Source organism: Sulfitobacter sp. BSw21498 (assembly GCF_006064855.1).
GTDB lineage: Bacteria > Pseudomonadota > Alphaproteobacteria > Rhodobacterales > Rhodobacteraceae > Sulfitobacter.
The window spans coordinates 2047203-2104873 of record NZ_CP040753.1 but is presented as its reverse complement, the minus strand read 5'-3'; the positions used below and the strand labels follow the sequence as shown (position 1 = coordinate 2104873).

Genomic DNA, 57671 nt, shown 5'->3' with positions numbered 1-57671 from the left:
TCAGCGCAGCTGTCAGATCATTCAGCTGCTCTGGCGAGAGGCTGATTTTGGAAACAGAGTTTGTGCGCGGGTCCCACTGCTCGATTGTGATGACGCTGGCAAAAGCCTGCACCGTCACGTCTTCACGCAAGGGTGCTTTGCCTTCGTCGATCAGCGTGATCACACTGGCATCGAATTCGTGTTCAATCGTAAACATGCCGGCACAGTATTCTTTCGGCGGTCCAATGCAAGAGCAGCACTGCACCGTCTGTTCAAATCAGCGCTGCCACGTTAAACCAGTGGTAGTTCTATTCGGTGCCCTTTTGAGGATACGTTACGTAATGTTGAGATACTGTTTTGCTCTGGCCGCAGTGGCATTCATCGCCGCGTGTGAACCGACAACACTGTCGGGACCTGTCACCACCCAACCTGATCAGGGGCAACCCGCAGGCTTTTCGGCCAATGAATCGGCACGCAGCTTTATCCGCGTGTTGCGAACCGTCGAACCCGTCGCGGAACGCGAATGTCGGACGCGCACGTCGCAAGTCAATTGCGATTTCAACATTGTGGTAGACGACCGTCCGGGCCAGCCTGCCAACGCCTATCAGACCGAAGACAAGGCGGGGCGTCCCGTTATTGCCTTTACCCTCGCGCTGATTGCGGATGCGCGGAACGAGGACGAGCTCGCCTTTGTCATGGGGCACGAAGCCGCCCACCACATCGAAGGCCATATTGCGCGCCAGCAACAAAACGCGGTGGCCGGTGCGGTGATTTTTGCCGGTCTTGCGACACTCAGCGGTGGCGATCCGACTGCGGTCGAATCGGCGCAACGACTTGGGGCACAGGTGGGGGCGCGGCGATATTCAAAGGATTTCGAGCTTGAGGCAGATGCTTTGGGCACCATCATCACCGCGCGTGCCGGCTATAATCCGCTGCGGGGGGCCGAATTCTTTACCCGTATCCCTGATCCCGGCGACCGTTTCCTCGGAACTCACCCGCCCAACGCGTCGCGTCTGGATACGGTGCGCCGAACAGCGGCAGGGATGTAACGACACTTGATGCGGCAGCTTGGCCAGATACTTTCGGACCGCGGGTCCAAGTATGCCGTGTCGGGCTGCCCCGCATCTGATCGCGCTGCGGTGGATGCTGCGCTGAAAGAGCTTAAGCGCGATAAAAGCTATGCCAAAGCGACCCATAACACCTGGGCGGTGCTGCTGTCAGACGGCGGCCCGCTAAAAGGCGATGACGGGGAATCCGGTGCGGGGATGGTCATCATCCGCATGTTGGAGCGCGAAGGTCTGAAAGATCATCTGATCGTGGTCACCCGCTGGTATGGCGGCAAACATCTCGGCGGCGACCGTTTTCGCCATGTGCAATCCTGTGTGCGCGCCTATCTGGATGCAGCCTAAGGCGGGCTACAGGCTGATAGAGATCGCTGCGAAAAAGCAGATGGACGCTGTCAGCACGAAGCTGTGCCAGATTGCATTCTGAAAACGCATGCCGGGGTGGGCAAAAATCACGGTCCCCAGCGAATAGATCAGCCCGCCAGCGCCAATCAACGTCAGCGCCATAGGGGGCAGGCTTTGCCACATCGGCCAGACCAGCAGCACAGACAGCCACCCCATGCCAAGGTACAGATACAGCGACGCTTTGGATTCCGTGCTCCAGAACGACAGTTTGGCGATGGCCCCGATAATGGCAAGCGCCCAGACGACCGCAAGAATGCCATAGGCGAAACCCGTCCCAATCAACATGACGAGAGGGGTGTAGGTGCCCGCGATCTTGAAATAGATCGCCGCATGGTCGATCCGCCCCAACAGGGCACGGGGGCGGTCAAAGGGCACAAGATGGTAAATCGCAGATGCCAGAAGCGACATGACGAAGCAGGCCGCATAGACCAGCGTCGGCGTAAGCGCACCCCCCTGACCCGCGACATCGGTGGTCAGTAAGATCGTTGCGGGTATGGCGAACCCCAAACCCAGCACGTGGATCGTGCCGTCGGCGAGGGTGTCAGCGGTGGGGTGCGGATAAGCCATGAAACAAATCTAGCACTGGATTATGTCATTCCAATATCCGATTTCACCTAAATCACGTCACTTTGGTATCACGCCCTATCCAATGGTATAGGCACCGCCACAAGACGATTGGCTTGCAGCCGGATCAACGGGGTTTGTTTCCGTCGATCCAGCGTGACATCATCGTCTTGTCGCGAAAACATTCCTGCGGGATATCGCGCCGCTTTAGCCGCGCGATGCGTTCGGCAAAGGCAACCTGCTTTGACGACGGGTACTGCGAAAACGGCCCTTCGACCGGCTTGGGCTTGTGGGCATCGATCCATTCAGACAATGCGGCGCGGTTCTTTTGCACCTGCTTTGGCACCGGCGCGCCGGTCTTGAGGCTTAGCGACGCAGCGTAGTGCATCTGCTTTTCCGTTGGCGGCAATGTTGCGCGCGCGTCGCGGGCGGAATCTTCTGTCTGGGCAGGTACGGCCCCTTGGCCGGGATCGAACATGCCGGGAAACTGCGGTTGGTAGGACATCGTGTGGACCCCCTTGTTCTGGTTGGAACATATATAGAACATCGTTGATGCTTTTTCAAGAGCAACGCTCTTTCCGCGCTGTTACATGTCTATATGTAGGGCGATGTTGTTGGCTGTCCACAATATAGGGTGCGGTCGCGGTGGGGTATAGCAACGCCAACAGGAACGCCAAAGCGCTTCGCCTGTTCCAATCGTGTAGGGATAAGCGCGGTGGCCTAGACCACGCGCCCCCAAAGATCGTATTCGCCGGCTTCTTCGACTTCGACGGTCACGATCTGGCCAACGCTCAGGTTTTCAAAGCCTTCGTCGATGAACAGGTTGCCGTCAATCTCTGGCGCGTCGGCCTTGGTGCGGCAGGTGGCGGCCTCGTCATCGATCTCGTCGATGATCACATCCATGCGGCGGCCGACCTTGGCTTCAAGCTTGGCGGCAGAGATGGCCTGCGCCTTCTCCATAAAGCGGTTCCAGCGGTCCTGCTTAATCTCGTCCGGCACGTGATCCGGCAATGCGTTCGACCGCGCCCCAGCGACGTTCTCGTATTGAAAGCAGCCCACACGATCAAGCTGTGCCTCGTCGAGCCAGTCCAGAAGGGTCTGGAATTCGGCCTCGGTCTCGCCCGGATAGCCGACGATGAAAGTCGACCGCAGGGTAATGTCGGGGCAGGTGTCGCGCCACGCGGCGATTTCATCCAGCGTTTTCGCCGCAGCCGCAGGGCGGGCCATGCGTTTGAGCACATCGGGATGTGCGTGCTGGAACGGAATATCGAGATAGGGCAACACCAAGCCTTCGGCCATCAAGGGAATGAGGTTGCGTACATGGGGGTAGGGGTAGACGTAATGCAGCCGTACCCATGCCCCAAGCGAGCCCAGATCACGCGCCAGATCGGTGATATGCGCGCGGTGACCGCGGTCTTCGGCGTGTTTGATATCGACGCCGTAAGCCGAGGTATCCTGTGAGATCACCAGCAGCTCGTTCACGCCGTTCTGCACCAGCTTTTCAGCCTCGCGCAGGATCGCGTGCGCAGGGCGTGACTGCAGGCGGCCCCGCATGTCGGGGATGATGCAGAACTTGCACTTGTGGTTACAGCCTTCGGAAATCTTCAGGTAGCTGTAGTGGCGCGGCGTCAGGCTGACGGCTTGCGCTGGCAGCAGGTCAATAAACGGATCGGGCGACGGCGGCACGGCCATATGCACGGCGTCCAGCACTTGTTCGTATTGGTGCGGGCCAGTGACGGCCAGAATGCGGGGGTGATGTTCGCGGATATAATCCGGCTCGGCCCCAAGGCAGCCGGTCACGATCACCTTGCCGTTTTCCTTCAACGCCTCGCCGATGGCATCAAGGCTTTCGGCCTTGGCGGAATCAAGGAACCCGCAGGTATTTACGATCACCGCATCTGCGCCGGCATAATCGGGCGACACGCCGTAGCCTTCGGCACGCAGGCGCGTCAAAATCCGTTCGCTGTCGACAAGCGCCTTGGGGCAGCCAAGCGATACCATGCCGATGGTCGGCTGGCCGGGGCGGGACGGATTGCTGATCTGTGCTTTGGGCGCAAGATCGGGGCGTAGATTTGGTGGGTTTGTGCTCATGAACTGCGCTATAAGCCATGCAAAGGGTCTGGGAAAGGCCTCGCATCGGGCAAGGAGACGGGCAATGAAGTGGATTTTTCGGGCAATTGGCATTCTGTTGCTGATTTTAGCGGTGGCCGCGGGGTCGCTGTTTCTTTTGCCTGCCGATCGCATTGCGCGAATCGCGGCGGATCAACTGCACAACCTGACCGGCCGCGAGGTCACGATTACGGGCGATGTAGGCCTGACGTTCTGGCCTGTGCTGGGGGTGACCGCAGGCGGGCTTGAAGTCGGCAACGCAGATTGGGCCAAAGACGGGGCGATGTTGTCTGCGGCCAATGCGGCGATTGGCGTCGATGCCATGGCGCTGCTCCGGGGCGAGATCAAGATCACTAACATCGAAGCCCAAAGCCCCACGATCCGGCTTGAGCAGCGGCGTGACGGCCGCGCGAGCTGGCAGTTCAGCGATGGCGGCGGTGCCGCGTCAATCGAAACCGCGCCCACAGCCCCCGCCCGCAGCCCGCGCCCGCTGACGATCCAGCGGCTCGATATTACCGACGCGACCTTGATCTATGATGCCGAAGGTGCCGATCTGGTGCGTTTCGCAGGCGTCGACCTGTCGCTCGATTGGCCTGAACGTGCGGGCAAGGCCGTGATCAAGGCCGCGCTGCGCCCTGCTGCGGATCGCGTGACGATCGAAGCGACGATTGACCGCTTTGACCAATTCCTCAACGGCGACATCCGCCCGCTGCGCGCCCGTGTCGACACCAAAGGCGGTGGCGTCACGCTGGCCGGTCGGGCGGGGTTGAGCGGGGCGGTTGCAGGTGACTTGTGGTTCAAGACGTCGAATACAGAGCGCTTCCTTGCTGCTTTAGGGGCAGGTGCCGTCGCGCTGCCGCAAGGCCTGGGAAAAACGACTGATATAAAGCTCGACTTGACGCTGACGCCGGACCGGCGTTTGGCCCTGCGCGATGTGGTGGCTGATCTGGGCGGCAATGCGTTGACAGGTGCGGCAGATATTACGCTGAACGGCACGCCGGATGTGAACGCGCAATTCAACGTGGGCACGCTGGACCTGACCGGATTTGCACGAAGCGACACCAGCGGCAGTCCCGCGCCGGCATCGGGCACTGCAGCACCTGCGCCTGCATCGTCGCCGGGCTGGTCAACCGCGCCGATTGATGCCTCCGCGCTGGCGGGGTTTAACGGCGAAATCGCGCTGCGGGCGGACAGCATTGATCTGGGCACGCTGTCACTTGGTGCAACGCGTGTGCTGCTGCGCAACGACCGGTCACGACTGGTGGCCGAACTGCGCGAGATCAGAGCCTATGCCGGTGTGATCAGCGGCGAGTTCGTGATCAACAACCGCAATGGCCTGTCTGTGGGCGGCGCGTTGAATGCGCAATCCATCGCCATGCAGCCGTTGCTGCAGCAAACCGCTGGGCTGGGCCGGTTCCATGGGGCGGGCGATGCCGAAGTATCCTTCCTTGGCTCTGGGGCGTCGTTGAACGCGATCATGCGCTCGCTCAGCGGATCGGGGGCGGTGAATGTCGGGCGTGGCCATATCGACGGCATCGATCTGGACGCGCTGATGGGGAACTTTGATGCCGAGGGCGGGACGACTGTGTTTGATTCACTTGCGGCGACATTCGACATGGATCAGGGCGTGCTGCGCAATGATGACCTGCTAATGCAGCTGCCTAACTTTACCGCCACGGGAACGGGGCAGGTGGGGTTGGGGGCACAGACACTGGATTATACCGTTACACCCAAGGCGCTGCAGGTAAACGGCGATCGCGGTCTGGCCATTCCGGTGCGCATCTTCGGGCCGTGGGCCGCGCCCCGGATCAAGCCGGATTTGCAGGCGGCGGTCGACATGAACTTTGCCAAAGAAAAAGAAAAGGCCCGCCAGAAGCTGAACGAAAAACTTGAGGAGGAGCTTGGCGTGTCGCGGCAGGACGGGCAATCGGTCGAGGATGCGTTGAAGCAAAAAGTCGAAGACGAGCTGCGGCGCGGTTTGTTCAAGCTCTTCGACTAGGGGCAGATGCCTCGGCGGTCGGAAACGTCAACGAGATACGCGCTTTTCCGCAGCGTTTTGCAGGTGGCGGGCGGCGCAGACACGTTGCCGCCCGCGCCCCGTCTTTACCTGCCGCGGCGGGGGCGTTAAGGCTGGTCGCCAAGCGCAAGGAGCACCTCCATGGACAATGATCTTTTCAACTCTTTCATGACCGGCCCTGACGAAAATGGCCGCTTTGGCGATTTCGGGGGGCGGTTTGTGTCGGAAACCCTGATGCCGCTGATCCTCGAGCTCGAGGCGGAATATGAAAAGGCCAAGACGGACGACATCTTTTGGGCTGAAATGAACGACCTGTGGACCCACTACGTCGGTCGCCCCAGCCCCTTGTATTTCGCAGAGCGTCTGACCGATCATCTGGGCGGTGCCAAAGTCTATATGAAGCGGGACGAGCTGAACCACACCGGCGCGCATAAGATCAACAATGTGTTGGGCCAGATCATTCTGGCGCGTCGCATGGGCAAAAAACGGATCATCGCGGAAACCGGTGCGGGCCAGCACGGTGTGGCCACTGCGACCGTCTGCGCCAAGTTCGGTCTGCAATGCGTCGTTTATATGGGTGCGCATGACGTTGAACGTCAGGCCCCCAACGTGTTCCGCATGCGTCTGCTTGGGGCCGAAGTGATCCCCGTGACGTCTGGGCGTGGCACGCTGAAAGACGCGATGAATGACGCGCTGCGCGATTGGGTGACCAACGTGCGCGATACCTTCTATTGCATCGGCACAGTTGCCGGCCCGCACCCCTATCCCGCCATGGTCCGCGATTTCCAATCGATCATCGGCAAGGAAGTGCGCGAACAGATGGATGCCGCCGAAGGCCGTCTGCCCGATACGCTGATTGCGGCGATTGGCGGCGGGTCGAACGCGATGGGGCTGTTCTATCCGTTCCTTGACGACAAAGACGTGAACATCATCGGCGTCGAAGCAGGCGGCAAGGGTGTGAACGAAAAAATGGAGCATTGCGCGTCGCTGACCGGTGGCCGCCCCGGCGTGCTGCACGGCAACCGCACCTATCTGTTGCAGGATGACGACGGGCAGATCCTCGAAGGCTTCTCTATCTCCGCGGGTCTAGATTACCCCGGTATCGGGCCTGAACATTCCTGGCTCCACGACATTGGCCGCGCGCAATATGTGTCGATCACCGATAAAGAAGCGCTTGAGGCGTTCCAGCTGAGCTGCGCGCTCGAAGGGATCATCCCCGCGCTCGAACCCAGCCACGCGCTGGCGCATGTGATGAAGATCGCGCCAGAGCTGCCCAAGGATCATATCATCTGCATGAACATGTGTGGGCGCGGCGACAAAGACATCTTTACCGTCGCCAAGGCGCTTGGTTTTGACATGAAAATCTAGGCGATCAGAGGGGGCGGTTCATCGCCCCCTTTGCTTTTTGGGCTGCCTTTAGCGGGTCAGTTCCAGAATATCGAAATCGCTTTCGACCACAGGTGCAGGAAACATCAGCCGCGCACGCTGGTTGTTGACGCGTTCAAACACCGCCACATCAGGCTGCACCGTGCCATCACCGGCAAACTCGGGTGGCAGCGCGTTGTAAGCGGGGGGCGTCTCCCCCGCGACGTAACCCACGCCCGCATAGATCGCTTGCCCGTCCCGCAACGTGATGAACCCCATAGTGCGCTGCGATCCGCTGAGCTTTTCGAATAAATAACCGTTGCCCTGAAAGGTCAGGCGGCATTTGAACGGGCTATAGACCACCAGCGCCGGCATTCCCCCCAGCTTGATCGTGCGGCAGGACCAATCCCCTGCTAGCCCTTCGTCAAAGGCGACCTGCGGCGTGCCGGAAAGTGCGCCCGCCAGCGCGGAGAGGTCCTCCGCGCTGGCGCTCTGGAGCGCTTGCAGCAAGGCGTTGCCCGCGACGGCTTCGAGCCGGTCAAGACGGAGTTGTTCCTGCGGGCGCAGCGCCTCTTGCGCAATTGCGGGCAGTGCCCCCAGCATCGCGGTCAGGGTCAAGGCATACCGCAGCATCAGTTGCCCCCTGACTCAGAGGTCAGCGCATGGGCCTGCAGCACGCGCAGCGGCACGATATCCAGCGCGCGCTGATGGGTCGCCTCAAGATGGACCAATGGCCCGCACCCTTCGTCGGCGGCCTGCAGGAACCGTCCCGCGCATAGGCACCACGCATCCCCCGCAGACAGTCCGGCAAAGCCGAATTCGGGGCGCGGGGTGCTCAGGTCGTTGCCGACATATTTGGAATAGGCCAGAAACTCGGCCGTCATGATCGCGCAGACCGTGTGGCTGCCCTGATCGGCGGCACAGGTATTACATGACCCGTCGCGGAAAAAGCCCGTCACAGGGTCGGTGCCACAGACGGCCAGCGGGCCGCCAAGGATATTGATGCTGTGGTCAGGTGTCATTTGCCCCCCAAGGCTGCGCTGATCTGGCGGAAGATGGCGATGTTCTGATCGCTGACGCCCGCCTCGCGGAATTTGCGGTCGGCGGCATTTGTCGCGATCACCACCCCGTCGGCGCGGTTGATGTAGATGTATTGACCATACACACCGCGGGCCATGAATTCACCCTCTGTCGCACCCTGGGGGATCCACCACTGGTAGCCATAGCTGATTTGTCCCTCTGACGTCGGGGCCGAAGGCGCGGTAGAGGCGGCGACCCATTCCGCTGGCACGATCTGCTGACCGTTGTAGCGCCCGTTTTGCAGGAACATCTGCCCCATGCGGGCATAATCACGGGTGGTGAGGTTCAATCCGCCCAGCACAAACGCCACGCCTGCGCCGTCGGTGACGTAATAGGGGGCGTGTTCCAGCCCCATAGGTGTGATGACCTTTTCCGACAAAAGATCGGTGACAGACCGCCCCGTCGCCCCCCGCACGACCATGCCGATGACGTGGGTGTCGATCGACACATACTGCCACTGGCTGCCCGGTGTGGTAAACGTATCCTTGAGGCCTGCGGTAAAGTCGTCCAGTTCTCCGCCAAGTGCGAGGGCGCGGCCCATTTTGTTGATGTCCGAATCCGGGTCCAGATAGTCTTCGTCAAAGGTGACGCCGCTGGCCATGTTCAACACGTTGCGCAGGGTCGCCCCGTCGTAGGCGGTGCCTTTCAGGTTGGGCGCATAGGTCGTGACCTGATCCTCAATCGAGGCGATGGCCCCTTCGTCCAACAGGATGCCTACAAGGGCGGAAAGGTAGCTTTTGGCGACCGACCAGCTGATCCGCAGGTCATCTGGCTGGGTGCCCCTAAAGTAGTTCTCGTAGACGATCTGCCCGTCCTTCAGCACCACCAATGCCGTCACATCCCGCGCCTCGATCCAATCGTTGACCTCGGCGGGTGGCGCGTATTCGGCACCGTAAGACAGCTCTGCCGTGGGGCCATCGCCGCGCGACAGGGGTTTGGACAGAAAGGCCGCGTCCATATGGCTGAAGTTATGCACGATCTTGTCTTCGGCAAAGAGCGAATTCACCGCCAGCAGCCGCGTGATCTCTTCGCGTTTCCACAGTCCCACAACGACCATAGCCACGACAAGAGCCAGTAAAATACGGCCCAGCCACTTCCCGAATGTGCGCATGAAATCCTCCCTGATATGCGGGGGTACCCAAGCACGAAGGCTGCGGTGGTGCCAGATAAACTTGGCGTCAGCCGGTGTAGGTCCAATCGATCCAGCGGCCGTGAAAATCGACCCGCGCCAAGGGCAGGGTGATGTCACCAGGCCAGAGCCTTAGGGTCAACGCGGCCCCTTTCAGGCCCGAGCCGTCTTGCTCCATCGACAGCCACGCCAGCGGGCGGTTGCGTGTGGCGCGTTTGCCGGCGGCCTCTATCAGGGCCTTGCCGCGGGCCTGTGCGTCCTTGGGGAAATATTGCCAAGCGACGGTGTGCTGGATCAGATGCAGGCAGCCTTCGGGGGATTTGGGCAGCGTGCGCGCCAGCCAGTCTACCGCATCACCGCCTTGCACCTGCGCCGCCATGACCGAAGCAGCCGTCCGGGTCAGCGTCAGCCGGTCGGGTTGGTCCGCCCAGATATAGGACATCAATCGCAGCAAATGATCGGGCCGCGTGGGATCAAGGGGGTTCAGGTCGACGCCCTTGCGCTTTTCTATCTGCGGCGTGATCGCTGGCGGCAGCTTGCCGCTCCAGTCCGGAGACAGCAGGATCGTTGACATATTCGGACCGTACCGGTGCCCGTCGATCTCAAGCACGAAGTGGTCCCACATCAGGTTCAGCCCGCCGCTGGCCCCCAGTTCGGACAGCCGGATCGGCAGGTTGAAATGCTGCGCAGCGACGCGGGCACCCGCGATCAACGCGGCAGAGCGTCGGACCTCGTTCGTCTGCGGCGCGCTGTCGGTCCAGTCAAGCAGGAAGGCTTCGTGCGTGGTGATCGCGTCGCGCACGGCCTCTGACAAGGCGGCGTCGCTGGCCTTATGGGGCGGGTAAACGGCGATCAGCGCAGGCGCTTTGCGTTTCAACACCAATGCATGCAGCCCGCCGGCGATGCGCAGCGGCAGCGAGGCACCAGAGGGCCCGATATCCCCCTCAAAAGCTGCGAATTTGCGGCCAAGGGCTGTTTCTGCGGGCCAGTCCCGCGCCAGCACGCGCATCAGCTGCCCCATGAAGGGAGAGTCTAATGCGATGCAATGGTCTGCCTGCTGTTCAAAGGCGGCTTGCAGTGTCATTTGAACCGGTCCAGTAGCTTTTGCATCGGGTTGCGCTCGTCTGATTTGGCGGCAGGCTCGGGGTGTGCCGCTGGTTGTGGGGGCTTTGGCGCTGCGGCTTGGGGGTTGGCCGGCGCAGCCGCCGGTTTCTTCGTGCCGGTACCAGATCGTGGCGGGGCGACGCGCAGGGCGACGGCGTTCATAAACTTCGCAGTGTCGCCACGTGCCAGTTCGGCTGCACCGTCACTGATACCGCGCAAAACATCATCCAGCCAGTCCTGGTCTGCCTTGGCAAAGTCGCGCAGCACATAGCCAGGGACGGCATCCTTGTGTCCGGGGTGCCCCACGCCAAGGCGCACGCGGTCATAGTCGGGGCCGATATGCGCATGGATCGACCGCAAGCCATTGTGCCCCGCATGCCCGCCGCCAGTCTTGCATTTTACCTTGCCGGGGGCGAGGTCGATCTCGTCATGCAGCACAATCACATCCGCCGGTTCAAGCTTGTGAAACCGCATCGCCGACTGCACCGACTGGCCAGAGTTGTTCATGAACGTTTCGGGCTTGAGCAAGACCACACGATCCGCGCCAATGCGTCCTTCGACCGTCAGCCCGTTATGTTTGGTTTTCCATCCGGCAAAACCGTGGTCCTGCGCGATGCGGTCCAGCGCCATAAAGCCGATGTTATGCCGGTTGCCCGCGTATTTCGCGCCCGGATTGCCAAGCCCTACGATCAGTTTCATGCGGACCCCTTATGATGGATAGAAACGTTTGTTTGGCCAAGGATAACAGACCGTAGAGCCAAACGAAATAACGCCCCAACGAAAAACGGGGCCGCCCATGGCGACCCCGTCTCGATCCAGCCGCACCCGTTGGCGCGGCGGATATAGCAGTATCAGTCTTCTTTGACTTCTGTTGCTGGCACTTCGTCTGCTGCAACGTCTTCGTCTTCTTCGTCGTCCTGGCTCGCCAGACCGGAAGGTGCGGAAACCTGAGCAATCACAAAGTCACGGTCGATGACCGGCTTGGAACCGTCTGGCAGCTTCACGCTCGAGATGGTCACGCTGTCGCCGATTTCCAGACCGGAAACGTCGATTGTGATGTGATCAGGGATATCGCCTGCGGTCACAACCAGTTCGACCTCGGGACGGACCAGCGTCAGAACGCCACCTTTTTTAATGCCGGGGCTGACTTCTTCGCCTTCGACTTCAACCTGGATGAAGAGGTTGATTTGGGTGGTGCGCTTCAGGCGCATGAAGTCGACGTGCGTTGGCAGGTCTTTAACAACGTGACGCTGAACATCGCGGCAGATGACGCGGACGTCTTCTTGGCCTTCGATTTTCATGTTGAACAGTGTCGCCTTAAAGCGGCCTGCGCGCAGCTTGGTCAGCAGCTTGTTAAAGTCCAGGTTGATCGGCATGGGATCAAGGTCACCGCCGAAAATAACACCAGGAACCATGCCGTTGCGCCGTGCTTGACGAGCGGCGCCCTTGCCTGTCCCCGTACGTTCGAAAGCTTCAAGATCAGGAATCTCGCCAGCCATTATAATCTCCAATATGTTTAGGGCGGACATCCTCCAAGGCTGTATGTCCGCGTGAAGTCGCGCATATAGACGGGTTTTGGCTTGCGGAAAAGGCTAAAACGCCGATTTTGCGCAAGTGTGACGTGGTTTGCGACCTTGGCGGGCAGCACCTCCGGCTATCTGCGCCCCCCTTCACGCGCCCCGCATAGCAACGGGGGCACGTGTATGTGGAAGGGGTGGCGTACGGATCAGGGCTGCCAGTCGCCCTCAAAGCCTTTTGGAATAAGCAGGTTATGCTTGCCCAACGCCGCGACAGAGGTCTCACCGCAAAGCGCCATGGACAGGTCCAGCTCTTTGTGGATCACCTCTAACGCAGAGGTAACGCCGGCCTGACCCATCGCCCCGAGCCCGTAGATGAACGCGCGCCCGATATAGGTGCCCTTTGCCCCCATCGCCATGGCCTTGAGCACGTCTTGGCCGGATCTGATTCCGCTGTCCAAATGCACTTCGATCTGGTCGCCGACCGCATCAAGGATCGACGGCAGTGCGCGGATAGAGCTGATGGCCCCGTCCAGCTGGCGTCCGCCGTGGTTGCTGACGATAATCGCATCCGCCCCGACTTTCAGCGCCATCCGGGCATCGTCCGCATCCAGAATGCCCTTGAGGATGACCTTGCCGCCCCATTGTTCCTTCAGCTTGGCGATCTTGTCCCAGTCGAGCGTCGGGTCGAACTGTTCAGCCGTCCAAGCGCCAAGATCTGCGGTATCGTCAACGCCGTGCACGTGGCCCACGATGTTACCAAAGCTGCGCCGCTTGGCCCCCATCATGCCGATGCCCCAGCTCCACTTTGTTGCCAGATTGGCGAGCGTTTTGGCGGTCAGCTTGGGCGGAGCTGACAGACCGTTTTTCAGGTCCTTGTGCCGCTGCCCCAGAATTTGCAGATCAAGCGTGATCACAAGGGCCGAGCATTTGGCATCCTTGGCGCGCTGGATCAGGCGGGCGACGTAATCTTCATCGCGCATGGTATATAGCTGGAACCAGAAGGGTTTTGTTGTCGCCTCTGCCACGTCCTCGATCGAGTTGATGGACATGGTCGACAGGGTAAAGGGCACGCCAAAGGCTTCGGCGGCGCGGGCGGCCTTGATCTCTCCGTCGGCGTGCTGCATGCCGGTCAGCCCAACGGGGGCCAGCGCCACGGGCATCGCCACATCCTGCCCGATCATCTGCGTCTTGGTGCTGCGGCCGCTCATGTCCACGGCGACACGCTGGCGCAGGCGGATCTGTTCAAAGTCGGTCGTGTTCTCGCGGAAGGTCTGCTCTGTCCAGCTGCCCGATTCCGCGTAGTCATAGAACATCCGCGGCACACGGCGTTCATGCAGGCGCTTGAGGTCATCGATGGTTGTGATCACGGGCATGATGGCAGGTTCCTATGTATTGGTCAGATGATCTAACCAATACGGCCCGTTGAAATCAATCGCTTTACGCTACGACACGTGGACGGCAGGCAGGGGCCTTAGGCCCGATGCGCACCATCCGCGAGCGATTTGACAAAGCTCAGCACGTCTTCAACCGGCAGCCCGTCTGCGATTTTGGACACGATAGCAGACCCGACGACGACGCCATCCGCGACACCTGCAATGGCCTCGGCTTTGGCGGGCGTGTTCACACCAAACCCGACGATTACGGGTAGGCCGCTGGCTTTTTGGATGCGTACGACTTCGGGGGCGACATCGCCCGCGTCCGCTTCGGCGGAACCGGTGATGCCGGTGATCGACACGTAATACACAAAGCCCGAGGTGTTCTGCACAACGCGCGGCAGACGCTTGTCATCGGTGGTCGGCGTGGCAAGCCGGATAAAATTCATTCCGGCGGCTTGTGCTGGCAAACAAAGCTCGTTGTCTTCTTCGGGTGGCAGATCCACAACGATCAACCCGTCGACGCCGGCCTTTTTGGCGGCTTCAAGGAAGGTATCCACGCCCTTGGAATAGATCGGGTTGTAATACCCCATCAAAACGATCGGCGTCGTGTCATCGTGTTCGCGGAAAGCAGCGGCAAGCGCCAGCGTCTTATCCAGTGTCATCCCGCCTTCAAGGGCGCGTTGCCCTGCCAACTGAATGGCGGCACCATCGGCCATCGGATCGGTGAAGGGCAGGCCCAGTTCGATGACGTCGACGCCAGCGCCGGGCAGGCCGCGCACAATCTCGAGCGATGTATCAAAGTCTGGGTCGCCGGCCATCACATAGGCAACAAAGGCTTTCTTGCCTTGGGATTTCAGGTCAGCGAATTTGGCGTCGATACGTGTCATGAGGGCGGCCTTTTTACGTTACCCTGCTGCAATGCCGAATATATCGCGGGAAATCAATCCAACTCCGCGGGTGTGCTTGGGGGATTTTCTGAAAAACTTCTCGGCAAGGCGCTGTTTTTATGCATCTACGCGAGGCGCGGTCCTTTAAATTGCGCCACCCCCGCCTACATCAACGTCATGAATTATGTACTCGCCCTGCTGTTGCCGCCGCTTTCCATCCTGCTGACAGGACGGATTTTTACGGCGATTGTCGTTTTCCTGATCTGGATTCCGGCTGTGATCTTTTCGGGCGGGTTGACCCATCCGATGTTCATCATCCTTGCGTGGATCCTGATTTATCAGACGCGGCAGGACCGGCGGATGCGCTAAGACTTGCGTAAAGTCAGTTGAAACCCTAGGACAACGCCAACTTATAAAGGATGCTTGTCATGGGCTTTAAGATGGGAATCGTGGGTCTGCCGAATGTCGGCAAGTCGACCCTCTTCAACGCGCTGACCAAAACAGCGGCAGCGCAGGCGGCCAATTTTCCGTTCTGCACAATCGAACCGAACGTCGGCGAAGTCGCGGTGCCGGATGCGCGCCTTGATAAACTGGCCGAAATTGCCGGGTCCAAGCAGATCATCCCCACACGGATGACGTTCGTCGATATTGCCGGTCTGGTCAAAGGCGCGTCCAAAGGCGAAGGACTGGGCAACCAGTTCCTTGCAAACATCCGCGAAACAGACGCCATCGCCCATGTGCTGCGCTGTTTTGAAGACGGCGACGTGACCCACGTAGAAGGGCGCGTTGACCCCGTGGCTGACGCCGAAACCATTGATACCGAACTGATGCTCGCCGATCTGGAAAGCATCGAAAAACGCCGCGCCGGTCTGGTCCGCAAAATCAAGGGCAACGACAAGGACGCAGCGCAACAAGACCGCCTGCTGGCCGCCGCGCAAGCCGCCATCGAAAACGGCAATCCCGCACGCACCGTCGACGTAGATGCCGACGATGCAAAAGCCTGGCGCCTGTTGCAGTTGCTGACTTCCAAGCCGGTGCTTTACGTGTGCAACGTTGGCGAATCCGAGGCCGCAGAAGGCAACGCGCTGTCCGCCAAAGTAGGCGAGATGGCCGCGGCGCAGGGCAACAGCCACGTCGTGATCTCGGCGCAGATCGAAGAGGAGATCAGCCAGCTGGAGCCTGAAGAAGCCAGCATGTTCCTTGACGAAATGGGTCTTGAGGAAGCCGGGCTTGACCGGTTGATCCGCGCGGGTTACGAGCTGCTGCACCTGGAAACATACTTTACCGTCGGCCCCAAAGAGGCCCGTGCCTGGACGATCAAGGCCGGCACTTCTGCGCCCAAAGCTGCGGGTGTGATTCACGGTGATTTCGAAAAAGGCTTTATCCGCGCTGAAACCATCGCCTATGACGATTTCGTCGGTCTGGGTGGTGAAGGCCCCGCCAAAGAGGCCGGCAAGATGCGCGCCGAAGGCAAAAGCTATACCGTCAAGGACGGTGACGTGTTGCACTTCCTTTTCAACACCTGATCCAAACCGGCGGGCCCGTCACAAACGGCCCGCCGGTTCCCTGCGAAACGATGCTGGCACCGCCCCTGACGTACCATCTGCGCAGATCGGCGCTCACGTGGGCGCATCACCCTGCGCGCACCCACAAGCAGCGATAGCCCCCGCATCCGGCTATAACGAAATTCATCCTATTTTCTTAGATTACCGCTTGTGCCCCACGGGTTTTCTTGGATATACGCGTCGACGGAGACGTGGCCGAGTGGTCGAAGGCGCTCCCCTGCTAAGGCCGCAGGCACTCTGGGTAAGCCGCTGAAATTCAGCGGCTTTTTTGTTGCCCTTAGGGTAGATTCCCAAATCTTGCCCATCATGGTTTGAACTCCCAGCCATGGGCCCGCAGCCGGTCACCCAGATCTGCGGTCGGATACTTGCGATAGCGCCGCGCCATCTCAGCATCGCTCCAGCCGCCCCGGTCTATCAGTCGGTCCTGATCTCCGACCATTGCGCTGAACCAAGTGGCCCATACATGCCTCAAACTGTAAAAAACAAGCTTCTCACCGTTCGCATCTACCTCAGGCAGACCCGCCGCTTCGCGGAGCTTGTGGAACTGTCGGATCACCGTGCTACCGCGCCGTCCGTCAGGGATTACCTCTTTGCCGCTGGTGGACAGGAACACCCGTCCCGTCGATGGCAGGTCACCCATCAGGTCCCAGGCCTTCTCTGGGAGCAGCAGCATGCGGGGGCGGTACGCTGTCTTCCCGGCGCCAACCTCATCGCCACGGATCCAGACCTCACCCGTCTGTCGATTGACGTCTTCCGCGCGCACGCAGAACATCTCACCGGGGGTCGCACCGCTGCCGAGCAGGAAAGCGATCATCTTCAACAGGCGGCGGTGCGGATCTCGGACAGTCTCTGGCGGGCTCACCGCCGCCCTGATGAGACGCTCGGCTTCTTCCGGCGTCAGAATGCGTTTGCGGACGTCGTCTTCATGGACCTCCGGACGAAGGCCCAATGCGTTGTTAAGTACCGCCTTCAGCGGTACGGACACTTGGCGACGCTTGGTCCCGGCCTTCCAATGCGGTTTTGAAAGAGCCACTTTGCATTGCTTGATCAGGAACGGGTCAATTTCATCGACCCGTAGGTTGTCGCCGAAGTAAGCGACGATTGGTCTGAGCTCTTCTTCATGAGCGCCAAATTCTGCGACATAGAGCTGAGCGGCCTCTCTGAAGGTTGGACGTGGGGAGAGCGCCCGCTCCCATGCAGCATCGTAAACCCCTTCCGCTACGAGCTTAGCTATTTTAATCTTGCTTGGATCGCAGACGCCCGTCGACCTCCGGTAACGGTGGCCTTCGACATAGAAGTCGTAGCACCACGAGGTTTCCTTCCAAAAGGGATGCCAGCAGGCTGGCGAGCCGTTGATGTTCTCGTATTTTCCCATTTAAGTATCTCCTTTATGGTTTCGATATGGTGTTGGTAGAAAACAATGTTTCCGCGGTGGCACGCTGCTATTTCGTAACTGGCACCATATTGTTTGCGGATCTTGAATAGAGTTCCAATTGAAATGCCCAAAACATGCGAAGCCTGTTGGCGATTTAACGGAGAATGGGTCCAATCAACCCAACGCCCGCAGCAGCCACAGGCCTTGGAGTCGTGATTTTTATGCGTAGGCATGGTTCAGTAGGCTCCTCAACTTGGCGGTGTCGAAGGACAAGCGCCTCGATATCTCGAGCAAGATGAAGCGCAAGAAAGTTGGCCTGTAAAGAAGGCAGTGCACCTTGCAATCGTTTGGAATAACTTGTTTTTTCCATTTTATAGAAAATCTAACGGATGGAAGTATTTGCAGGAAGAGGTTTCATAAAATCCCTCGATGGCGGAAATTTCTGGTACCGGATCCCACCTCATAACGTCGACAATTCGCCCAGACATGTGGTGGAAAAAACCGGTGCGATTGTCAGTATTGCTAAAAGGAAAATTTAGATCCCGCGCGCTCGGAAATTCATTTTTTCTAAAAGGAAAAAACATGCGCGAAAAAGTTTTTCTGGAAGTGAACTTAACAATGTCAAACTGTGCAAAACTTACGGGCCAGTAATAGATGAAAAATATGGAAAAATCATACTGGTTTGTATTGATGCGAAAATCTCTCTCAACTATATTTCCGATTTATTTCAATAAGAACGCCGATAAGGTTTGGAAACTTCCAACTTGATGAAGTCGCGGGAAAAACGGGGTCGACTTAAAATTCCAAAGTAGGGAAGGTCTTTCATTTTTCCCGGCAGGCCCTTGCGAAGCTGAAGTCTTTTTAGAAAGATGGTCTGAAGCTCTTGTCGGCGTCCGAGGATTTCGGAAGGTTTAGCGAAAAGACTTTTGTCTTTGTTCCTCTATTGAAAGATTGTAGCGGGCCTTTTTGGGTAATCCCCCCAGATGTAGAATGGAAAAAACTCAAGAGGAGGTGCATACTTTTTGCAGTCTGCCCTAATCGCTCGGCCATTGAGAGAGAACGTTTGCATGGAGCAGATTGAAGAGAAAAATCACCGACAAAAGCAACTAAAGTGAACGGCCGACATCACGGGATCGTGATCGCCAGCCAAGATCTAATTGGCTCACGAGCCGCAGTTTGCTGGAGATGACCTGCCCCCCGAAACTTCCCTCAGTTTAATGTAGAGTTTGCTCAACCTTCGAAGGAGCAAACAGATGCGACAGAGCCGTTTTACTGAAGCCCAAATTATCGGAATGATCAAAGAACAGGAAGCTGGCATGCCGACGGCAGAGGTGTGCCGCAGGCATGGCTTGAGTCCCGCGTCGTTCTACAAGTTCAAAGCCAAATATGGTGGCATGAACGTTTCTGATACTCATCGCCTTAGATCGCTGGAGGATGAGAACGCCAAGCTGAAGCGCCTTCTGGCGGACACGATGTTGGACAATGTTGTGTTGAAGGATTTGCTGGGAAAGAACTGACGACACCGAATGTGCGACGGGCCGCAGCACGCAAGGCAATGCGAGACCATGATATCTCGCAGCGCCGGGCGTGCAGGCTTGTCGGTGTCGATCCCAAGACCGTCCGGCGCGATCAGTCACCGGATAATCCAGAAGTTCGCGAAGAGATGAAAGCGATTGCCAGCAAGCGACGGCGCTTTGGCTACCGCCGGATCGGTGTGCTGCTGGAACGCAAGGGAAGGATCATGAACCACAAGAAACTGTATCGCCTTTATACTGAAGAAAAGCTGGGCGTTAGACGGCGCAGGGGCCGCAAGCGTGCGCGTGGCTCGCGGACACCAATGCCGGTTGCTTTGCGTCCTGGCGAGCGTTGGTCCTTAGATTTTGTGTCGGATACGTTCGGCGCGTCACGCAAGTTCCGCATGCTGGCTGTAAACGACGATTGTTGCCGCGAGAACCTCTGCTTGGTGGCTGACACCAGCATCTCGGGCGCTCGTGTCGCGCGGGAACTTGACGCGCTTGTCCGTATTTATGGAAAGCCTGCCTGCATTGTCAGTGATAACGGCACGGAGTTTACCAGTCGTGCGATCCTAAAATGGGCCGGTGATAACGACGTTGATTGGCATTACATCGACCCCGGCAAACCCCAGCAGAATGGCTTCATAGAAAGCTTCAATGGCAGCCTGCGCGACGAGCTGTTGAATGAGGAAATCTTCGATACGTTGGATGACGCCCGTCGCAAGCTGGCACTCTGGCGATACGACTACAACAACGTCAGGCCGCACTCATCGCTTGGGAACCAAACACCGGCAGAAGCTCGTCGAGCGCTTGAGCAATTTGAGGGCTCCGCGCAAGACGCGCTTGCCCAAACTGACGACGAAGAATATGAAACCCAGACCCGCAAACTCTCGTTATGAATGAGGGAGCCTCGGGGGGCAGGTCACCGCCTTTCACCCTTTGGCAGACATGCTGCGCTGCGGCTCGTCGAACCAGCCATTCGTGCATCGCGCGGCATACTCACCGCTTAAACGTCGGTCTGCGGACATTCCTGCCGTTCGCTGCGTTAGCTTGGTTTCCGCTGCGGCTGCGAAGGCCGCCGTTAGAAGGGCGGAAACCAGACCTTCGCTGCGTTTTGCGCCGAGGTCTGCTCAGCGGGACAAAGCTGCCGTTCGAAGCGGCCGCGCCAAGGTCCGCTTCCTCGATCAGTAAAATAGGCATTTTTTTAAGCAGACAGATCACTACTATTGCTCTCGAAAGCTCGCATTTAGTTTCAACGGAAAAAAGGCGGATTTCGCCCCTATTAAGACCGTGGCGGGTCTTCATGCGATCCCCGTAAACTTGGTGAACAGCTCTGCTGAGTCGACTACTGTTATGTCCCGCTTATCGCGGTGTCCTGGCATCGTCGGCGTGCAGGCCAGATTTCGAGAACACCTGCGCAGAGCACCAACGCACCGCCAACAAACTCCAAAGGGGAAAGTCGCTCCGCGGCGATCAATGCGGCAGAGGCGGCACCCACCACGACCTCTGACATCAACAACAACCCGACGCGCGCAGGTTCAAGCCGAACCGTCGCCCACATCAGGCTTGCGATGGAGATGCCCCACCACAAGCCACCTGTTGCCAAAGCCCAACCAAGCGGTTTTACGATATCACCACCACCGCTCGGCAACTGGCTGAAGATAGGTGCAAGGATCAGCGCTGTGATTGCTGCGCCACTGGCAAAAATGAATGCGGAGGGGCCCGGGGTCAGATCTGATTTTGCACGCATGCCCGTCGTGCCTATCGACCACAGGATACCGGCGGCCAGCGCCATCCATTCTCCCATCCCGCGTGGAAGAGGAAGCTCTCCTTCCGCGCCGAGCATGATAAAAAGCCCAGCCAAGCCCACCAAAATTGCTGCCAGTCGCAGGCGCGAAATGGGCCATCCCATAACGTAACGGCCGATAAGGGCGCTCCAGACCGGCGTCAGGAAGTAGAGAAGGATGATGATGGCCACGCGTCCATATACAAAACCTATCGAATAAAGAGCAAAAGCCGCACCGCCCAAAGCAATTGATGCCAGCGCAAGTGGATCGGCCTGCAATAGCTGTTTGCGTTTATGATATGCGACGGGAGAGAGCAGCATTGCGGCAGCGGCGGTGATTGCCAGAGTTCCCCAAGCCCCCAGCAAGCCAAGCTCGGCCAGCGCCCTTACGGGTATCCAGTAAAACCCCCAAATAGCGCCAGTAAAGACAACAATTAGCGATGCCATAAGCGGTGCTTGCGTGTTTGTCATGGCTTCATCTTTCATTAAACAAAGGTTAGATTTTGCGTCTCTATCGGCATACTCGCCCCTATATCAATTCATTTGATCTTTAATATGAAGTTAGATTATCTTCCTTTTATGCCCGACTGGTTACCCTCCCTCAATGCGCTGCGTGCCTTCGAAGCGACAGCCCGCCACCTGAGCTTTGTTCTGGCTGCACAAGAGCTGCACGTCACGCCCTCGGCCGTAAAACAGCTCGTGCGGAAATTAGAGGGCGCGCTGAACGCGTCGCTGATAGAACGGCATGGAAGTGGCTTGCGTTTGACTGCGGCTGGTCATGCAGGATTAGGCAACATTGGGAAGGGTTTTGACCAAATCGCGCGCGGTGTTGCGCAGATACGAATACATGACGGTCGAAAAAGGTTGATCATTTCTGCGGAACCGTCCTTCGCTACGGCGTGGCTTGTCCCTCGGTTAGATCGTTTTCGCAGGGCGTTCCCTGATGTTGATGTGCTTATCGATTCCTCACTCGCCCTTGTCGACCTTCGCAAGGGCACGGCAGATGTGGCCATCCGGTTCGGGGCCAGACCTGAGGATGGTTTGGTCGCGCAGCGGCTATTTGACGAAGCACTTTGCGCCTTTTGCGCGCCCAGCCTGACCCAAGGCGAGGGCGCTATCCGGTCTCTTGAAGATCTTGATCGGGTTCCGCTTATCCATTGGGACTTAGCAGATCTTGACTGGGCCAAGGCGACACGGACTTGGATGGGCTGGAAGCCTTGGCTTGACCGGCTTGGGGCCGAGCATATTGACAGCAGTCGAGGGACCAAATTCAGGGATTACAATCTCGCCGTTCAAGCGGCCATCGCTGGTCAGGGTGTCGTGCTGGGCAGCTTGCCTGTCATGCAGGATTTCATATTATCAGGACTTCTGGTTCGCCCTCTTCGGGAAAAAGTCGAAACCGATATTGGCTATGATCTCACGGCGACCATGGCAGCAATTGAAAGGCAAGAAGTGCGAGACTTCATCAGCTGGGTCACGGATGAAACAAACGAAACGAAATCTGCAATCACATGTGCGTGATTTACATGTTTACCGAAAGCAGACTTTAGCCGCACGACAGAAAATCGGTCGAACTGGGCTCTTTGCCGACTTTCGCTGCAAACACCACCAAGGTCGGCTAAGGGCCGTTTGCGAAGATAAACACAAGGGGCGGGAAGGAGCCATTCGCTGCACGTGCGCGGTAAGATTGGGCCGAAGGCGCCAGCTGACATTCAGACGGTAACGAATTAGAGATCCCTTCTGCGGTGCGGAAGGCAGTTCTGAACCCCAATTTACCGGATGCTGCGATCCGCACCAGCGAACGCTTAGGCCGACGGCTTTCTGGAGAGAACGGAAATTAAATGCCTGTCCGCTACCGCAAAACCCAATGAGATAATGGCAAAGCTAATCCATGCTTCAGGCCCCCTTCGTTAGCCAAGGAACAGCACCCCAAGCCTATCGCGAAAGATGGAATAGGCAGGGTGACCAGCATTGGATTAGCTGTCCCAACTCGAACAAGAATGGCAAATTACGAAATGTATGCCAGTGCCGTCGGCAATGCGGCCATGCCCAGTAGAGCGCCCCACACACTGGCAGATAGCTCGAGATTGGGTGGTCCGTCGATGGGTACGCGCGCCTCGATGGCGGCCTTGGTGGATGGTGGCTATCTCCGAGGCTCCGACGAACCCATCGGTCTGATCGACACTGCAATGATCGCCACATTACCGGTTTTTTGTTTGAGAGCGGCATGATGACGGGGGGGGAGGCGGCAGGCCGCTCGACGTCATGCCTGATGTTTCAAACTGGCTTACAAACGAATACCTGTCGCAGTCAGACTGAAGGCGGATAGATGGCTTTGGCGTGCCATGTATCATGCCTTTTGGCATCCCAGCTTTTTTCCTCGGTACTGTTCTTGGCTGTGCATGATACCAACTACTAACCTGTGGAATGCGCATAGACTTTGTAGTTTCCCTTTCCTGCGCATTCTCTACCGCCAGCGCTACCCGATCACATGTGCAAGTGCATCTTAGGCGGGAACTTTGAGCTATTACATTGGTTAAGAAACACTGAGGCAGAATATCTGCTGAAGTCCTCACCCAACATCGGAGTCCGATTATGAAGACTACATCGTTGTTCCTGGCTGCTGCGCTTGCATCTGCGGGAAGTGTTTCATTTGCTGAAAATCATGCCATGCCAGCGATGGCTGAGATGGCTGAAGGCGACGTAAAGTCGTTTATGGTACCTATGGATAAGCTGATGGCGACAATGCCAATGACATCCACAGGAAAGCCGGACGCTGACTTCTTGCTGATGATGATCCCTCACCATCAGTCAGCGGTTGAGATGGCTAAGGTTGAACTGGAAATCGGCAACGACGAAAAGACGAAGGAAATGGCGCAGTCGATGATCGATGCCCAAGAGGCAGAGATCGAGGACATGCGCGCGATGCTTAAAGACATGGGCATCGACACTACATCCGAGTGAGAGATTAGAAGGATTGCAGCTTCATCCGGAAAGTCGCATGTCACTCTAAAACGATATTCCTTCGGATAAGTTTCTTAGGAACGCACCGATGGGTGCGTTCCGGATCCTTGTTAACTTACCACAAAAAGGAAATCGGAATACCGTTCTTGAATTAACCCAACAAAGAGCGGAAACATTTTGGTATCGTTTCGACGAGCCCATTTTTTAAGTTTGTGTTAGATCGCGGCATGCAGCCGGCTCGCGCCGGCAACCGCAATAGATGACCTTTAGTTCACGACATTCCGCCACCGAATTCGCGTTGCCCATCTAAGTCCCGAACAACGTGCGGGGAAAGGTTGTGGTTTGGCGGGCTGAGCGTTTTACCGCGATCATGCTCAATATAGCACAGCGCAAAAAGGCGGCAGATGAGAACTATCAAATCATCTAAGCCAAAGTACGAACGAGTCTAAAAGTTAAACGAGACATGCCGGCCAACGGGGCGCACCGTCCCGCAGTAATGCCAGCGGGACGGTAACTCACTAATCAAGCGTTAGAAAAAAAGACGCGTGCCAACCACAAGGGAAAGGTTGTCACTTTGGCCTCCCGCAGCCTCGGTCAGGTCGGCCGTGCCGCCAAAGGATTTCTCGTAATTCACCCCGACGTAAGGCGAAATGGCGCGACCTACGAGGTCATAACTTAGCCGTGCGCCAATCTCGATCGTTGCACCGCCAGCCGCTTGGCCCGCTTCGATGTCGTCCTTGAACGGCATGTTGACTTCGAGGCTTGGCGTCAGGATCAACCGATTGGTCAGCAGAGCCTCGTATTCAGCCTCAAACCGGCCAAACGGGTGCTCGGAAAGGTAAAGATCTGCGTCGATCTCGAACCACTGCGGCGCGAGCCCTTTGACGCCGACCACCAGATTATACCGGTCGGGCCCGTCGGTCGGGGTGCTGGCATGCACGCCGACAGCGGCATCAAAGAAATCCGAGATCGGCTTTTGCAAACGCAGCTGGTTTTCCAGCGTCTCGAAGTCGTTTGACGATGTTTCCATTTCTGCTTCGCTTCTGAATACGAGCTTCAATTCGTCATTGCCGACCATGGCGTCGAAATCCCAAACGAGGAGCTCTTCGTCATTTTCGCCAAAACGATATTCAAGCTGTTCGACTTGAACGCCATAGATCAGCGGTGGGACACCAGGCTCTGCTAAGGCAGCGCCTGCGGTAAAGGTTGCCAGAGCCACTGCTCCGGACGTGATAAGGTTTTTCATCTGAGTACCTTTTAGATTTGTATGAGAGCTCATGCCGGACCACCAACAACGACGACTTTGCGGAACATGCCCGCTTCGGCGTGGTAGGACAGGTGGCAGTGGAAGGCCCACTGACCCGAGGCGTCCACTTCGGTTTCGGTATAGACCGTGGTACCGGGATTGATGTTGACGGTATGCTTGATGGGGTTCCACTTGCCCTTGCCGGTATCAAGCAAGGACCACATGCCGTGCAGGTGCATCGGGTGCGCCATCATCGTCTCGTTCACGAACTTAAAGCGTACACGCTCGCCATAGTTCAGCACGATCGGGTCGGCATCTTCCATCTTAACGCCGTTGATCGACCAGATATAACGCTCCATATTGCCGGTCAGACGCAGCTCGATCGTGCGCGTCGGCTTGCGATCACGAAACAGCGGGTTGCTGGCTTTCAGGTCGTCATAGGATAGAAACTTGCCGCCGTTCGCTGCATGGGGCGTCAATCCGCTGCCCTGCGCATAGAACTCAGTTTTGCCGTTCATGTCGTTCATGCCTGCCATGGATTTCTTGGACATTTTCTTGCCGCCCATGTCCATGTTCTTCATGTTGTGCCCCGCGTGAGCATCAGCCTTCTTCTTGGGCATCTTCATATCGCCCATATCCATGTTTGCCATGTCATGGCCTGCGTGTGGATCAGCGCCAGCTTTCGGCATCTCCATTCCGGCCATGTCGTTCATGCCGGTATCGGTAAGGTTCATTTTCATACCGCCCATGTCCATGCCGCCCATGCTCATGCCGTTCATATCCATGCCCATGCCGCCCATCATGCCGGACATATCAGCCATGGTAAGAAGCGGTTGCGGGCGCAAACGGGGAACACCACCAACAAGTCCGGCCTGCGGTGACAGGGTACCGCGCACCAGACCCGTGCGGCCCATCGACTCAGCGATCACCGAGTAGGGCATGTTTTTGCGCGGCTCGACGATCACGTCGTAGGTCTCGGCGACCGCGATGCGCAACTCGTCGACCACAACAGGTTTGACATTATTGCCGTCCGCTTGGACGACCGTCATCTTCAGGCCGGGCACGCGCACATCGAAATAGGTCATTGCTGACGAGTTGATGAGCCGCAGGCGGACTTTTTCACCTGCTTTGAACAGGCCGGTCCAGTTTTGTTTGGTGCTCTGCCCGTTGATCAGGGCGGTGAAGCCTTGGATGTCCTCGACGTCGGTCGGGGTCATCCGCATCTTGCCCCACATCTTGCGGTCTTTGAGGGTCGCTTTCAGCCCGTCTGCCTGAGCGTCGTTCAGCAGGTCATCAAGCGTGCGTTGCGAGCGGTTATAGTAATCCGCCGAGCGTTTCACATTGCGGAAAATCTTGTTGCCACTGTGGGGGTGTTTATCGGTCAATTGCACGACATAATCGCGATCGGCATGGATAGGATCGTGGCCCTTAGGTTCGATCACAATCGCGCCGTAAGCTCCGTCAGGTTCTTGGAAGCCGGAGTGGCTGTGGAACCAATAGGTGCCTGCCTGTTTGATCGGAAAGTTATAGGTGAAGGTAGTGCCCGGCTTGATGCCGTTAAAGCTGATACCGGGCACGCCGTCTTGGCGGAACGGCAGGATCAGACCGTGCCAGTGGATCGACGTCGACTCGCGCAGGTTGTTTTTGACATTGAGGATGACGTTTTCACCCTCTTTGAAGCGCAGAACAGTAGGGATCTGGCTGTTGTTATAGCCGACGCCCTTTTTCTTGAAGTCACCGGTGTCGATACGGATGTTGTCGACGCTGATGTCATAGGTTTCAGCAGAGGCGCTTAGCCCGCCCAAAGTGGTTACCGCCAACCCCAAAAGGGCCGCGCGGAACATGGCAATGGAATTCATTTCCATTCCTTTCAATGATTTACAAATGAGAACGGCGCGCGAGAACGCGACGTGAGTTTCTTTGTCTATATGTGAGTTCGCCAAAAGCCGCGGATGCATTCAGATCGCGGTTACACGTCTAAAGATAACCGACCTTTAAGATTGGTTAAAAACAGGCGTTGGCTTTAGCTTGTCGCGCGCGGTGGCGGGATCTCGATCGTGGCGAAAATTCTGTAGGATTTTATGTGCAGTGCAGGGTGGCTGACCTCAAAGCGGATCGCCGAAGGTTGTGACAGAGTGTAGGGATCGCAAGAAGCGATCAGGCAGTGGCCTGCCATTGCGGCACATCCATCGCCACTCATCCCACTGGGAAGGCCACACATCGAAGCCGTGTGAACAGAAGCCATTTCACCGGATGTCAAACCAGCGGGTGCAGCACCCGCAGCATGCGTCATGAGCGAAGACAATGTCATTGTCAGCGCCAGCAGAAAAACCAAAATTGTGTTCCTCGCCTGTGTCATGTCATCCCGTTTGGAAAAATCTAAAATGTCTTGAGCAGCTAACACAGTCAGTCAAATGTTGAAAGTGCGTTCAGTCTCGCAGCTTTACTTGCGCAAAGCGTTATGGATCGCCGTCGCGGCCACCGCACCTTGTCCCATTGCAAAAGCGATCTGATCAAGCCCCTCGACGATATCGCCGATGGCATAGAGACCCGCAACCGAGGTTTCCTGCTTAGCATCAACGACGACACATCCAGATGCATTGCACTTTGCGCCGATCGATACGGGAAGATCAGAACGCGGGCTGGTGCCGAGGGCCACATAGAGCGTATCGAACAGATGCTGCTCGCCCGTCTCCACCTCGACCAGAACTTGAGTGTCTGTCAAAGACAGGCGGCGCATCGGCGACGCTAAAACTCCGATATCATCGGTGGCATTTGGCACGTACCCCTCGGGTGGGATGAGCGTCACATCGTCGGAATAACTGCGAATAAAGCGGGCCTCTGCCAGCCCGTGTTCGCCATGCCCCAACACACCGATCCTTTTGCCGCGAACTTCATAAGCGTCACATATCGGGCAATAGCGGATAAGCCCGCGCGACAGACCGAGGTCATGATCCTGTTTTGAAAGTGGCGGGCCATGGTTGATCACGCCGGAGGCCATAATAACGGTCCGTGCAGTGGTGGTGACATTTGCGGTCGTCACACGGAATGCGCCATCTGTTTTGGAAACCTCCAGCACCTCATCATTGACGATCTCTGCGCCATAAGTTTCGGCATGGGATTGCATCCGACCAAGCAAGTCCTCGCCCGAAATGCCGTCAGGAAAGGGAGCGAGATTGTGCGTCTTGGGTATTTTCAGCGCCCGTCCTTCGCGCGCATCGAAGACCACGACCTCGCGCAGAAAGCGGGCAAGGTATAGTGCGGCGGTAAGACCCGCTGGCCCCCCACCGATGATGAGGCAGTCTTTCATTTCGGTTATCCTATAAAAACTTGTTAAATTTGCCACATGATGCAGTTATCCCGGCAATAGCTGGCTGAGTTGAAAGGCTGTGAACGCGCTTCCGGCCAACACAGCTCCGCCGATCACCAAAATGCCGCCGATCAACACTGCCACACCACTTGAGCGATCAAGCACAGCGATATCTTCTGGCGGTTTGTTGAAATAGACACGGCCCATGACCCGCGCATAATAGAACAACGAAGCAACGGTGTTCGCGGCAGCCACTACAGCGAGCCAAGTATAGCCGCCGTCTATCGTGGTGATGAATAAGGCCAGTTTGCCCAGAAAACCGACCGTTGGCGGAATCCCGACCAGTGACAGGAAAGAGATCACCAAAACCGTCGCCACGATCGGGCGCCGCTTGGCCAAGCCGTCGTAGTCGGCGATAGCCGTGCGCCCGCGGAGGTATGCCACGACTGCGAAGGCAGCGAGATTGCCTATCGCATAGCTGGCTATGAAGGCCAGCAGGGCGCTCAGCGCATCTGGACTAAGCCCCAGAACGGTGACGGCCATCAACACGTAGCCTGCCTGTGCCACCGAGGACCAGCCGATTAGCCGGCGGATATCATCTTGCCAAAAGGCGGCCAGATTGCCCAAGGTCATTGTCGCTGCGGCTAAAATCGCAATCAGCGGGCGCAGGCCAAGAAATTCCGGGGGCACAAGCTGTACGAGGCGGGCCAATGCGATGGCCGCGCCGATCTTGGGCACGACCGTCAGGAATGCGGCTGAAGGGACCGGTGCGCCTTCGGCCACATCGGGCAACCATGCATGCGCGGGTACTGCACCCAGTTTGAATGCGACGCCGGTTAGGGTTAGCGCAAATCCGACGAAGAGCAGCGGAGAAAGCCCAGTGCCGAGCCTTAATGAAGCGGCAATATCTGCGTATCCGGTGTTCCCCAAGAGTCCCAGCATCAAGGTGACCCCGGTAATCAGCAATGCGTTTGCCAGCGCGCCCATGAGGAAATATTTCATGCCAGCTTCGATGGACAGCGCCCAGTCGCGGTGCCACGCGGCCAGCGTGTAGCCGGTGACTGAAGACAGCAGCACCGCGATAGTGAGCTGTAACAGATCTCCGGCACCGGCCATTGCCATAGCCCCAAGCGCACCAAGTAGGAGGATCGTATAATATTCTCCATGGCGTGGATCGGTGCGGAACCAGCCAGGTGCCAGGAGAATACAAAAGGCCGTGCCCAGCAGGATCATCAATCGCGCCCAAAGGCTCGCTCCGTCCAGCGCCCAAGTTCCTGAAAAGGTGAACCGGGTTTCCCCCAATTGCCCCAGAACCAAAGCAATGGCGACGGCAATGCCTGCAAGGGCGATGAGTGCCGATCCGGCCTGCATTCGTCGGGGCGCAAAGGCCGCAAACAGCAGCGCCAACACTGCCGCCACGATGATCGCGATCTCAGGGGATACGTCGCCGATTGGCACCGGTCAGCTCCCTATTATGGCAGAGGAGGCGCTGCCGATCAGATCAAGCAACCAGCGCGGATAGATGCCGATTAGAATGACCAGCGCCAAGATCGCTGCAAGAATGCTGCCTTCACGTAAGCTGACATCGGCAAACCCCTCGCGCGCTTTTGGCAGGTCACCAAAGAACACCTGTTGCAGCAGCCGCAGAAAGAGCGCGGCAGTAATGAGAATGCCCAGCAGACCAATCGCAGCGATCACCGGAAAGACGGCAAAGGTGCCGACAAAGATCTGCACTTCCGCCACAAATCCGGCCAACCCTGGCAACCCGAGGCTGGCAAAGGCCGCAATCACGGCAGCGGTTGTCAGGCGAGGAGCCACTTTGGCCAGCCCGCCGTAAGCATCCATGTCATAGGTCCCACTGCGCGCCCAGAAGCCACCGGCAATCAAGAAGAGCGCGCCGGTGATTAACCCGTGCGCCACCATTTCGACCACCGCACCGGTCAAAGCCATTTCGCGCGCGCCATCTGCGCCGTTCAACAAGGCTCCTGCGGCGGCGATGCCCAAGACGGTATAGCCCATATGATTGACCGAAGTGTAGGCGATGCGCCGTTTTAGGTCGGTCTGCCCCAAGGCGACAATGGCTCCCCACAGGATAGAAGCGAGTGCCACGATCGCCAGTGGCAATGCATAATCGGCGAAGGTTTCGCGCATCATCTGAAAGGGGATCCGCACAAGCCCATAGGTCCCCATCTTCAGCAAGACGCCAGCGAGGATGGCCGACACCGGCCCCGGTGCCATGACGTGCGCAGGTGGCAACCATGTGTGAACCGGAAACAGCGGGGCTTTGACGGCAAACCCCAGAACGAAGCCCAAAAGGATCAAACCACCCCGCAAATCCATCCCTGCCAATGGCTGCGCAGCAATCAAGGCGCGCATGTCAAACGTGATTGGGTCAACTGTCAGCACCAGCCCGATAATCGCCAGCAAAATCGCGAGGGACCCCGCCAACGTGTAGATAAAGAACTTGAGCGCCGCACCTTGGGCGTCACCATGGCCCCACCGTCCGATTAGGAAGAACATCCCGACAAGGCTGAGATCAAAGAAGACATAGAAAATCAGTAGATCAAGAACCATGAATAGGCCCAGCGACACCGACTCCAGAAACAGAAACCATGCATAGTAGGCGCAGGGACGTTCGGGGTTTTCCATCGGCCATGCGATACAAGCGATAAAGAGGACGCCACTCATCAACGAAAGGGACAGGGACATGCCATCGACGCCGACGCGCCAGAACACCCCAAGCGACGGGATCCAGGGGGCCTCGGCATAAGACTGGAACGCGGGTGCCCCTGCGCCGGTGTCAAACTGATACCAAACGATGAGCAGCAGCAAGAACGATAAGGTTGAGGTTGCGACCGCGATGATGCGGGCAGCGGCATGGCCGAGGCTGGGCAGAACGGTCAGCGCCAAAGCGCCCAGCATCGGGATCAGGATGGCGAGTGTCAGCATGTCATGCTCCTGCAGCGAGAATGGCGATCACGGCGATGACGCCGCCGATAATGTAAGCGTAATAGTGGTGCGAGAGCCCGGTTTGCAGGCGGCGAATGTCGCGGCCTAACATACCGGTCAAGCGCGCACTGCCTTCGGGTATGCCATCAGAGATCGTCTCCCCGAAGCGGTCGCTGACCTGAGCAAGCCAGTCGCCAAATGCAGCAGTGTTGCGGATACCCTGATCAACAACACGGTTGTCCACCTCCGCGATAAAAGCCGCCCCTTTGCGGCCCATGAAAGCGACCCCACGAGGCCCCGCGTCAATGAGAGTGTCGTCAATCCAAGCCGCTGTACGGGCAAGCGCATCAATGGGTCGCACAACGGCGATGGTGATCAACTTGGACAGCCCGAGCCAATCTGAGGCGGCAGCAGTGGCACCGCTTGTTCCAAGCGTAGGGTGTCGCCGCACCAGATAGACGCCGCCCAAGACACCGGCGGCGACAAAGCTCAGCGAAAGGCCAAGCATCAAAGGGCTGCCTTTGGGGAGCGTCATGTCCAATAGGGCGGCAAATGCCTCAGCCAGGGGCGGATACCACAGAAGGCTTGTTGTCAGCGTTAATGCAGCGAGGATACCCAGTCCGAGGGTTTCCATCCTGCCAGGCACTTCGATTGACCGCTCGTCATCGCCGCGCCAGCTAAATGCCAGCAATAAGAAGCGCGTCGTATAGGCCGCGCTCAGTGCGCCGCCGAGCATCACTGCGATTGGCAGCCAATACCCGGTATGTTCAACCGCTTTAATGATCTCTTCCTTGCTCCAACCACCGCCCGCAGGTGGCATCCCGGCAAGCCCGACGGCTGCTATCGCTGTAAGCCCCCCGACGATTGGCATCGATTGGCCCAGCATCATTTTATCCAGGCGGTAGCTCCCCGCAGCATCCCCTGCGAGGCCAGCCGAAAGGAAAAGCGGCGCTTTGAATGTGGCGTGGACAATCAAGTGCAGCACCGCGATCCCCGGATACCCCGCACCGACTGCAACGAACATAAATCCCAGTTGGGCCGAGGTGGACGCCGCAAGCAGCCGTTTGGCGTGGTTCTGCAAAACCCCGGTGACCCCTCCCGCCAAAGCAGTGATTAACCCGATCGAGATCGCCGCGACGCTAAACCCGGGAGCGAGGGACAAGGATGGCTCAAGACGCGCGATGATATAGGCACCGGCTGCCACCAGCGTCGCCGCATGGAGAAGCGCCGAGACCGAACTGGGGCCAGCCATCGCCCGAAACAGCCAAGGCGAGAAGGGAACCTGTCCGGCCTTTGAGGCCGCCGAAAGAAGGATTCCAAAGGCCACGATCCACTGAAACGTGCCTTCGAGCGTTGCGATACCGGCATAATCGAAAGACCCCGTGGCGGAGTAGAGCGCCATCGCAGCGGCAAAAAGTCCAAGGTCACCGAAGCGCGTCATTACGAAAGCATAAAGGCCCGAACGCGGATTTTCGATGTCGCGCCACTTGTGCGAGATCAGCGCCCAGGAACAGGCACCAATTAGCTCCCAGCCGATAAGCAGCGTCAAAAGATCATCGGCGACGACAACCAATTCCATACCGCCTGTGAACAGGATCATGATGCCAGTTAGCCGTCCCAGCCCACGCGCTTGTTCATGCTGTGTGGCGTGAAAGACAACAGCAAGTGCTATGGCGGGAACCATGAGAGCCACCGCCGCTGAGATCGGCGTGAGAGAGGCGGTAAGCCGGAGTGCATCCGACCAGATCAAGTACGCGGTCCATTCTTGTGTGACGGCAGCTAACGCCAAGACGAAAGTCCCGCCAAGCACGGTCACTGCCAACCCTCCAAGCCGGCCGCGCGACCGATCACCCATCACCGCGATGATCACGCCTGACAAAATCGGCAGAAGGGGGAGTAGCCAAAGCGTCATTCTTTCAGCGTCCCGAGCGCTTCAATCACGTCCGCTTGACGCTTGCGATAGACGGCAACAACCAAGGCAAAGCCGATTGCCAGTTCGACTGCCATCACTGCCATGATCAGGATCGCAAGCAATTGTCCCTCAGGCGCCCCTTCAAGGGTAAAGGCCCAAAACCCCACAGCCGCGAGTAGGGTGCCATTTAGCATCAGCTCCAAGCCCATCATCAGCATTACAAAAGATTTCTGTGACAACGCACCGAACAAACCGATGCCAAAGAGCGCCGACGCGACAATCAATATGGCCGTCAAAGTCATATCAAGGCTCCTTCTTCGGCCTGGCGCCGTGACCTTCATGCGGGTCCGGTGCAGGCTCTTGTCTGGGCTTCTTTGGATCGGCGCCTTCGGGGTTAGCGCCGGTTGTGTGTCCCACGTGACCCGTATGCTCTGCTGACAACGCCGTGTCGTCGTCGGCCATCTCGTGACCCATATGGCCAATGCCTTGGCCGCCGTCCTTCTTGTCAGTCATCTTGTCATGACCACCATGCCCTCCGTGGCCTCCATGCCCTCCGTGCCCTCCGTGGCCACCGCCTTCCTCCACCTTGCGCCCCGCAGGCGTTCCGCCCGGATGAAGCCCTGGGGGGATAGCACCCTCGTCCGACACTCCAAACCGGCCACGGCGGCTCGATAAGATGACAGCGCCGAGCATGGTCGCCAATAGCGTCACCCCGGCGGTCTCAAATATCAGCATCGAGCTGCCCAGCAGGTTGATGCCCAGATCACGCATGGTATCCCGGCCCGCAGGCAGGGGATTATGCGGTAGGTCAGTTGCCAGCACCGCGACTGTGAGGCCGATGAAAGCTACAATGCCCGCTCCTATCGACAGGCGGTATTGATGCACCATCTGCATCGGGTTCAGGCCTGCCGGGTTCATCATGAACATCACCATGAAAAGACCCATGACCATCATCTCGACCGCCATCATAAAGACCGTGGCGACGCCGATGTAATCGGCAGACATCAATAGCGCGATGGCACCGACACAGATGAACGAAACCATCAGCGCGAACGTTGCACGGATCATCGAGTCGACCCGAAAAACCCGCCAACCGCTCCAGATGGCGATCGCCGAGAGGATATAGAAAGCAATATCCGTCATGCCAGCGCCACCAGTCCGGCCAGCAACAAGTCCAGGAAGGCAATTGGCAGCAGGACCTTCCAGATCAGCCCGAGCATCCGTGCTACGGGCATACGCGCCAGCAGATGAGACAGGGCGATAATGACAATCATGATGGTTAGTGTTTTGAACGCGAGCCAGACAACTCCCGGAAGGACCGGCCCGAGATAGCCGCCCAGAAACGCCGAGGCGGCCACGGCAGAAAAGCCAACTAACATGGACATTCTTGCCACCTGCCAACCAGCCCGATTAGCGCCTGAATCTTCGATGGACGTGCCGCCTGCAAGGTCGGCACTGTCGGCGTAGTCGAGTGGTCCGCGCAGCGTAAGTGACAGTCCCAACAGTATGAAGAGGGGCAGCCCAAGCGGTTGGCGGATCACGTTCCATAGGTCTTCTTGCGACGTCACGATAGCGCGTAGATCAAGCGACTCTGCAGGCAGTGCGGCGGCGATCAGGACAAACATGCTAAGCAGCATGATCGGCAGCCCAATAGCGACGTAGCGATAGGCCCCGATCAGGGCGAGTGGGGAATTGGGTGACCAGCCGTGCAAAAACACAAGCACAACCACGAGGGACTCGCACGCCCCCCACAGTACTACACTGGTTTCGAGGCCAATCACTGCAGACTCTGGCCCGAGCGGTACGACAGCGAGACCAATCGCACCGAGCGTCAGAAAACCCGAGATGGACAGGAACCAGTTCATTCTGTCTGGCGCCTCGGTCGAAATGCGTTGCCGAGACACTTCCGCCGCAGCGGCATAGAGCGGCGTTAGCAAACTGCCCCCAGCTCGTCCGGCCAGCCATCGGTAGAAAAACGTGTCCAGAACCGAAGCGATAAGCATGCCGGCGGTCATGAATACGAGCATTATCATCAGGGTGAGGGCGACGCTCATGACATGTGCCCTGCATGAACGCCGTGATCCATGCCGCCCGCCATTGCATCGGGCTCAGGAACAGAGGTATTGGCGCAGATGGCGCGCAGCGATGCGTTGTCAAAGCTGTTCAAAACCAGCATGGCTTCGTGCCATTCCAGACCGATCAATAGATCATCAAGGCCTGTTTGCTGGACGTGCAGGGTAAAAATGGGTTCTGAGGTGCCGGTCAGCAGATCAAAGCGCGTGCGTACGTCCGATCCGTCATGAGTGCGCCCCAACCCTTCGGGGATTGCTGCCCGCGCGCCCGATAAGCGGATCAGCCGTTTGAGGGTCGCATTGCCGATGTTGGTGGCGCGTAACATCCGTTCGGCCAGTGCGGGCAGTCCCAGAAGATTGAGTAGAACCCAACCGCGTTGTTCCTGGGTTTCGAACGGCGGATGCGCAACCGCAACGTTCTGTATCATGTCACCTTGGAGAGTGAGGGTCAGGACGAGCCCGGGCGGGAGCATGGGGAGAAAAGGACCGAAATCTGCTGTGTAGGCATCAAGCTCCAGCCCATCCCGCAGATCGGCGGCTGTCATCGCCATCGGCCTTCCAAAAGGCGTGCCGCCCATCATGCCTTTACCGCCCTGACCATGTGGCCCGATCCCGCGCCACTCGTTTGGCGGGGCATCTGGCAAAAAGTCGGGCTCGGTCTTGAGACTGCCAACCAGCAGATCTCTGTGAATTGCCCTCAGCAAAACGCTGATTTTCGCTATTTCTTCTATTCTCGTAGCGCCTGGCAACTCATTCCGTGAATGCCAGAGAGCGCTGGCGCGGGGGTGCGGCAACTGGTCATGCAGGCGGTGTAGTTGAGGAATAAGAGCCTCTGGTATCGTGCCTACAACCAACAAAACCGCTGCGGCTCGCGGCGTCTCAACAACGCGCAATCCGGGGGTTTTAGCCAGCACGCTCGCAGCATCGGCAGGGGCACCCTCGCCAAAGGCTACAAACACCGGCACTTCGGCCAGCCCTGCCATTTTTGCAAGCCAGCTCATTCCCACCGAAATATTCCCTCCCGCCAGCCATAAACGATCCCGACCGATAGAATGACCAAGAACATACCCATCTCTGCCAGCGCCTTGGGGCCTTCCTCTACAAAAACCACGGCCCAAGGATACATGAACATCATCTCCATCTCGAAGGCGACGAACAGCAGCGTCATGGTGTAGTACCGGACGTGGAAACGTTGCCATGCATGGGTCTCAGGATCACTGCCCCCGAGTATAGGGCGCTTCTGAGGATAGGTGCTCGGACCCTTACCGCCTGCGCGCAATGCTGCGGTGAACAGCATTGAGAATGCAAAGATCAAAATGATGGCGATCAATGTCGTCATGAATTTTGGTATCCCTTATGCCCAAGCAAGGTTACCTATCGGCGCGAACTATAAAAGCCTTCTTCCCGCTGGACCCTTGCACTTTTTCTGAGGCCAGCGTGCCCAGTGGGTGTGACATCAAACAGTAGGCCAGATCACAGGAAGGCTATCTTGCTGGCAAAAATCAGCCTTTTTCACCGTACCAGCTATGGCGCCAGTCGATCATTTTGCCGATCTCTTGGGCCTGAGCATCGATAATGCTCCTCGAAAGCTTCTTGATGTCGCTGTTGGAACTCTGTTTCAGAGCGACCGCTGCCATTTCAATTGCAGAGGCATGGTGCGGCAGTTGTGAATCGATGAATGCTTTGTCGAAGGGTGCCTTTTTTGCGAGTTCTTCTGGGCTGTCCATCCCGAGCATGCTGCGCTCATGGGGATGGGTTTCCGTCGCGACTTCATCAGGGCCATCAAGGTCTTCGATTATGCCATCAAGCGTTTCGATTTCTTTCTTCTGATCTTCGATCATGGTCTTTGCGAACTGGACGAGTTCGTTGTGCTCGCCTTTTTCCACCGCAACCTCGGCCATTGATACCGCCATCGCATGATGGGCGGACATCATATTGACGAACCGTAGATCGGAATATTCTCCATTGTGAACCAAATTTGCAGTCGCTTGGCGCTGTGAAGTCATCATCGTTCTCCTTTGGTTAGTGTTGGCAACGCGGAAGAGCCGCTATGGTTCCGGTCGGATAAGTTGCGCAACGGGATGAGGCGTACCCAGATTTTCGCTGAAGCATGTGCTTCTTAACAAAAGGCCAGAGAGGTAAGCACGGCGCACTGGGCTTGGCTGGAACATTTATCAGACAGTTTGAGTTCTGGGTAAAAGATGCCTCTGAAGCCAATTAGCCGGCTCAGCGCGCTATTAGAGAACGGAGCACCCGATGCCAAACGAACCAGACTACGCCAAAGAAAAGCGCCCGCCGCACCGCAAGCGGCATAATGCACAGGACGATCACGAGGGAGCCGCTCACAGGCCCGAAGAGTTCGATTCAAAGAATCCACAGAAAGTGCTCAAGGAGGACGACCAAGCCTCCTGAGTTGATGCCGCTTACAGCCCTTTCAGAAAGCCCCGTCAGGATTACGCGTCAATGCGCCTTCCACTAAATTGTGCTCAGAAGGCCATTGGTCACACTACTGCGGCCATCGCCGGGCTTCTAATACCCTCGGCCTGCAGATCGTCCGCCGGTAGCAGTGCATCATCCATCAGGTCCTCTATAAACGTGCTGAGCAATTGCGTGCGCCCGGTCACGCCAGCCTTGCGATAGATCGCGTTGGTCTGGGCTTTGATCGTGCCTTCCGACGTGCCGCGGATTTCGGCGATATCGCGCGTGCTTAGCCCTTTGATAAGGAACAATGCCACATCCCGTTCAGCCGGCGTCAGGCCCCAAGCGGCGAAATGGGCGGCCATGAGTTGCGAGAATTCCGACGTGCATCTCTGCATCTTTTCTTCGGCAAGGCGGGCCCGGTTCAGGCTCATCTTCAATGCGATCCAGCCCAGAGCCACGCCCAAGTTCAGCCCGATTGCCAAAACAGTCTGCTGATACTCATGGCTTTGCCATGTCAGGATTGCCGGCTCGAGCCCCAGTGCGTCCAGAACGAAACAGAAGGTAAAGAAGAGCGCTACGGTTGCCTGTAGTGCTGCGATAACCCAAAGGGCGATGCTTCCGCGCTTGTTCATAGATCTGTCCACATCATTGCGTTGAGGTAAAAGGGATGGGGGCCGGCTGAATAACCGGCCCCGCAAAGGCGTAACTTCATTGCTACTACGCTCAGCTTACCTTTAGCGCGGTAAGCTCTCCGTTCGGCCCATAGTAATGCGTATTTCGGCGATGTGAGATTCTGGCATCCGAATGACTTGGAAGTGATTTGATACTCGAGGGTTGATCCACATCAATACGTTGCCAACGAAGTAGTGCCATAGGTAGCCCCACGTAACCAATCCATGAGGATTACCTTACTATGAAACATAAAATTTTTATCGCTGCGGCTACCTTGGCTGCCACAGTTATCGGCGGCGCCGCTTTCGCAGAAACCCATCACGGGCACAAAGGTAAAGCCGGATCGAATGAGCAGGCCGGGATGATGCACAGTGGGGGCCCTGAAATGATGGGCATGATGGGGATGATGAAACGGATGCATGGCGAAATGATGGGCGGTGGCATGATGGGCAGTATGGGTCCTATGGGCGGCGACATGATGCAAATGTTTGATGCGGATGGCGACGGCACCGTGACACCCGATGAAATGCGTACTCAACTGCAGGCCAAGTTGACGGAATTTGACAGTGACGGTGACAGCGCGCTCTCAATAGCGGAATTCGAAACTCTTCACAGCGCGATGATCCGCGAAATGATGGTGGATAAGTTCCAGCATCTTGATGCGGACGGTGACGGTGCTGTTACGGCTGAAGAAATGACCGCACCAGCGGAAATGATGGATCGCATGGAGAAGATGCGCGCAAAGATGGGAATGATGAAGGACCAGCAAGAAGATAACGACACCATGAAAACTGACAACTAAGCGTTTCTGCGTCGGCGTGATGCCGGCGCCCACATCGGTCCCCGTGAGCGGTAAAAACTTTGTAAAGTTGGCTTAAAGCGCCGAGCTGCCAAACATGTTGATCACGCCCGAGGATGGATTCTGTCCTCCTTCGCCCTACCAGCCCCCGACGAGGAGGACCCCTGATTGTCTCAAAGACCGCATCCCTTTAACCGTCGCTCGGTTCGCCTCGGAGGCATCGTGCTTGTCTTGGGCGTTGCGCTGGTCGCGGCGCTTAACCTTGGTTTCGGCCCAATGACCAATCGCGCCGATTGGCCGTCAGAGTTTATGAGCAACGGCGAGCGCATCTATTTCACTGCGACGAGCGCATCCGGCCAACCGATATCACTCCAGGGCGGGACAATGCACATGAGCATGTCGGCGGGTGGATGTGTTGCCTGTCACGGTGCCGATCGCAAGGGTGGGCGTCTGACGCCGAAATTCTGGAATTCCGCGCCAGATCTGACCGCCGCCGCCCTGTTCGGTGTGCATTTGGACGAAGATGGCGATGGCGACGATCATGGCGACCACGATAGCTATACCGAAGACCTGCTTCGCCGCGCAATTACGGATGGCGTCGACCCAGCTGGTGAGCGTCTCGACCCCGCGATGCCGCGATGGTCAATGTCCGGTGAAGACATGGCCGACCTGATCGCCTATCTTAAGACGCCCGTTGGCGGCGCAAACTGACTTGATGCGCCTGTCCTGCTGCGCCATTTGGCGACGCGAATTGAGCGGCCGAAAGGCTCATGCCGCTCAGCCCCTGATCCAGTTCTGTTACCGATGGGCGTGGACTTCGAAGACAACATTGGTTGCACCGTTAATCGAACTCGAGAAACTCAAAGGAGTAAGCCCATGCCTGATCTGCTCAAGATCACAGGGGACGAGACGAAGCTCGTCGTCAATACGGCAGATGGACCTGTCGAAATCATCCGTCAGAAGAATGAAATGCAGCTTATCACTGGGGTGCTGCAGCCGATAATCCCAATTCCAGGCATTAACCCTGCGGGAGAACTCGAGGTTCTTGCAGCGCTGGCTGATCCAGAGTTTCTCGTCGTCGACATGCGAGAGCCCGAATGGCGCCTAAAGGCAACCATTCCCGGGAGCATCTCAATTCCATTTAGCGAAGTGACGCACAGGCTTGACGAACTGGGCTGTTCACGAGCCGCCAAGGGGTGGGTTTGCTCCTCTGCCAAAAAAGTGGTGGCGTTCTGCAACGGTCCCGCTTGCCCGCAGAGTCCCTCCGCGTTTCACACAATGGTAGGCGACGGATTTCCGCCTGAGCGTATCTATTATTATCGCGGCGGTATGCAGGATTGGCTGGTTCTCGGGTTGACGACGACCGCCATTCCTGCGCGACAGGGAAATCATTAGTAGTGTAATAAGTGCTGGGATTACCAGTAAGCCCTTCATTGCGGCTATCGGCGGCGGACTTTGGTAGAAGATGCAGCTACTTAATGCCTTCCGTAAAAAAGACATTTAATCGGATGCCATGAAAGGCAGCAGAGTCCGCCGACCGATAATTGAGTCAACAAAATGCTGCATGATGCACGAACGGCCGGTCTGGGGAAGCCGCGCTGCGGCATTGGAAGGCTGGTTCAAAGGCCGGTTAGGGCCGTTTGCGAAGATAAACACAACGGGCGGAAAGTGTGAATTCGCCGCAGGTGCGCGATAAAATTGGGTCAACGCCGACAGCCGACATTCAAATGGTAACGGATTCAAATTCTTTCTGCGGTGTGGAAGGCGGAGCCGAACCCATTCGTCTCAAACGCTGCAATGCAGTAAGCGATGCGTACGGCCTATGGTATCGCGTATTTCGGCGATGTGAAATTCTGGTCTCCAACTGACTTGGAGGTGATTTGTTGCTCGATCATTGATCCACGTCAAAGCGTTGCCAACCAGAGAACCGCCAGTTCTGAACATCCGCTTTCAACTCCCTGCTGTAAGATAGCGTCAGCTTAGGTCGGGAGGGGCATGGTTTAGATTGCCACGCGGAAGGGCAATGCAGCCCCGCATTCCGCAGTTATTAGCGCATTGCTGGAGGGCTAATTACGATCACACCGTAGGCGCGCCGACTGAATCGATGACGTTTAAGTGCGTCGGCAGGCAGCTTTTCTGAATAACAAAGCCCGTCCAGTTCATGATAACCCAAAGTGGATAATGATTATAATGTTGCAACACGGATCAGGATTGAAAGGTCGAAACAATGGCAAATCTCAAAATCGGACAGGCGGCACGAGCGGCGCAAGTGAATGTTGAAACGATCCGATACTATGAACGCCGCGGCTTACTGACACAGCCGATTAAACCTGTGGATGGCCGCCCGCGTCTCTATGATGCTGCATCTGTAAGCCGGTTGCGGTTCATCAAGGACGCACAAGGCATCGGTTTTTCTCTTAGCGAGATCGCAGATTTGCTTTCTTTAAGGGCCCGTGCTGACGCCAATTGCCACGACGTTCGTAAGCTGGCGGTTCAAAAACGACGCGAGGTTTGGGAACGTCTGGAGGGATTGCAAAAGATAGCGACGCTGCTGGACGAATTGATCGACGGCTGCCCCGGAAATGGCGACCTTGGTGCCTGTTCAATCATCGGTGCCATCGAGCGGCCGAAGTGATCGGTCTGAAAGTTGTGTTATACGAAGACTTTTGTTGACACCGTACCACGGTACGGCGGTTAACCTGCACCAGAATCAACAACCGCATCAGTGCGACCATAGACCCACGCACTGGCCTTCGTGACGGTGAATGGAAGGTACACTGACAACCCCGACCGGAGATTATCATCGACACCATTTCACCAAAACCGCCGTCCCGTTCCCTTGTACGACGCTGGTTGCCGCCGCTGGTTGGGGGCGTGGTCGCGCTTGCGCTGATCTTCTGGCTGTATCGTGACTTGGATTTCTCCCGTTTTCTAACCGGTCTTCGCGAGGCACATCTTGGTTGGGTGTTGATGTTAACAGCGACGATCTTGCTGGAACAGGTCGCTAATGGCTGGAAGTGGCGTCAGATTTTGCATGACGTCAAGCCGGTGCGCACCTTGCGGCTAACCGGTGCGTTGCTTGCCGGGTATGGGGCCAATGTGCTGGTGCCGCTGGGCATCAGCCCGCTGGTGCGATCGTGGCTGATCGCGCGGATGGAAGACCTGAAGATGGGCACGGTGTTGTCTACGACGATCATCGCGCGATTCATTGATGGTGTGGTTTTTGCGCTGTTCGCGGGTCTTGTCGCCATGGCGGGCAAGGTGCCACAGGTTAGTGGCAATCTGGAGCTTGGGCTTGCGGTCGCGGGGGCGATCAATTTCATCTTGTTCGGGGGACTCTTGTGGGCGCTGTTTCGGTTTAGGACCCTGCTGGCTCAGGACGGGCCGTTGATTTGCCGCCTTTTCGATTGGGTGGCGAAGTGGTTTCGCGCCAATGGTGCACAGTTGCGCGGCTCGCTCTGTGATGGGGTGGTATGGCCCAAGGCACGCCGGCACCGGTTGAACGTGCTGTTGGGTGCCGTCGCGGCAAAGCTCATCTCGGCCACGCATTATGTCTGGGCAGGCCTTGCTGTCGGCATCGTACTTGCCCCGTTCGACTATCTCTTCTTGATGGTATTTGCCGGATTTTCCTTGGTTCTGACTCGGTTCATACGGGTGCCGGGTGGCTTTGTGATCGGGTCGGCGTTTGCCTTCAACCTTTTGGGTGTCCCCGAAGAACAAGCGTTGCTGATGATCCTGTTCAACTGGATGATTTCGATCATCGTGGTCGTCGGCGGCGGTCTGATCGTGCTGTGGCAATCCGGTATCGACATACGGAGCAGGCAGCAGGAGATCGTACATGCCGGACAATAGCAGACGATTTTTGCCGACATGTCGGTCGGTGGTTACCGCCGTCGGTATTGCACTCACGGCTGTTTTAACAGCGACACCAAATGTGGCATCGGCCCACAGCTTTGTCGTGACATTAGATGCAACTGCGGCGGCAGAGCCTTTGGATCTGGCGTCGGCAATACAAGGTATGCGCGTGGCCGCCAGTGAGCGTGACAGCCACGCGGCGGAAACCTCGGACGGGCATCTTGGCGGCATCGATCTGTTTATCCGCGTCCAACCCGTAGACGCTGCGGAAGGCATTATCTGGCTCAAAGGCGCGCCTACGACTGCCGCAACGGTGGTCGTGAATTTCAGCGGGCCGGACGTTGCACCGTCGCGCAGGGCCGATGACGCGACTTTGGTCATCACACCGGGCGCACTGCCTCCCGCCGAGATTTGGACCGGCAATGCGCTCTCCTCCACAAACAGTTTCGCAGCGCGTTACCACGCCGCGTATGACAGCGCACCCGACCGGCAGGCAGCCCAAGGGTACAACGCAGCCCTGCGCATTGATCGTGCTGTCCGCGACAGCGGTGGCGTGCATGATATCGAGGCTTTGCGACAAGCGCTCGATCGATCCACCGACGGAACAGATTGGCCATGACCATGGATCGTATGCGACAAACCTGTGCTGGGTCCATGTGATGGGGAAGTCGGACCACACGACCGAACGCGGCCGCTTCTGGCGCATCGCGGGTGCAGGTGCTGCCTTTCAGGCGGGAAGTGCTGCGATTGATTCCGCGACCATCGTGGCAAGCCTTGTTTTTCAACTGACGGGCAGCGCGTTTGCCGTCGGCTTTGCCAGCGCTGTGCTGCGTCTGGGCTGGCTTCTACCACAACTTGTTGTCGGTTTCTTGGCTGAACGCGCAGATAGACGCATGCCGTTCTACGTCTTCGGTGCCTTTGGGCGGGCATTGATGGCAGGGTTGATCGCACTTCTTCTTTGGTTTGGTGCTGGCATGTCTGCGGTCGCACTGGGATGGGTATTTCTGGGGCTATGGACGCTCTACGCCTTTGTCAGCGGCGTCGTCGCGGTTCCGTATAACGATATCGTCGGGCGGTCGATCCCATCAGAGGCGCGCAGCCGGATGTTGGCGTGGCGGTTTTTCGGGGGCGGTATTTTCGCGCTGGCGGTCGCCGCCTTTGTGCGGCTAACGCTTGATATCTTGCCGAACCTTCAGGCCTACGCTCTAATTTTCGGATTGGCAGCACTGTTGATGGTCCTGTCTTCGATGTTGTTCGTTTCGGCGGGTGAACCGCCGATAATACCCCCTAAGGTTGGGCGCAAACCACCGCAGGATGTGCGGGCGTTCTTAAGCGGCGGTTGGCATGTCCTGAGGACTGACAGCCGATTCCGGTTATTCCTCCAGTCCCAGTGGCTGGGCGGCGCGACCCTGATGGCGTTGCCGTTTTATGTCGTCGCAGCGAACGGTAGCGGTGTCACTGTTGCCGACGTCGGCCTGCTGTTGGGCGCGCAGACCGCCGGCGCTCTGGTTTCCAACCCGGTCTGGGGCAAACTTGGCGACGGCGCGGGCAAGTTGCGGATGTTGCAGACCGTGGCGCTTATCCGGATCGTGCCGCCGCTGCTGTTACTGGTTTTGTTGGGTCTCGGCGCTGGTCTCTGGGGCTACTTGGCGCTTTTCGCGCTGATTGGTGCGATGATGAACGGCGTAACCATTGGTTATCTGGGCTACCTGATGGAAATATCGCCCGATGACAGACGCCCTGCCTATTCGGCGTATTTCAACGCGCTGGCCTCGCCTGCGGCTCTTTTACCGCTGCTTGGGGCCGGTCTGATATCATTGACCTCGATCCATGCGGTCTTTGTCGCTGCCATCCTTGCCGCGGGTGCGCAGCTGCTGCTACTGCTGCGCATCTCGCGCCTTGCGCCGGAGGGTTCCAGATGATCGCCTTTCGCCGTTTCTTGAAACGTCTGTGGTTGCCGATCATCCTGCGCTATTGGCCGCTCGCTCAGCTCTGGTACCGCGGATGGGGCCTGACTTTGGACGGCCATCCTGATGACGAGGTCTGGTATTTCGCCTTCGGGGCCAACATGAACAACAGCGTTTTTCTGGGCCGTCGCAAGATGGAGCCTTTGGAATGGCGTGTGAGACGTGCGCCAGACTACAGGCTGCGTTTCAATCTTCAGGGCCGGCCACGTGGGCTGTCCGCCCCCGCCAACATCGAACCCGCGCCAGAAGAAGAGGTTTGGGGCGTTCTATACCGAATGACGCGCCGGGATATGGTCTGGCTGCATTCGACCGAAGGCGTGCCGGGTTGGCGGTATTACCCGATCTGGCTTGATGCCGAGGATCATGCAGGCAATCGGCTCCGCGCCTTCAGCCTGATCGCCGACGGCCAGCCCGAGGACGGTAAACCGTCCCTGCGCTACATCACTCTGATCCGTGAGGGAGCGGTCCAGCACAATTTGCCAGACCATTGGATCGAGAAGCTGAACGCTGTGCGACATGCCGACGTCAGACTTAATGTCGATAGGCACACGGATGAACCCCGATCATATAGTCCAATCGTCGTTTCGCTTTTCGTGCAGTCGCAATACCGGTTCGGTTGCCCAACTTGGCCGTTGGCAGGTGGTTCTTAAAACACCCGGGCTGCGTCTCGACCCATTCCAGATCGGCAGTAAGTTAAACTATTTGTCGCGGTAACTGTCAAAAGAGCTGTATCGATCGCTGACATGGGATCGTAAGTCAAAGATGGCCGGCCATCGAAAGTTCACCATGGCGACAAAGATCGACGCCTATTTTTGTGATCCTCAGTCACCTTGGCAAAGAGGGAGTAATGAAAACACCAATCGACTTCTTCGCCAATACTTCCCGAAAGGCGTTGATATATCGGGCTTTAGTCAGGCCGAGCTGAGCGCCGTGGCCCGCCTGCTCAACGAGAGACCTCGAAAGACCTCGCAATATCAAACCCCCGCAGAGAAATTTGAAGCGTGTGTTGCGGCGCTCCGTTGAAACCACACCTCTGACCGACGCTTAACTTAATAGAATGCTGCACGATGAATAAATGGCCGCAATGACGGGCCGCACTGCAGCATCTTGAAGTCATGGCCAAGGTCCGCAAAGGGCCGGTCTCTCTCGGCTGATTTTGCTGCGGCTGCGAAATGGTCGAGCTGCTTGTTCGTTTGAAGGGCTCGAAGCCGCCTTCCGCACCGCAGCACAAACACCAGTTCCGTGGCTGATTGAATGTCAGCTGTCCCCATCGACGCACGGCAACCTCGCACTTGCAGCGAATGCACACTTTCCGCCCTTTGTGATAGCTGTCGCTAACGTCTGCGGATTCAGCTGGTTTCTTTTCAGTCCCTGAGATGCGCATTTAGAGCGCATGTGAGTCTAAACTTTCTGTGGTTCAAGGCCTTCCAATCGCCGCGCAACAAGATCACTGGGTAAGGTCGCGGAGAGCTTCCTTTGACTCTCCAACATAAGCTCGCGGTCGAGAGATCTGTCTTGGTAGTGGACCCTTGTCCCGTATGAGCGCTGCGCGCACAAAGCCAGTGCGAAGTTAACGCCTTTTGGACCTAATGCGCCGAGAAGGGTATGGGCCTGTGTTCGTGCAATGTGGCTGCCAGTGCCAAGGCGAACCCGCCAGCGTCGCGAGAGGTTATTATTGCTGCGCGCGTCACCGTTACTTAAAGGAAAGACCGGCTCTCGGTCGGAAATTGCTTCCGCCAATCGCCGCTGCAGGAAGGCGGGGTGCTGCCCCTGCAATAGCAGAGTTTCTAAGAAGGGGTTAAGTATAGGATGCAATTTTCCACCGAAATCAGCGAATGTTTTCGAAATCGATGTGCCAATCCTGTAAACCCAGTCATCTGTACCAGAGGCGTCAACTGATATGTGTTCTCCCCAACGCAGCACCGTATCAGCGTTGCGCAGTGGAACAAGTGTGAGGAAGGCGATTGCGGCGGCGTCGACGAGCAATGAGATTCTTTTAGTTTTGTGTTTCTCAGTGAGACCTTCGTCTAAGAGGACGTAAGCCTGATCAAAGAGAACATCGATGGAGGCCAGATTTGCATATCGGCCCTCTTTCAGCCTGACTGAGCCATTCGCAGCAATTGTATAGTCTGCGACAAGTTCTTTGATGGCATCTTCAAGATAAGCGTCTGGCTGAACAAATTTTGTCAACGCGCCAAGGAAACCAAACTGCATTGCGCAACTGGTCGCTCTAAGCCCGCGCTGAGATAGATCCTGATCGTAAGCTAATAGTGTTTGCATACTAATTTCATCAGATAAACCCGCCTTCCGGGCAGACCATATTAGCTGGCGGGCATAGCTTCGCATATTCCGCACAGTAGCTCCGGAACTTCTGCGTCCCCTTACGCGCTGGCCTGCCTCCAGTTCATCCAACATAGTTCGCCAAGTCCCTGGCAACTCACAAACGGGAACTGAGCAACGCAACCTTTGTGATGTCTGTTTCCTCTGACCTGTTCGCCCTTGCTTAAAACGGTGAGCGCGGCATCTTATTTGGCGAGCGCGGTCTACTACATGAGAAATAGGATGATGCAGGCCATATATGGACCGTAAAGTGTCTCTAAGACGACGCAGACTGGTTGGACTGCTCGACTTGTCAAAATCAAAAAATGATCAACCTCGATGTCAGTAAGGCCCCGGTGCGTACAATAGTCAAAGAAACTATCCACTTGTCGCAGATTTTTTGTTTGCAACGTTTTGACTGCGGGCAAGCTTAGCAACTTGGTCCAATTTTGGCCCGAAAGAACTTCGCTTCTCGAACGGGTATCGCGCTGGCCCGATTTTACGATTTCTTTTGAATTTAGTAGTCGTGAATGATCGGGTTTCATGTGCGGTGCCCTCCCGGGAGCAGTGCAACGAGCGCTTTCTGTCCTTCACGCATCAGCATCTCGTTATGAATCCATGCGTAAAATCGAACAACGGTTTCAACAGTGTCACCAAGGCGCTTTGCTATCATGTCGATCCGCTCTGGGTATTCATGGTAGAGCAAACTGGCTTGTCCGTGGCGGAAGTTATGAGGGTTGCAAGTAATGCCGACCAAGTCTCGCATGTGGTTCTGAAACCAGCTGAGAAAAGTGTTGTAGCAAAGGCTTTTTGTTTGATTCTTTACTCCCGGAATTAGCCAGCGGCACTGAAGTGCAGCGGTCTTGGCTGCTTTTTCTTGCCTTTTGTCGTCATGAATATTTCCTGAGACATCGTTTCTAAAAAAGTGCGGACGAACCTTTTCGAGGAACCATCGCACCGTATCATGATAAAGCTCTGCGCTGGCGCTAATGAGGGTGTCGATAGCTTTTTTGTTTTTGGTCTCACTTTCTGGAACAACCAATCGAAACTCGTTCTTCGACGCGACCGTCAACCAGGCATCGGGAACATTAACAGTTGTTTCAACGAAGTTTTCGACGCGGATCGGAGCCCCGCCACATTCGATTGCGCAGAATAGTGCTGCGGTGCCAAGTTGGCGAACCCGTGTACGTTCAGTTCTGGTTAAGCCTCGCCTGTCATTTTTGGCCAATCGCATAATGGCTTCGGCTTCACGACGCAAAGGAGCGTGTGACAGAAGAAAATCTGCGCGCATGTCGAGCCGTTCAATGAGAGACCGGCACAAGTTCTGAGTTTCCAAACCCATCTGTGAATTCTTTATTGAAATTTTGAATTCCGGTATGGCTTTGATTTCATCTCTCAATTCCGGCAGACTAATTCCGTTGCGCTCAAGTATTGGAGGTAGGTATCCGGCCATCGAAGCTGCAGTGCTTGCCTTAATTTCACCGCGGGAAAGCACATACTGCAATGCCTCAAACACAGCGTCCTGATCTGAAAGTGCAATTCTAATCGTATTTGCAGAGGAGTGCAGTCGGCCAACTTTCATCAGAGCATGAATGATTCCGCGCATAGCCTTTTTATGACTGTCCGTCGTTTTCTTCGCTAAATGCCTCCATTCTTTTCTAATTTTTGAGTATTTGGTCCGGCTCGACACTTGCGTCATCATGTCGATTTCGATCTGAAATTGAGAAGGTAGTTCATGCTGCCTTGGCGAGGTTGTTTGGATCGCAGCGATCGGGTGAGGAAAGAAGGTTCGAATCCCATCGGCTGTTTCAACGTCAGCTTGCAATCGTGCAATTAGGCGAGCGGCGTTACGCAGACTTTTCTTCTGTGTGCTGGATGCTCGAGCGTATAGAGCGCGGAACGTGCTCTGCGTCATATCGACGGGCTGGTAGCCACTCTCCCTGGCACACATTGTCAGCGTAGATTCAACGCATGACAAGTCAACTTGGCGCTTTCTGTACCTGGGCAGACTTTTCAGCCATTTAGCAGCCTTCAGCCAGTTGTCGACACGTTCCCGCAATTCGCGTTTGTGTTTTGAGATGCCCAACGCGTTCTCCACGCCTCCGCGCGCACGCTTGCGATAATCAAGGTATGTAGCTTGTGTCATGGTTGGCATATTCACGCGGTTCCAACCAGCGCGAGGGAATAGGCGGTCGAAATTATCTATGTTAAGCTCAACAGTCTCGGGCGCGAGCTTGCGAGCACGCAGTAGGCTGCGGAGTGCACATTGAGCACGCCTCCGGGAACTGGTCGGATGACCCGCTTCGATCTCAGCCTCAAGCACTTCAATAACTTTATTCATAGTAGGCACTTCTGACGAAGCAGAAAATTCCACTTGGCGAGTAATTTCAGAGATCAACTCTTCCGTCGTGTGAAACATCGTGTCCCTCGTTTGTCGTTCGGCAACAGTAAGGTTGGCCGATCGATCAAGATGCGAAGGATTTTCTTCTATCACGGGAGTAGAGGGCAATGGGTTGAGATCAATGTTTGAAGTACGGAACGATGTCTTAACGTATGCTGGGAGAAATGCCTGCCGGCGAATTTCCTTTGCTCGCGCTGAATACAAGCTTGGTTGCTTGAATGCGAGAATCTCAAGCGAAATCCACAATTTCTTCCTCGCGCCAAGACGGATGGGTGGGGGGAAGAACGTGGGGTATTTCTCTTTGTTGCACCAGTCGTTGATCGTGCCCACGCTTATGCCCGTAATCCGGGAGACTTCCTTGTTGTCCAAGAGCGGGGTTTGAAGATCAGCCCAAAGTTTCCTGGCTTGAGTTTGGTTCAAGCCCATAGCCGCCCAGATTTCAGACCATGCAGTCGAGGCGTTGCTCGGGAAGCCCCAGGCGGCGAAGACCTCACGTCGTTTGTCTCCCTTTATTCCGAAGTAGCCTTCAATTTGTTCGATCGTCGCGGTGCCTGGGTCGAGCTTTGGTGTTGAGGTTTTGATCATGATGAGAACCTCGGTGCGTTTGGTCTGCAGCGGAAACCGGAGCGACAAATTTTTTGATGAAGCAGTTTGGTCTTGTTTGGCGGGAGTTCAAGAGACCGTCGGTCAAGTAGCGGACGAACACTTTGGGTCGCTTCTGTTGTTCCCGCAATCTCAGGCCCAAGGCGCTTTTCCTGATAGGGAAATTGCCCAAATGTTTCCCAGACCCAGTGCCATTCGGTGCCTCTGGGTGCCATTTTGAGGGTTTTTCGCCCCTGACAGGAAAATTTCAAAAAGGGTTCTTTTCGCCTTGTAACCACTATGTTTACTTGGCTATACGCGTCGGTGGAGACGTGGCCGAGTGGTCGAAGGCGCTCCCCTGCTAAGGGAGTAGGCCCGGAAGGGTCTCGAGGGTTCGAATCCCTTCGTCTCCGCCATCATACCTTTTTGTTGGATTTGAATGGGCCGCTTCAAGCGGCCTTTTTCTTGTTTTTTCATCGGCTTGATGTCGCCTTACTGTCGCCTCGAGTTCCTTTCGGTAGTGTCTGCATTCTTTCCTTGAGTGGTATGGAATGTCGCCTCTAATATTTGGCCTTATCCAGCAAATTGGCCAAAACGCTGGTTGAGAGCTTCGGCGGTAGGCGGCATGGCGATAGTGGGCTCTATCTGGGGGGTGGCCCCTCAGGTGCGCGACGCTGGATCGTGCGTGTGGTCGTCAACGGTTGGAAGAATAAGAAAGGCGCATCCCTGAGCACGGACTTTGGCCTTGGCGGCGCGGATATCGTCACGATCAACCAAGAGCGTGAGCGGGTGCAGGACAATCGGTAGCATTAAACAGACACCCAGCATTTAAACACAAGGCGGTGGATTGCAGAACTTTGGTTCGCATCGCGCAAGGGGCTGCACTGCGGGACAAGAGCCCGCTTGCGCAAGGTGGCATTTCGGCCGGTCTCACAGGGGGGTGAAATGTAACTTATATTACACCACGTAATATAAGTTACATAAGAATCGGTCAGAAGGATTTTACGCCACAACGCTTTGACGTTTGGTGCCGCCCTTTGTTCAGACAAATCTAGCAGGATCCAATGACCCAACATGCCCCCCAAGCGCAGTCCAAGCTGCGGTATTCGCAAAATTCCCTGAGACTTGCCCTGCTAAGCGGGGTCGCAATCGCCAGCTTATTCACCACGCCAGTTGTGGCCGATTCCAATGGCGCGCTGCGCGTCCTCACCTTCAATACATGGGCCGACCAATTCAGGAACAACCTCGATGATATTGCTCCGCTTTTCGTCAATGGCGGCTACGACGTGATCGCTTTTCAGGAATTGTGGAGCGAGGCCTATTTGACCGGATTGCAACAACGTCTGCGCGATGCAGGACTTGGAGAGTATACCTATGTAAAAAAGGGGGATACTGGAATTCTCAGCCGCCTGGAGGGCATTACCGGAACCAATTCTATGGGCGATTCAGTCGCCTATCAGATAACTGACGGCAGCAATGCGATCCCCGAAACCGTCTTTGGGTCTGTTCACCTCGATTATCGCGATACCTCTGTGCGACGCTTGACCGAAGTAGAGGGCCTCGCTGAATGGGCGAAGTCGACCAATCGCTCAGTGGTGCTCGTGGGCGACTATAACGCGGCGGACACCTCGGAGCGCGGGCTCAATCGGGCGAGCCAACAGAAGCTTATCCTCCAGAACTACTTGCGTTCGGGCAACAGTTTCTACGGCACTTTGCTTGAGCAGTACGCCGTTGATCAGGCGGCGATGACACAGTTCATCTCCGAGCACAGCGGGCAGAACCTCGCGCTTGCCGACATTCCCGATACGCTCTTCGCAGACGAGATGTATCCGATCCAAGACAACTTGCCTGTCACGATGAATAAGATGAAGCACGACTTCATCCTTCTTGAGACAGAAGCGCAGCGCGAGCCGTTCGCCCCTCACATTTTGGCCGATGGCAGCACGACCTGGACCTCGGTTGAAGAGGATCATACCAACGTTTGGCCGAGCTGGGATCGCGGAGCGATTGATCATTTCATGGTGTCTCGCCCCTTTGGCAAATGGTGGGCAATCGTTAATCAGGAAGATGATCCATATACAGGCGTTTTGGACCAGACTGACGTAACGGCCGACGGCAAGGCCTATTCGGATCACGAGCTCGTTGCCCATGATCTTGCTTGGATTGGCCCCAAACTGGAATACGAGCTGGACGAAAACGATGACGAAGTAACCCGTCTCGTGTGGAGCGAGGACGCCGCTGTCTTCGACGAGAGCGAAGGAGAATTCTACCTGACGCGCAACAACATGCGTAAAGATGTTTATCTGGGTCAGGTTTCTGATGCTGACGGAAATCCAATCCTCGATTGGCTCAGCGAAAGTGAAAAGAAGACCCTGCTGGACTGTGGAACAGCGGATGCCCGTCTTGCCCAAGCTGTCAGCGACTATTGCATCGACGACCACAGCTTTATCTCCGAAACACTTGTCAAAGATGGCGGGACGGTGCGCGTTGACGAGGATGCAGCACTTGGCACTTCGGCTGCGACATTGCGCCTCGACAACGGCGGCCTCGCAGTCACCGGCACGCAAATGGCGACATTGGACCGTGAGGTCAGCCTAGAGGGTACGGAGGGCGGCTGGCTCGACATCCGGGGCACCGGTACGACGGTCGCCGCGCTCAAGGAGATTTCGGGCACTGGCGCGCTTGAAAAGCGCGGGGACGGCACGCTCACATTGGAGGCCAATAACAGCTATACTGGGGCAACTCTTGTGTCGGATGGGCTTTTGGTCGTCAACGGGTCGATCGCCCAATCTTCGGGCGTTAGCCTCATGTATGGCGCGACGATCGGTGGTCGTGGTACGGTCAGCTCACTGACAGTAGGCAGTGGCGCAATTTTGGCCGCAGGCAACAGTATCGGCACGTTAAATATTGACGGCGATTTGACCATAGATGCTGGCGCACTCTTCGAAGTCGAAGTGAATGCTCAGGGTGATTCCGACGTCGTCACGGCGACAGGAGATATCACAATCGGTGGCGGAACAGCGGTGGCGCTTGCCGCAGCTGGCGACTACGCCCCACTCACTGACTATGTCATATTACAGTCTGGTGGCGCTGTATCAGGTCAATTTGACAGTGTGACGTCCTCGCTTGCGTTTCTCGACGCAGCCTTGAGCTATGGGGTGCAAGATGTCTCGTTGAGCCTTGAGCGTAATGACACAGCCTTTGATCAGGTCGCGACAACGGCAAATCGGGGGGCCACGGCGGCTGGCGTTGAAAGCCTCGGCTTCGGCAACGCCCTCTTTGATAAGGCCGTGATGCTTGATGCGGCGGCTGCGGACCAAGCCTTCGACGCTCTTTCGGGTGAAATCTACGCCGCCAGCATGACGGCCCTCGCAGATCAGGGCAACGACTTGCGCTCCGCTGCATTGTCGCAACTGCGCGGTTATAAGGGCGGTGACGCGACTTCATTCTGGATGCAAAGCTATGGTGGCCAAGCCAGTATCGACGGCGAAGAAACGCGTGACCTAAACCATTCCTCCTTTGGGACACTTGTTGGGATCAACGGAGCACTTGGCAGCGAATGGGTCTATGGCGCGATGCTTGGCTTTGGCAAAGGGTCCGCCAGTTTAGATGGCGCACGCGATACATCGGAAAGCGACTTCACCAACCTTGGCTTTGTTGCCGGGCGCGATTTCGGCGCGGCCCGTATCACAGCTGGGGCGACGTGGACCCACAGCGAAATTGACAGCACGCGTGGCGTCTTTTTTGCAGACTTTTCTGATACTCTGACATCAAGCTACGGCGCGGACACAACGCAAATCTTTGCCGAGGCGTCTTATGACTTCGCGGTTGGGACCTCGGTCCTTCAACCCTATGGTAGCATCGCCCACGTTGCCGTTAATACCGACGCGGCTTCGGAAAACGGCAATGATGCTGCGCTGAACGTTCGAGGCAATAAATTTGATGCGACAGTGGGCGAACTGGGCCTGCGGGGGCAGATGCACCTCTCCGAAGGTGCGACCCCCATCCGCCTTTCGGGCGGTGCAGCGTGGCGGCATGTCTTTGATGCGAACGCGCCACAAGCAGGCATGGCGTTCTCGGGCGGCGATGCGTTCACTGTCAGCGGCACCAATGTTGCCAAAGACGTATTCAAAGTGAACCTTTCAGTCGGTATCGACCTGACGCAGAGCACGGCCCTGACGGTTGGCTACACGGGTGAATTTGGTGATGCGGGGCGTAGCGGTAACCTTGCAGCCAGTCTGCAAGTGAAATTCTGATCTATCACAAAGCAATATAAAGAGGCCGCGACAGAAGACTGTCGCGGCCTTTTGATTGAAAATGAACGGTCTGCAGGCGATAAAACCTGAAGACAAGGTTGAGATGGGTGCCCACTGACATGGACGGTGAAGACAAAAAGAGCCACAGACAGCGCCTGTTATTGAAACAACTTGAGGCTCAGCGCTACATATCACTGGACGAGGTGGCGAGCCGGTTTGCCGTGACCCAGCAAACCGCACGCCGCGACATCATGGAACTGGAGAGCCTTGGCAAACTGCGGCGTCTACACGGTGGCGCGATGATTTCGAATTCCGTTGAACCAAGCGAGTTACGTAATCGGCGCATCCGCAACGCACAGGCCAAGGAGCAGATTGGCACATGTGTGGCGGACCTTGTCGAAGACGGCGCGTCGCTCTTTCTTGACACGGGTACCACCTGCGAGGCCGTTGCGCGTGCCCTTGTACGACGTCGCAACCTGCGCGTGGTCAGCTATAGCTTGCGTATCGCCGCCTACCTCAGTGAAGTGACTGATTTCACCATCGCCGTCCCGGGGGGCTTTGTGCGTCAAGTAGATGGCGGCATTTTCCAAGAGCAGTCGCAGTCATTCATCACGGGTTTCAAGTTCGACTTGGCAATCCTGTCAGTCTCCGGCGTCGACGACGACGGTGATCTTGGCGACGATGATCAGGCCGAGGTAGAGACGGTGCGCTCAGCCATGAGACGATCGCAAAAAGTCTTGCTTGCCGTGGACAGCAGCAAGTTCGGGCACCGCGGTCTGGTGAATCTCGGCTCACTGTCGGACGTCGATTTTCTGGTATCTGACGCTCCATCCTCCCGCGCCATCGCAGCGGCAGTCGCCAGAGGCCGCTTGACGTTTCATCAAGTGGGGTGAGCTTGGCCCGCGGGTCAGGGCAATCCGCACCGCATGTTGCCGCAATTCGCCCGTCCGTTTCAGTCCCATAGTCAGTCTCCTTTGGTGCCGTTGCTATCAAAGGCGGTGACCTGCCCCCCGAGGCTCCCTCATTCATAACGAGAGTTTGCGGGTCTGGGTTTCATATTCTTCGTCGTCAGTTTGGGCAAGCGCGTCTTGCGCGGAGCCCTCAAATTGCTCAAGCGCTCGACGAGCTTCTGCCGGTGTTTGGTTCCCAAGCGATGAGTGCGGCCTGACGTTGTTGTAGTCGTATCGCCAGAGTGCCAGCTTGCGACGGGCGTCATCCAACGTATCGAAGATTTCCTCATTCAACAGCTCGTCGCGCAGGCTGCCATTGAAGCTTTCTATGAAGCCATTCTGCTGGGGTTTGCCGGGGTCGATGTAATGCCAATCAACGTCGTTATCACCGGCCCATTTTAGGATCGCACGACTGGTAAACTCCGTGCCGTTATCACTGACAATGCAGGCAGGCTTTCCATAAATACGGACAAGCGCGTCAAGTTCCCGCGCGACACGAGCGCCCGAGATGCTGGTGTCAGCCACCAAGCAGAGGTTCTCGCGGCAACAATCGTCGTTTACAGCCAGCATGCGGAACTTGCGTGACGCGCCGAACGTATCCGACACAAAATCTAAGGACCAACGCTCGCCAGGACGCAAAGCAACCGGCATTGGTGTCCGCGAGCCACGCGCACGCTTGCGGCCCCTGCGCCGTCTAACGCCCAGCTTTTCTTCAGTATAAAGGCGATACAGTTTCTTGTGGTTCATGATCCTTCCCTTGCGTTCCAGCAGCACACCGATCCGGCGGTAGCCAAAGCGCCGTCGCTTGCTGGCAATCGCTTTCATCTCTTCGCGAACTTCTGGATTATCCGGTGACTGATCGCGCCGGACGGTCTTGGGATCGACACCGACAAGCCTGCACGCCCGGCGCTGCGAGATATCATGGTCTCGCATTGCCTTGCGTGCTGCGGCCCGTCGCACATTCGGTGTCGTCAGTTCTTTCCCAGCAAATCCTTCAACACAACATTGTCCAACATCGTGTCCGCCAGAAGGCGCTTCAGCTTGGCGTTCTCATCCTCCAGCGATCTAAGGCGATGAGTATCAGAAACGTTCATGCCACCATATTTGGCTTTGAACTTGTAGAACGACGCGGGACTCAAGCCATGCCTGCGGCACACCTCTGCCGTCGGCATGCCAGCTTCCTGTTCTTTGATCATTCCGATAATTTGGGCTTCAGTAAAACGGCTCTGTCGCATCTGTTTGCTCCTTCGAAGGTTGAGCAAACTCTACATTAAACTGAGGGAAGTTTCGGGGGGCAGGTCAAGCGGTATCGAACCGCGGCAGGTACAGGTGCCTGTTTCTTGGCCTCGGTTCGCAGGGGGCCGTTCAATTCGCCGATAATGAGCACCAAAATCTGACAGCTTCAGTGAATTCAGCCGCATAAAAGTCGGACGCTTCGGGGCCTAACGGATCGCCTTCAAAACGCCCATGGCGCTTGGCGCATTCGAAAAAGCCGGGGGCCGGTATGCCGCCTCTTGCCTTGCTGATCACAAGTGCTGAGATCAATGGGTGACCGGCGGCAACATCTTCTGCTATCAGGCATTCGAGGGCCACAGTAAGCTGGTGGATGGTATTTGGCGGCGAAAGCCCAAGGGTCTTTGCCAGTGCCTGATACGTGACGGGAAGCGCGTCCTGGGCCATCTTACAAAGGTGATCCCTTATACGTTGTGGTAACATCATCAGGGCCTTTCACGGGGCGTGATTTCTGAGGCAGCTGTCTATGGGCGCCGCCTGTCTCAGTCCTACGTCGCATTGATCTGCTGTGCAAACATTGCGCATGTCCGGCCAGACCCTTCCTTGCCAAGGCCGCGTTCTGAATGAATGTCCCCAATCGGCCCTAGGAGTTAAACGGCGGTCATCAAACGTAGCGCGTCGTAGATCGCCGCGTGGGTGTTGCGGGCAGAGACGGCGTCCCCGATACGGAAAAGCTGGAACGTGCCTTGCGTATTGCGGACCGTTGTCTGCGGTTGGATGGCCAAAAAGGCCGCTTGATCGATCGCGCCGCCATTCGACGAGGACGGCCGCAGGTCGTGGTAAAGCGCATCAAGCGGCATTGTGCCATAGTTCACGACAATCTGGTCGTAGTCCGCTTGCGCCAGCTTGTCGGAATAATCGGTC

General features: G+C 56.9%; 54 protein-coding genes, 1 tRNA gene and 1 pseudogene (2 of these 56 cut by a window edge). 23 read left to right on the top strand and 33 right to left on the bottom strand.

Going from position 1 to position 57671, the window contains the following annotated elements:
- A protein-coding gene (locus E5180_RS10195; protein ID WP_093731329.1) for a hypothetical protein crosses the window boundary here: on the bottom strand, window positions 1-196 show its 5' portion. It extends 41 nt beyond the left edge of the window; 196 of the gene's 237 nt are visible here — the first part of the coding sequence; it begins with the start codon at window positions 194-196; its stop codon lies beyond the left edge, outside the window.
- A 124-nt stretch (window positions 197-320) separates the two neighbouring features.
- Between E5180_RS10195 and E5180_RS10190 the strand changes: the two genes are divergently transcribed.
- Complete coding sequence (locus tag E5180_RS10190) at window positions 321-1028, top strand: M48 family metallopeptidase (protein WP_093731328.1); 708 nt, start codon at window positions 321-323, stop codon at window positions 1026-1028.
- A 9-nt stretch (window positions 1029-1037) separates the two neighbouring features.
- Window positions 1038-1388: a YigZ family protein gene (locus E5180_RS10185; RefSeq protein WP_138924282.1), complete on the top strand. Its 351-nt coding sequence runs from the start codon at window positions 1038-1040 to the stop codon at window positions 1386-1388.
- A 6-nt stretch (window positions 1389-1394) separates the two neighbouring features.
- On the opposite strand, the gene trhA is transcribed toward E5180_RS10185, so the two are convergent.
- The 3 genes from trhA to rimO form a co-directional block, all read right to left on the bottom strand.
- The gene (trhA, locus tag E5180_RS10180) at window positions 1395-2015 is read right to left on the bottom strand and encodes a PAQR family membrane homeostasis protein TrhA (protein WP_138924281.1); all 621 of its coding nucleotides are present in this window, start codon (window positions 2013-2015) and stop codon (window positions 1395-1397) included.
- 124 nt (window positions 2016-2139) lie between these two features.
- Window positions 2140-2559, bottom strand: a complete 420-nt coding sequence (locus E5180_RS10175; protein WP_138924280.1) for a hypothetical protein — start codon at window positions 2557-2559, stop codon at window positions 2140-2142.
- A 173-nt stretch (window positions 2560-2732) separates the two neighbouring features.
- The gene (gene rimO / locus E5180_RS10170; protein WP_138924279.1) at window positions 2733-4103 is read right to left on the bottom strand and encodes a 30S ribosomal protein S12 methylthiotransferase RimO; all 1371 of its coding nucleotides are present in this window, start codon (window positions 4101-4103) and stop codon (window positions 2733-2735) included.
- Window positions 4104-4167: 64 nt separating this feature from the next.
- Between rimO and E5180_RS10165 the strand changes: the two genes are divergently transcribed.
- Window positions 4168-6120 carry an AsmA family protein gene (locus E5180_RS10165; RefSeq protein ID WP_138924278.1) on the top strand — a complete coding sequence of 651 codons (1953 nt, stop codon included), beginning with the start codon at window positions 4168-4170 and terminating at the stop codon, window positions 6118-6120.
- Between the two features lie 159 nt (window positions 6121-6279).
- Window positions 6280-7506, top strand: coding sequence for a tryptophan synthase subunit beta (gene trpB / locus E5180_RS10160; RefSeq protein ID WP_138924277.1), 1227 nt, complete (start codon window positions 6280-6282; stop codon window positions 7504-7506).
- A 48-nt stretch (window positions 7507-7554) separates the two neighbouring features.
- On the opposite strand, the gene E5180_RS10155 is transcribed toward trpB, so the two are convergent.
- The 8 genes from E5180_RS10155 to trpA all read right to left on the bottom strand — a co-directional run bounded on the left by E5180_RS10155 (window position 7555) and on the right by trpA (window position 14599).
- Window positions 7555-8136, bottom strand: a complete 582-nt coding sequence (locus tag E5180_RS10155; protein ID WP_138924276.1) for a DUF4893 domain-containing protein — start codon at window positions 8134-8136, stop codon at window positions 7555-7557.
- Window positions 8136-8525: a DUF2237 family protein gene (locus E5180_RS10150; RefSeq protein WP_138924275.1), complete on the bottom strand. Its 390-nt coding sequence runs from the start codon at window positions 8523-8525 to the stop codon at window positions 8136-8138. The genes E5180_RS10155 and E5180_RS10150 overlap by 1 nt, the downstream gene beginning before the upstream one ends.
- Window positions 8522-9694: a serine hydrolase domain-containing protein gene (locus E5180_RS10145; RefSeq protein WP_138924274.1), complete on the bottom strand. Its 1173-nt coding sequence runs from the start codon at window positions 9692-9694 to the stop codon at window positions 8522-8524. Before E5180_RS10145 ends, E5180_RS10150 begins: the two co-directional genes overlap by 4 nt.
- Before the next feature lie 67 nt (window positions 9695-9761).
- The gene (locus E5180_RS10140; RefSeq protein ID WP_138924273.1) at window positions 9762-10796 is read right to left on the bottom strand and encodes a DUF2332 domain-containing protein; all 1035 of its coding nucleotides are present in this window, start codon (window positions 10794-10796) and stop codon (window positions 9762-9764) included.
- Window positions 10793-11515: an aminoacyl-tRNA hydrolase gene (pth, locus tag E5180_RS10135; RefSeq protein WP_138924272.1), complete on the bottom strand. Its 723-nt coding sequence runs from the start codon at window positions 11513-11515 to the stop codon at window positions 10793-10795. Before pth ends, E5180_RS10140 begins: the two co-directional genes overlap by 4 nt.
- A 152-nt stretch (window positions 11516-11667) precedes the next feature.
- A complete protein-coding gene (locus E5180_RS10130) occupies window positions 11668-12315 on the bottom strand; it encodes a 50S ribosomal protein L25/general stress protein Ctc (RefSeq protein WP_138924271.1) in 648 nt (215 codons plus the stop codon).
- A gap of 227 nt (window positions 12316-12542) precedes the next feature.
- Complete coding sequence (locus tag E5180_RS10125; RefSeq protein WP_138924270.1) at window positions 12543-13709, bottom strand: alpha-hydroxy acid oxidase; 1167 nt, start codon at window positions 13707-13709, stop codon at window positions 12543-12545.
- Window positions 13710-13807: 98 nt separating this feature from the next.
- Complete coding sequence (gene trpA, locus E5180_RS10120; RefSeq protein WP_138924269.1) at window positions 13808-14599, bottom strand: tryptophan synthase subunit alpha; 792 nt, start codon at window positions 14597-14599, stop codon at window positions 13808-13810.
- Window positions 14600-14776: 177 nt separating this feature from the next.
- Between trpA and E5180_RS10115 the strand changes: the two genes are divergently transcribed.
- Together E5180_RS10115 and ychF are read left to right on the top strand one after the other, a co-directional pair.
- The gene (locus E5180_RS10115) at window positions 14777-14968 is read left to right on the top strand and encodes a hypothetical protein (RefSeq protein ID WP_138925188.1); all 192 of its coding nucleotides are present in this window, start codon (window positions 14777-14779) and stop codon (window positions 14966-14968) included.
- A gap of 59 nt (window positions 14969-15027) precedes the next feature.
- A complete protein-coding gene (gene ychF, locus E5180_RS10110; RefSeq protein WP_138924268.1) occupies window positions 15028-16125 on the top strand; it encodes a redox-regulated ATPase YchF in 1098 nt (365 codons plus the stop codon).
- Window positions 16126-16468: 343 nt separating this feature from the next.
- On the opposite strand, the gene E5180_RS10105 is transcribed toward ychF, so the two are convergent.
- Complete coding sequence (locus E5180_RS10105) at window positions 16469-17539, bottom strand: tyrosine-type recombinase/integrase (RefSeq protein WP_138924267.1); 1071 nt, start codon at window positions 17537-17539, stop codon at window positions 16469-16471.
- 1253 nt (window positions 17540-18792) lie between these two features.
- On the opposite strand from E5180_RS10105, the gene E5180_RS10100 reads away from it, so the two are divergent.
- A protein-coding gene (locus tag E5180_RS10100) for an IS3 family transposase (RefSeq protein ID WP_138922942.1) occupies window positions 18793-19952 on the top strand; the annotation gives its coding sequence in 2 pieces (ribosomal slippage) (window positions 18793-19042 and window positions 19042-19952; 1161 coding nt in all).
- Window positions 19953-20404: 452 nt separating this feature from the next.
- Here E5180_RS10100 and E5180_RS10095 read toward each other — a convergent pair.
- Window positions 20405-21325 carry a DMT family transporter gene (locus E5180_RS10095; protein WP_254700456.1) on the bottom strand — a complete coding sequence of 307 codons (921 nt, stop codon included), beginning with the start codon at window positions 21323-21325 and terminating at the stop codon, window positions 20405-20407.
- A 69-nt stretch (window positions 21326-21394) separates the two neighbouring features.
- Here E5180_RS10095 and E5180_RS10090 point away from each other — a divergent pair, with 69 nt between their 5' ends.
- Window positions 21395-22360 (top strand): LysR substrate-binding domain-containing protein, encoded by a 966-nt coding sequence (locus tag E5180_RS10090; protein ID WP_138924266.1) that lies wholly within the window; start codon window positions 21395-21397, stop codon window positions 22358-22360.
- 1158 nt (window positions 22361-23518) lie between these two features.
- Window positions 23519-23803, top strand: a complete 285-nt coding sequence (locus E5180_RS10085; protein WP_206338719.1) for a DUF305 domain-containing protein — start codon at window positions 23519-23521, stop codon at window positions 23801-23803.
- 529 nt (window positions 23804-24332) lie between these two features.
- On the opposite strand, the gene E5180_RS10080 is transcribed toward E5180_RS10085, so the two are convergent.
- The 13 genes from E5180_RS10080 to E5180_RS10020 all read right to left on the bottom strand — a co-directional run bounded on the left by E5180_RS10080 (window position 24333) and on the right by E5180_RS10020 (window position 37298).
- A complete protein-coding gene (locus E5180_RS10080) occupies window positions 24333-25049 on the bottom strand; it encodes a copper resistance protein B (protein WP_138924264.1) in 717 nt (238 codons plus the stop codon).
- Between the two features lie 29 nt (window positions 25050-25078).
- A complete protein-coding gene (locus tag E5180_RS10075; protein WP_138923996.1) occupies window positions 25079-26908 on the bottom strand; it encodes a copper resistance system multicopper oxidase in 1830 nt (609 codons plus the stop codon).
- Window positions 26909-27072: 164 nt separating this feature from the next.
- Window positions 27073-27453 carry a hypothetical protein gene (locus E5180_RS10070; RefSeq protein WP_138924263.1) on the bottom strand — a complete coding sequence of 127 codons (381 nt, stop codon included), beginning with the start codon at window positions 27451-27453 and terminating at the stop codon, window positions 27073-27075.
- Window positions 27454-27492: 39 nt separating this feature from the next.
- Window positions 27493-28359, bottom strand: a complete 867-nt coding sequence (locus E5180_RS10065; protein WP_138924262.1) for an NAD(P)/FAD-dependent oxidoreductase — start codon at window positions 28357-28359, stop codon at window positions 27493-27495.
- A 45-nt stretch (window positions 28360-28404) separates the two neighbouring features.
- A complete protein-coding gene (locus E5180_RS10060; RefSeq protein WP_138924261.1) occupies window positions 28405-29817 on the bottom strand; it encodes an NADH-quinone oxidoreductase subunit N in 1413 nt (470 codons plus the stop codon).
- A gap of 3 nt (window positions 29818-29820) precedes the next feature.
- The gene (locus E5180_RS10055; protein WP_138924260.1) at window positions 29821-31308 is read right to left on the bottom strand and encodes a complex I subunit 4 family protein; all 1488 of its coding nucleotides are present in this window, start codon (window positions 31306-31308) and stop codon (window positions 29821-29823) included.
- Between the two features lies 1 nt (window position 31309).
- Entirely contained in the window at window positions 31310-33220 is a 1911-nt protein-coding gene (locus E5180_RS10050) for an NADH-quinone oxidoreductase subunit 5 family protein (RefSeq protein ID WP_254700455.1), read from the bottom strand.
- Window positions 33217-33522 carry an NADH-quinone oxidoreductase subunit NuoK gene (nuoK, locus tag E5180_RS10045; protein WP_067937003.1) on the bottom strand — a complete coding sequence of 102 codons (306 nt, stop codon included), beginning with the start codon at window positions 33520-33522 and terminating at the stop codon, window positions 33217-33219. The genes E5180_RS10050 and nuoK overlap by 4 nt, the downstream gene beginning before the upstream one ends.
- Window position 33523: 1 nt before the next feature.
- Entirely contained in the window at window positions 33524-34363 is an 840-nt protein-coding gene (locus E5180_RS10040) for an NADH-quinone oxidoreductase subunit J family protein (protein ID WP_138924259.1), read from the bottom strand.
- The gene (locus E5180_RS10035) at window positions 34360-35274 is read right to left on the bottom strand and encodes an NADH-quinone oxidoreductase subunit H (protein WP_138924258.1); all 915 of its coding nucleotides are present in this window, start codon (window positions 35272-35274) and stop codon (window positions 34360-34362) included. Before E5180_RS10035 ends, E5180_RS10040 begins: the two co-directional genes overlap by 4 nt.
- Window positions 35271-36293 carry a hypothetical protein gene (locus tag E5180_RS10030; RefSeq protein ID WP_138924257.1) on the bottom strand — a complete coding sequence of 341 codons (1023 nt, stop codon included), beginning with the start codon at window positions 36291-36293 and terminating at the stop codon, window positions 35271-35273. Before E5180_RS10030 ends, E5180_RS10035 begins: the two co-directional genes overlap by 4 nt.
- Window positions 36290-36631, bottom strand: a complete 342-nt coding sequence (locus E5180_RS10025) for an NADH-quinone oxidoreductase subunit A (protein ID WP_138924256.1) — start codon at window positions 36629-36631, stop codon at window positions 36290-36292. Before E5180_RS10025 ends, E5180_RS10030 begins: the two co-directional genes overlap by 4 nt.
- 163 nt (window positions 36632-36794) lie before the next feature.
- Window positions 36795-37298, bottom strand: coding sequence for a DUF305 domain-containing protein (locus E5180_RS10020; RefSeq protein WP_171048940.1), 504 nt, complete (start codon window positions 37296-37298; stop codon window positions 36795-36797).
- 250 nt (window positions 37299-37548) lie between these two features.
- Here E5180_RS10020 and E5180_RS15825 point away from each other — a divergent pair, with 250 nt between their 5' ends.
- Window positions 37549-37704 carry a hypothetical protein gene (locus E5180_RS15825; RefSeq protein ID WP_206338718.1) on the top strand — a complete coding sequence of 52 codons (156 nt, stop codon included), beginning with the start codon at window positions 37549-37551 and terminating at the stop codon, window positions 37702-37704.
- An 89-nt stretch (window positions 37705-37793) separates the two neighbouring features.
- On the opposite strand, the gene E5180_RS10015 is transcribed toward E5180_RS15825, so the two are convergent.
- Window positions 37794-38345, bottom strand: coding sequence for a helix-turn-helix transcriptional regulator (locus E5180_RS10015; RefSeq protein WP_138924254.1), 552 nt, complete (start codon window positions 38343-38345; stop codon window positions 37794-37796).
- A 281-nt stretch (window positions 38346-38626) separates the two neighbouring features.
- Here E5180_RS10015 and E5180_RS10010 point away from each other — a divergent pair, with 281 nt between their 5' ends.
- The 9 genes and pseudogenes from E5180_RS10010 to E5180_RS09970 all read left to right on the top strand — a co-directional run.
- Complete coding sequence (locus E5180_RS10010) at window positions 38627-39187, top strand: calcium-binding protein (RefSeq protein ID WP_171048939.1); 561 nt, start codon at window positions 38627-38629, stop codon at window positions 39185-39187.
- 219 nt (window positions 39188-39406) lie between these two features.
- The gene (locus E5180_RS10005; protein WP_138924253.1) at window positions 39407-39895 is read left to right on the top strand and encodes a c-type cytochrome; all 489 of its coding nucleotides are present in this window, start codon (window positions 39407-39409) and stop codon (window positions 39893-39895) included.
- 165 nt (window positions 39896-40060) lie between these two features.
- A complete protein-coding gene (locus E5180_RS10000; RefSeq protein ID WP_206338717.1) occupies window positions 40061-40579 on the top strand; it encodes a rhodanese-like domain-containing protein in 519 nt (172 codons plus the stop codon).
- 832 nt (window positions 40580-41411) lie between these two features.
- Window positions 41412-41819 (top strand): MerR family transcriptional regulator, encoded by a 408-nt coding sequence (locus E5180_RS09995; protein ID WP_138924251.1) that lies wholly within the window; start codon window positions 41412-41414, stop codon window positions 41817-41819.
- A 218-nt stretch (window positions 41820-42037) separates the two neighbouring features.
- Window positions 42038-43036: a lysylphosphatidylglycerol synthase transmembrane domain-containing protein gene (locus tag E5180_RS09990; RefSeq protein WP_171048938.1), complete on the top strand. Its 999-nt coding sequence runs from the start codon at window positions 42038-42040 to the stop codon at window positions 43034-43036.
- A gap of 82 nt (window positions 43037-43118) precedes the next feature.
- Window positions 43119-43658, top strand: coding sequence for a hypothetical protein (locus E5180_RS09985; protein WP_138924249.1), 540 nt, complete (start codon window positions 43119-43121; stop codon window positions 43656-43658).
- A 40-nt stretch (window positions 43659-43698) separates the two neighbouring features.
- Window positions 43699-44961 (top strand): MFS transporter, encoded by a 1263-nt coding sequence (locus E5180_RS09980; RefSeq protein ID WP_138924248.1) that lies wholly within the window; start codon window positions 43699-43701, stop codon window positions 44959-44961.
- Window positions 44958-45656: a gamma-glutamylcyclotransferase family protein gene (locus E5180_RS09975; RefSeq protein WP_138924247.1), complete on the top strand. Its 699-nt coding sequence runs from the start codon at window positions 44958-44960 to the stop codon at window positions 45654-45656. The genes E5180_RS09980 and E5180_RS09975 overlap by 4 nt, the downstream gene beginning before the upstream one ends.
- Before the next feature lie 64 nt (window positions 45657-45720).
- Window positions 45721-46029 (top strand): annotated as a pseudogene (locus E5180_RS09970) (IS30 family transposase); the annotation flags it as partial.
- Between the two features lie 378 nt (window positions 46030-46407).
- Here E5180_RS09970 and E5180_RS09965 read toward each other — a convergent pair.
- Both E5180_RS09965 and E5180_RS09960 read right to left on the bottom strand, forming a co-directional pair.
- Window positions 46408-47286 carry a hypothetical protein gene (locus E5180_RS09965; RefSeq protein WP_138924246.1) on the bottom strand — a complete coding sequence of 293 codons (879 nt, stop codon included), beginning with the start codon at window positions 47284-47286 and terminating at the stop codon, window positions 46408-46410.
- A 580-nt stretch (window positions 47287-47866) separates the two neighbouring features.
- Window positions 47867-50311 (bottom strand): helix-turn-helix transcriptional regulator, encoded by a 2445-nt coding sequence (locus E5180_RS09960; RefSeq protein WP_138924245.1) that lies wholly within the window; start codon window positions 50309-50311, stop codon window positions 47867-47869.
- Between the two features lie 323 nt (window positions 50312-50634).
- Between E5180_RS09960 and E5180_RS09955 the strand changes: the two genes are divergently transcribed.
- From E5180_RS09955 to E5180_RS09940, 4 genes are all read left to right on the top strand, one after another.
- Window positions 50635-50724 (top strand) — tRNA-Ser (locus E5180_RS09955).
- Window positions 50725-50893: 169 nt separating this feature from the next.
- A complete protein-coding gene (locus E5180_RS09950) occupies window positions 50894-51115 on the top strand; it encodes a hypothetical protein (protein WP_254700454.1) in 222 nt (73 codons plus the stop codon).
- 257 nt (window positions 51116-51372) lie between these two features.
- A complete protein-coding gene (locus tag E5180_RS09945; RefSeq protein ID WP_138924244.1) occupies window positions 51373-54564 on the top strand; it encodes an autotransporter domain-containing protein in 3192 nt (1063 codons plus the stop codon).
- A gap of 119 nt (window positions 54565-54683) precedes the next feature.
- Window positions 54684-55457: a DeoR/GlpR family DNA-binding transcription regulator gene (locus E5180_RS09940; protein ID WP_138924243.1), complete on the top strand. Its 774-nt coding sequence runs from the start codon at window positions 54684-54686 to the stop codon at window positions 55455-55457.
- Window positions 55458-55589: 132 nt separating this feature from the next.
- Here the strand turns inward: E5180_RS09940 and E5180_RS09935 are convergent.
- From E5180_RS09935 to E5180_RS09925, 3 genes are all read right to left on the bottom strand, one after another.
- Window positions 55590-56749 (bottom strand): IS3 family transposase gene (locus tag E5180_RS09935; RefSeq protein WP_138922942.1). Its coding sequence is split into 2 segments (ribosomal slippage): window positions 55590-56500 and window positions 56500-56749, totalling 1161 coding nucleotides; the frame shifts between segments, so codons are not numbered across the junction.
- A gap of 130 nt (window positions 56750-56879) precedes the next feature.
- Entirely contained in the window at window positions 56880-57194 is a 315-nt protein-coding gene (locus tag E5180_RS09930; RefSeq protein ID WP_254700453.1) for a hypothetical protein, read from the bottom strand.
- A gap of 203 nt (window positions 57195-57397) precedes the next feature.
- Window positions 57398-57671, bottom strand: partial view of an NADH:flavin oxidoreductase gene (locus E5180_RS09925; RefSeq protein WP_138924241.1) — the end only. Its footprint extends 1781 nt past the window's final position; 274 of the gene's 2055 nt are visible here — the last part of the coding sequence; its start codon lies beyond the right edge, outside the window; the stop codon is at window positions 57398-57400.

Excerpts from the sequence above, each read along its gene's own strand:
- E5180_RS10190 (WP_093731328.1), top strand. The coding sequence starts at position 321 with ATGTTGAGATACTGTTTTGCTCTGGCCGCAGTGGCATTCATCGCCGCG.
- E5180_RS10185 (WP_138924282.1), top strand. The coding sequence starts at position 1,038 with ATGCGGCAGCTTGGCCAGATACTTTCGGACCGCGGGTCCAAGTATGCC.
- trhA (WP_138924281.1), bottom strand. The coding sequence starts at position 2,015 with ATGGCTTATCCGCACCCCACCGCTGACACCCTCGCCGACGGCACGATC.
- E5180_RS10175 (WP_138924280.1), bottom strand. The coding sequence starts at position 2,559 with ATGTTCTATATATGTTCCAACCAGAACAAGGGGGTCCACACGATGTCC.
- rimO (WP_138924279.1), bottom strand. The coding sequence starts at position 4,103 with ATGAGCACAAACCCACCAAATCTACGCCCCGATCTTGCGCCCAAAGCA.
- E5180_RS10165 (WP_138924278.1), top strand. The coding sequence starts at position 4,168 with ATGAAGTGGATTTTTCGGGCAATTGGCATTCTGTTGCTGATTTTAGCG.
- trpB (WP_138924277.1), top strand. The coding sequence starts at position 6,280 with ATGGACAATGATCTTTTCAACTCTTTCATGACCGGCCCTGACGAAAAT.
- E5180_RS10155 (WP_138924276.1), bottom strand. The coding sequence starts at position 8,136 with ATGCTGCGGTATGCCTTGACCCTGACCGCGATGCTGGGGGCACTGCCC.
- E5180_RS10150 (WP_138924275.1), bottom strand. The coding sequence starts at position 8,525 with ATGACACCTGACCACAGCATCAATATCCTTGGCGGCCCGCTGGCCGTC.
- E5180_RS10145 (WP_138924274.1), bottom strand. The coding sequence starts at position 9,694 with ATGCGCACATTCGGGAAGTGGCTGGGCCGTATTTTACTGGCTCTTGTC.
- E5180_RS10140 (WP_138924273.1), bottom strand. The coding sequence starts at position 10,796 with ATGACACTGCAAGCCGCCTTTGAACAGCAGGCAGACCATTGCATCGCA.
- pth (WP_138924272.1), bottom strand. The coding sequence starts at position 11,515 with ATGAAACTGATCGTAGGGCTTGGCAATCCGGGCGCGAAATACGCGGGC.
- E5180_RS10130 (WP_138924271.1), bottom strand. The coding sequence starts at position 12,315 with ATGGCTGGCGAGATTCCTGATCTTGAAGCTTTCGAACGTACGGGGACA.
- E5180_RS10125 (WP_138924270.1), bottom strand. The coding sequence starts at position 13,709 with ATGCCCGTGATCACAACCATCGATGACCTCAAGCGCCTGCATGAACGC.
- trpA (WP_138924269.1), bottom strand. The coding sequence starts at position 14,599 with ATGACACGTATCGACGCCAAATTCGCTGACCTGAAATCCCAAGGCAAG.
- E5180_RS10115 (WP_138925188.1), top strand. The coding sequence starts at position 14,777 with ATGAATTATGTACTCGCCCTGCTGTTGCCGCCGCTTTCCATCCTGCTG.
- ychF (WP_138924268.1), top strand. The coding sequence starts at position 15,028 with ATGGGCTTTAAGATGGGAATCGTGGGTCTGCCGAATGTCGGCAAGTCG.
- E5180_RS10105 (WP_138924267.1), bottom strand. The coding sequence starts at position 17,539 with ATGGGAAAATACGAGAACATCAACGGCTCGCCAGCCTGCTGGCATCCC.
- E5180_RS10095 (WP_254700456.1), bottom strand. The coding sequence starts at position 21,325 with ATGAAAGATGAAGCCATGACAAACACGCAAGCACCGCTTATGGCATCG.
- E5180_RS10090 (WP_138924266.1), top strand. The coding sequence starts at position 21,395 with ATGAAGTTAGATTATCTTCCTTTTATGCCCGACTGGTTACCCTCCCTC.
- E5180_RS10085 (WP_206338719.1), top strand. The coding sequence starts at position 23,519 with ATGGCTGAGATGGCTGAAGGCGACGTAAAGTCGTTTATGGTACCTATG.
- E5180_RS10080 (WP_138924264.1), bottom strand. The coding sequence starts at position 25,049 with ATGAAAAACCTTATCACGTCCGGAGCAGTGGCTCTGGCAACCTTTACC.
- E5180_RS10075 (WP_138923996.1), bottom strand. The coding sequence starts at position 26,908 with ATGAATTCCATTGCCATGTTCCGCGCGGCCCTTTTGGGGTTGGCGGTA.
- E5180_RS10065 (WP_138924262.1), bottom strand. The coding sequence starts at position 28,359 with ATGAAAGACTGCCTCATCATCGGTGGGGGGCCAGCGGGTCTTACCGCC.
- E5180_RS10055 (WP_138924260.1), bottom strand. The coding sequence starts at position 31,308 with ATGCTGACACTCGCCATCCTGATCCCGATGCTGGGCGCTTTGGCGCTG.
- E5180_RS10050 (WP_254700455.1), bottom strand. The coding sequence starts at position 33,220 with ATGACGCTTTGGCTACTCCCCCTTCTGCCGATTTTGTCAGGCGTGATC.
- nuoK (WP_067937003.1), bottom strand. The coding sequence starts at position 33,522 with ATGACTTTGACGGCCATATTGATTGTCGCGTCGGCGCTCTTTGGCATC.
- E5180_RS10040 (WP_138924259.1), bottom strand. The coding sequence starts at position 34,363 with ATGACGGATATTGCTTTCTATATCCTCTCGGCGATCGCCATCTGGAGC.
- E5180_RS10035 (WP_138924258.1), bottom strand. The coding sequence starts at position 35,274 with ATGAGCGTCGCCCTCACCCTGATGATAATGCTCGTATTCATGACCGCC.
- E5180_RS10030 (WP_138924257.1), bottom strand. The coding sequence starts at position 36,293 with ATGAGCTGGCTTGCAAAAATGGCAGGGCTGGCCGAAGTGCCGGTGTTT.
- E5180_RS10025 (WP_138924256.1), bottom strand. The coding sequence starts at position 36,631 with ATGACGACATTGATCGCCATCATTTTGATCTTTGCATTCTCAATGCTG.
- E5180_RS10020 (WP_171048940.1), bottom strand. The coding sequence starts at position 37,298 with ATGACTTCACAGCGCCAAGCGACTGCAAATTTGGTTCACAATGGAGAA.
- E5180_RS15825 (WP_206338718.1), top strand. The coding sequence starts at position 37,549 with ATGCCAAACGAACCAGACTACGCCAAAGAAAAGCGCCCGCCGCACCGC.
- E5180_RS10015 (WP_138924254.1), bottom strand. The coding sequence starts at position 38,345 with ATGAACAAGCGCGGAAGCATCGCCCTTTGGGTTATCGCAGCACTACAG.
- E5180_RS10010 (WP_171048939.1), top strand. The coding sequence starts at position 38,627 with ATGAAACATAAAATTTTTATCGCTGCGGCTACCTTGGCTGCCACAGTT.
- E5180_RS10000 (WP_206338717.1), top strand. The coding sequence starts at position 40,061 with ATGCCTGATCTGCTCAAGATCACAGGGGACGAGACGAAGCTCGTCGTC.
- E5180_RS09995 (WP_138924251.1), top strand. The coding sequence starts at position 41,412 with ATGGCAAATCTCAAAATCGGACAGGCGGCACGAGCGGCGCAAGTGAAT.
- E5180_RS09980 (WP_138924248.1), top strand. The coding sequence starts at position 43,699 with ATGGGGAAGTCGGACCACACGACCGAACGCGGCCGCTTCTGGCGCATC.
- E5180_RS09975 (WP_138924247.1), top strand. The coding sequence starts at position 44,958 with ATGATCGCCTTTCGCCGTTTCTTGAAACGTCTGTGGTTGCCGATCATC.
- E5180_RS09965 (WP_138924246.1), bottom strand. The coding sequence starts at position 47,286 with ATGCAAACACTATTAGCTTACGATCAGGATCTATCTCAGCGCGGGCTT.
- E5180_RS09960 (WP_138924245.1), bottom strand. The coding sequence starts at position 50,311 with ATGATCAAAACCTCAACACCAAAGCTCGACCCAGGCACCGCGACGATC.
- E5180_RS09945 (WP_138924244.1), top strand. The coding sequence starts at position 51,373 with ATGACCCAACATGCCCCCCAAGCGCAGTCCAAGCTGCGGTATTCGCAA.
- E5180_RS09940 (WP_138924243.1), top strand. The coding sequence starts at position 54,684 with ATGGACGGTGAAGACAAAAAGAGCCACAGACAGCGCCTGTTATTGAAA.
- E5180_RS09930 (WP_254700453.1), bottom strand. The coding sequence starts at position 57,194 with ATGGCCCAGGACGCGCTTCCCGTCACGTATCAGGCACTGGCAAAGACC.